This is a genomic window from Nocardia sp. NPDC047654, assembly GCF_043205035.1.
GTDB lineage: Bacteria > Actinomycetota > Actinomycetes > Mycobacteriales > Mycobacteriaceae > Nocardia.
On record NZ_JBIDDF010000014.1, the window covers coordinates 1 to 56,770 of the forward strand.

Genomic DNA, 56,770 nt, shown 5'->3' on the forward strand with positions numbered 1-56,770 from the left:
TACGGATCCTCGTGAAACCCGTAGTCATACGGATCGAACGTCACCGGCTCCACCGCGGCGGTCATCACCCACACTCCGAAACCGATAACACGTTCCGCCTCGCGGCAGCGTGCCGCCACCGAGGCGGAGACAGATAGCTGGACATGTGTCTGGACAGTACCACCGACCCACCGTTCCCGACAATTCTTCTCAAATCACCAACCGTTTCGCCGTGCCACACTCGACGCTCTCGCGCGCATCCAGCCGGAGCGCACCCCTTCCCGCTCGGCCCTGTCGAGAATGGCAGAGTTAGAACCTGTTATTGCCACAGATCGACGTCCGAGACTATATTCCGTACACGTGTCCAGACAGTATCGGAGTAATCCATGAGCAGCCTTCTGCCCGCCGACGGGTCCCGCCTGCTGATCGGCGGCAAGCTGGTCGAGGGCGCCGACGGTGTCTTCGCGACGGTGAACCCGGCGACCGAGGAAGTCCTGGGCCTCGCCGCCGACGCGAACGCGGCCGATCTCGACGCCGCCGTCGCCGCCGCGCGCACCGCGTTCGACGAGACGGACTGGTCGCGCGATCACGCCTTCCGCGCCCACTGCCTCGAGCAGTTGCGCACCGCGTTGCAGTCCCACGTCGAGGACCTGCGTGAAATCACGATCGCCGAGGCAGGCGCCCCGCGGATGCTGACCGCGGGCCCGCAGTTGGAGGGCCCGGTCGCCGACCTGGGTTATGCGGCCGGACTCGCCGAAACCTACGACTGGGAAACCGATCTGGGCGTGGCCGAACCGATGGGCATCAAGACCCGCCGGTTGCTGCGCCGGGAGCCGATCGGCGTGGTCGGGGCGATCACGCCCTGGAACTTCCCGCATCAGATCAACTTCGCCAAATTGGGTCCCGCGCTGGCGGCGGGGAACACCGTCGTGCTCAAACCCGCCCCCGATACCCCCTGGTGCGCGGCGGCGGTCGGCGCCGTCATCGCCGAGGAGACCGACATCCCGGCCGGCGTCGTGAATATCGTGACCTCCGCCGACCACACGCTCGGCGCCCGGCTGACCGCCGACCCGCGCGTCGACATGATCAGTTTCACCGGCTCCACAGCCACCGGCCGCGCCGTCATGACCGGCGCCGCAACGACTTTGAAGAAGGCGTTCCTCGAACTGGGCGGCAAATCGGCGTTCATCGTGCTCGACGACGCCGACATCGCCGCGGCCTGCTCGGTCGCGGCGTTCTCGGTGTGCGTGCACGCCGGCCAGGGCTGCGCGCTGTCCACCCGGCTGCTTGTCCCGCGCGCCGCCTACGACCAAGCGGTGCAGGCGGCCGCGGCCACGCTCGGTGGGATCAGACCGGGCGATCCCACCGACCCGCGCACGGTGTGCGGGCCGCTGATCTCCGAACGCCAGCGCGCCAGGGTCGAACGCTATGTCGACATCGCACGCGCCGAGGGCGGGCGGATCGTGGTCGGCGGTGGGCGCCCGGCCCGGCACGAGCGCGGGTTCTTCGTCGAACCGACATTGATCGCGGACGTCCCCAACAGCTCGACCGTCGCCCGCGAAGAGATCTTCGGCCCGGTGCTGGTGATCATCGCGCACGACGGTGACGAGGACGCTGTCCGCATCGCCAACGACTCCCCCTACGGCCTGTCCGGTTCGGTCTGGGGAACCGACCCCGAGCGCATCCGGCGCGTCACCGAACGCGTGCGCACCGGGACGCTGGGCGTCAACGGCGGGATCTGGTACTCCGCCGACGTCCCCTTCGGCGGCTACAAGCAATCCGGCCTCGGCCGTGAGATGGGCATCGCCGGTTTCGAGGAGTACCTCGAGACCAAAGTCATCGCCACCGCGGTCTGACCGCCGCGGGACAACACAGAGGAGCTGAACTCCATGGCCCGTTTCACGGGAAGATCCGCCATCGTCACCGGCGCCGCTCAGGGCATCGGCGCCGCCTACGCGCAGGCGCTGGCCGCCGAAGGCGCGAACGTCGTCGTCGCCGACAAGAACGCCGAGAGCGGCGCGGCGGTCGTCGAGAAGATCGTCGCCGACGGCGGCACCGCGGTGTTCGGACAGGTCGATGTGTCCGATCCCGACTCCGCCACCGCACTGGCCGATCTCGCCGTCGCCGAGTTCGGCGGCATCGACCACCTGGTCAACAACGCCGCCATCTACGGCGAGATGAAACTGAACCTGCTGCTGACCGTGCCGTGGGACTACTACCGGAAGTTCATGAGCGTGAACATGGACGGCGCGCTCGTCATGACCCGCGCCGTCTGGCCGCACATGTCCAAGCGCGGCAGCGGATCGATCGTCAACCAGTCCTCCACCGCCGCGTGGCTGTATTCCAGCTTCTACGGCCTGGCGAAAGTCGGCGTCAACGGCCTCACCCAGCAACTGGCCTTCGAACTGGGCGGTTCGAACATCCGCGTCAACGCCATCGCGCCGGGACCGATCGACACCGACGCCACCAAGGCGGTCACCCCGGAGGTGATCGTCGACGACATCGTCAAACGCCTGCCGCTCAAGCGGATGGGCACGCCGCAGGACCTGGTCGGCGCCTGCCTGTACCTGCTGTCGGACGAGGCGAGCTGGGTCACCGGGCAGATCTTCAACGTCGACGGCGGACAGATCGTGCGGTCATGAGCGCCCGCATCGGATTCCTCGGCCTCGGCAACATGGGTGCGCCGATGGCCGAGCGCCTGCTGGAATGGCCGGGCGGGCTGGCGGTGTGCGACACGCGGCCCGAGGCGGTCGAGCCGTTTCTCGCGGCCGGGGCCGAGGCGGTCGCCTCCGCCGCCGAACTCGCCAGGCAGGCGGCGGTCATCTCCATCACCGTGGTGAACGATGCCCAGGTCCGCGACGTGATCACCGGTCCGGAGGGCATATTGCGCACCGCCGCGGCGGGCACCGTGGTCGCCGTGCACTCCACGATCAGCGATCGCACCGCCGAAGAACTCGCGGCGGTCTGCCGCGACCGCGGCGTCGAACTGGTGGACGCGCCGATCAGCGGCGGCGCGCCCGGCGCGACCCGCGGCGCGCTCGCGGTCATGGTCGGCGGCAGCGACACGGCGTTCGAGCAGGTGCGCGAACCGTTCGGCTGCTTCGCCGATCTGATCGTGCACGCCGGGCCGGTCGGCGCGGGCACGCGCATGAAACTGGCCCGCAACCTGCTGCACTTCGTCTCCTTCACCGCCGCCACCGAGGCGCAACGCCTGGCCGAGGCGGCCGGTCTCGACCTCACCGCGCTCGGCAAAGTGGTGCGCCACTCCGACGCGGTCACCGGCGGGCCCGGCGCCATCATGCTGCGCGGCACCACCGCGCCGATCCAGGACGGCGACTTCTGGCTGCCGATCCTGCGGCACGTGCGCGACCTCGGGGAGAAAGACCTCGGTCTCGCCCTGGAATTGGGCGAACGGCTCGGCACCGCGTTGCCGCTGGCCGAACTCGCCATCGACCGGCTCGGTCCCGGACTCGGCGTCGGAACGGGCACCTCCGCATCGGAAAGGCAAACCTCATGAGCGACAACGGTTCCAGCGACAGCGTGCGGCAGCGCGGTCTGGCCAGGATGGCCGAGGTCTACGGCACGGAGTTCCAGGAATACCCCGGCGCCCACTTCGCCGTCACCGCCGACCACCTCTTCGCCGACATCTGGTCGCGGCCCGGACTCACCATCCGCGACCGCAGGCTGCTGCTGCTCGGCGCGCTGGCCGCGCAGGGCGCGATCGACACCGCGGGCATCCAGATCGGGGCCGCGCTGCGCAACGGCGAACTCACCGAAGACCAGCTGCACGAGATCGCGGTGTTCCTGTGTCACTACGTGGGTTGGCCGAACGGCACCAAACTCGACATCCTGGTGGGCACGATTGTGGCGCAGCAGAAGAAGGCCGCCCGCGCGCAGTCCGCGCCCGCCGAGCAGTGAAGGATTCGTTGACCATGTCTGACGCCACCACCATTCGCCCCCTGCGCGCGAGCCGGGTCGAGACCTGGGACCACCGGGCCGACGTCGTCGTCGCCGGATACGGCATCGCCGGGGTGTGCGCCGCCATCGAGGCCGCCCGCGCGGGCGCCGACGTGCTGGTCCTGGAGCGTACCGGCGGCTGGGGTGGCGCCGCCGCCCTGGCGGGCGGCTTCATCTACCTGGGCGGCGGCACACCGCTGCAACAGGCCCTCGGTTTCGAGGACACGCCGGAGAACATGGAGACCTTCCTGCTCGCGGCGCTCGGCCCCGGCGTGGACAAGGCGAAGATCGCCGACTATTGCCGCGGCAGCGTCGAGCACTTCCAGTGGCTGGTGTCCTGCGGCGTGCCGTTCCGCGAAGCGTTCTGGGGCGAGCCGGGGTGGGAGCCGCCGCACGACGAAGGACTGATGTACTCCGGCGGCGAGAACGCCGCGCCCTTCAACGCGATCGCCGAACCCGCTCCGCGCGGCCATGTCCCGCAAATGGCCGACAAGCGCACCGGCGAGAAGGGCGGCGGCTACATGCTGATGAAGCCGCTGGCCGACACCGCGGCAGCGCTGGGCATCCGGGCGGAGTACGACATGCGGATCGCGCGGCTGATCGTCGACGACGACGATCGGGTGGTCGGGGTGCTGGCCCGCCGCTACGGCAAGCCGGTCGCCATCCGCGCCGAGCGCGGCGTCGTGCTGGCCACCGGCAGTTTCGCCTACCACAAGGAGATGATCGAAGGATATGCGCCGCGACTGATCGGCAGGCCCGCCGCGGCGATCGAGGAACACGACGGCATCGGCATCCGGCTGGCGCAGGCGCTCGGCGCGGAGCTGGCGCACATGGACGCGACCGAGGTGGCGTTCTTCGGGGATCCGCAGCTGCTGGCCCGCGGCATCCTGGTCAACGGGCGCGGCCAGCGCTATATCCCGGAGGACACCTACCCCGGCCGGATCGGCCAGGCGACGCTGATCCAGCAGGACAATCAGGCCTACCTGGTGATCGATGAAGCGTCCTACGAGGAGGCGCTGACGACCGAGACCTCCACGCCGTTCTTCCGCCAGCCCCCGACCTGGGTGGCGGAGACCATCGCCGAGCTGGAAGCGGAAATGGGCCTGCCCGGCCAGGCGTTGCAGGCGACCGTGGAGTGCTACAACCTGCACGCCGCCGGCGGCGCGGACCCGGTGCTGGGCAAGAAGCCGGAATGGGTACGCCCGCTGCGCGGACCGGTGGCGGCCTTCGACATGCGCGGCTTCACGGCCGGTTTCACCCTCGGCGGACTGCGCACCGACCTCGATTCGCGGGTGCTGCACGTCTCCGGAGAGCCGATTCCGGGATTGTTCGCGGCTGGCCGGTGCACCTCCGGCCTGTGCGCGGGCGGCTACGTCAGCGGCGCGTCCCTGGGCGACGGCAGCTTCTACGGGCGCCGGGCCGGCATCGCGGCGGCCAAGAACTGAACAGCCCGGGCCGATAGTAGGATCCAGACACATGTCCGAACCCGATTCCGTCATTCTCGAGGCGACCCGCCGCAGGCTGTCCGGCAAGCAGGCCGACACCGTCGACAAGCTGACCCGCGCGGCGGTGGAAGTGCTGGCGCGGGAAGGGTTCGCGGGCATGACCATCCGGATGGTCGCCGCGGCGGCCGGGGTCGGGACGGCCACCGCGTACACCTACTTCTCGTCCAAGGAGCATCTGGTCGCCGAGATCTTCTGGCGGCGGCTGGTCGCGTCGCCGTCGCCGGTCAGCGAGGACAAGGACCCGACCGTCCGGGTGATCGCCGAGCTGCGGAACATCGCCATGCTGGTGGCCGACGAGCAGGAACTCTCCGGCGCGGTCACCAGCGCCCTGCTCGGCCGCGATCCGGACGTGGAGCATCTGCGCGGACGCATCGGGGCCGAGATCCGCAAGCGGATCATCCGCGCGCTCGGTCCGGATCCGGACCCGGACGTGGTCGAATCGCTGGAATTGCTCTATGCGGGCGCGCTGGTGCGGGCGGGCATGGGTTACGGGTCCTACTCCGAGATCGCCGACCGCATCGAGACCTCCGCGCTGCTGATCCTGCGATAGCGCGGACTTCGCCGGACGACTTCGCGCCGGGTTGCCCGAAATCGGCCACGCGACGCGGGCATGCTCGTATCTTTGCCGTAGTCGGTGCAGATCGGAGTGGGAACAGTGCAACCTGGTGAGCTTTCCGCGGACTACGTCGTCGTCGGCTCGGGATCGGCGGGCGCGGTGGTGGCCAATCGGCTCAGCGCCGATCCGGGCACCACGGTGGCGTTGCTGGAAGCGGGCCCGCCGGACAAGAACAAGTTCGCGCACATCCCCGCCGGGTTCGCCAAACTGTTCCGCTCCGAAGTGGATTGGGACTACCTCACCACGCCGCAACCGGAACTGAAGAACCGCGAGATCTACTGGCCGCGCGGCAAGATGTTCGGCGGCTCGTCCTCGATGAACGCCATGATGTGGGTGCGCGGATTCCGGGCGGACTACGACGAGTGGGCGCTGCTGGCGGGCGAGGAGTGGGGTTTCGCCGCGGCGGTCGAGCAGTACCGCCGCATCGAACGCGTGGAGAACGCCCAGTACCCCGACGAAGGCACCGAGGGTCCGCTGCACGTCTCCCGTCAGCGCAGCCCGCGCGGTCTCACCGCCGCCTACCTGGCCGCGGTGCAGGAAGCGGGCTACCAGGTGGAGCCGCCCAACCGTCCGCAGCCGGAGGGGTTCAGCGAGACCATGGTCACCCAGCGCGCCGGCCGCCGCTGGAGCACCGCCGACGCCTATCTGCGGCCGGCACTGCGTCGTCCGAACCTCACGGTGCGCAGCGAGGCGCTGGCCACCCGGGTGCTGTTCGACGGCACGCGCGCGGTGGGCGTGCAGTACCGCCACGGCGGCGGCACGCACACGGTGACCGCGCGGCGTGAGGTCGTGCTGTGCGGCGGCGCGATCAACAGCCCGCAACTGCTGATGCTCTCCGGCATCGGCGATCGCGACGAACTCGCCCGTCACGGCATCGAGGTGCGCCACCACGCGCCGGAGGTGGGTGCGAATCTGCAGGATCATCTCGTCGCGGGCATCGGCTACGGCGTCGCGGGCGATTCGCTGTTCGGCGCCGAGCGGCCGCGTCAGTTGCTGGCCTACCTGATCCGCCATCGCGGCATGCTCACCTCGAACGTCGGCGAGGCGTACGGGTTCGTGCGCAGCAAGCCGGATCTGGAGTTCCCGGACCTGGAACTGGTGTTCGCGCCCGCGCCGTTCTACTACGAAGGACTTCAGGACCCGACCGAGCACGGGGTGATCCTGGCGACGGTGCTGCTGCGCCCGCAGAGCCGAGGACGGATCACCCTGTCCGGCGCGGACCCGTCCGCCAAACCCGTGATCGATCCGCGCTACCTGTCCGACAGCGCGGGGGCCGACCGCGCCGCCATCATGGCCGGATTGCGGGTGTGCGCGGCCATCGCCGCGGAGCCGTCGATGAAGGCGGTGCTCGGCCCGCTGATCTACCCGCCCCAGGCGCCCGCGGAACCGGAAGCCGTGCTCGAACTGACGCTCAACTCCTACGCCCACACGCTCTACCATCCGGTCGGCACCTGCCGCATGGGCACCGACTCCGCCAGCGTCGTCACGCCACGGCTGGAAGTGCGTGGCGTCCAAGGGCTTCGGGTGGCCGACGCCTCGGTGATGCCGCTGCTCATCCGGGGCCACACGCACGCGCCCTCGGTGTTCATCGGCGAGCAGGCGGCCGAGTTCATCCTCGCGCAGTAGTGCCACGCGCGTCGCCGCGAATCTACGCCGCGACGGACAGTCCCAGCGATGCGGCCGCCAGGGCGAGGTATGGCAGCGGGTAGCCGATGTGCGCGTACTGCCGCGCACGGACCACGGTCAGCACCGCGCCGACGAAGTAGGCGACCAGCCCGGCCGCCGCGGCAACCGCGATCGGCGGGACCGCCAGGCCGACCAGCAGCCCGGCCCCGCCGACCGCTTTGACGACCGCGAGAGGCGTCAGCCACGACTCCGGAACGTCGTAGGCGCGCATGTTCGTCCGCACCCACTCGGCGCGGACCACGTCTATGCCCGCCGCGAGCAATGCGGCCGCGGCCGCCAGCACGGTGGCGACAACGTAAGCGATGTCCATGGCAATACCCTTTCGTCAAGTGGCGCGCCCGGTCACCTGGGCGCTGTCCGATCCGTCATCTCGATGACGGACCATGCAGCGGAAAGGTGACCGATGCCCACCGAAGACGGTTTCGCGCGCGAATTCGAGTCCCAGCGCGGCCACCTGCACGCGGTCGCCTACCGCATGCTCGGCTCACCCAGCGAGGCCGACGACGCGGTGCAGGAGACCTGGCTGAGGATGGCCCGCCACGACGTCGAGGACGTACGGAACCTGCCGGGCTGGCTCACCACCGTCGTGTCCCGGATCTGCCTGGACCTGCTGCGCGCCAGGGCCGCGCGGCGCGAGGAACCGCTCGACCACCCCGCCCGGCCGGAAAGCGGCGCCGACGAGAACGAACCGGAGCACGAGGCAGTCCTGATCGACTCGGTCGGCCGGGCACTGCTGGTGGTGCTGGACCGGCTCGGCCCCGACGAGCGGGTCGCGTTCGTCCTGCACGACCTGTTCGGGGTGCCGTTCGACCAGATCGGGCCGATCGTCGGACGCACAACGCCGACCACGAAGAAGCTGGCCAGCCGGGCTCGCCACCGGGTGCGGGATGCCGATGCCACCCCCGAACTCACCGCGCAACGGCATGTCGTCGACGCGTTTCTCGGCGCGGCACGCGACGGCGACCTCGACGCGCTCCTGGCCGTCCTGGCGCCCGATGTGGTCCGCACGGCCGACGCCGCCGCGCTTCCCGCCGGAATGGCCACGACCGTGCGCGGCGCGGCCTCGGTGGCCGAAGAGACCGTGCTGCTCCGGCGGCGTGCACAGGTGGCGGCGCTCGCGCTAATGGACGGTCACCCGGGCGTCGTCGTCGCGCCGCACGGCAGGCTGCTGCTGGCGCTCACCGTCACGGTGCGCGGCGACCGGGTGGCGGGATACCGGGTGATCGCCGACGCGGCCCGGCTGCGCGGCCTGTCGATCAGCCTGTTGGACGGCTGATTCCGGATGCCGTCCGGTTCAGGAACGTGGGCACCGGCTCACGCGCGTCGCCCGGCAGGGCGCGTTCCGCCGCTCGACGCCGCCGGAAGTCCCGCGGCGTCTCACCGAAGCGCGCCTTGAACGCCGCGGAGAACCATGCCGGGGTGAATCCGGCCCGGATCGCCAGCGCGCTGATGGGATCGTCCTCCCGCGCCGGGTCCTCGAGCTGGTCGCGTGCGGCGCGCAGGGCTTCGTCCCGCCGCACGTCGCGGTAGGTGGTGCCGGCCTGCTGCAGTACCGAGCGCAACTGCCGGGGCGACCAGCCCAGCGCATGCGCCACCGCGGGCAGGCGCACGTCACTCCGGCCGACATTGGCTCGCACGTACTGCCGGATCTGCGCGACGACATGGGCGTGATGGGTCCGCTGCGGACCGGTCTCGCCGAGCGAGATCAGGCTGAGCAACTCCGCGATCCGGTCGCAGACCGCGTTGAACTCGAGGTCGGACAGATTCGCCTGTTCGTCGTGGGTGCTGCGGATCATGGCCTGGGTGATCCGGCCGAGTCCGGAGTTCAGGTCGATCGTCATACCGCGTTCGGCGAGCGGTCCCGCGCGATGGTCCAGTTCGGCACGGGGCAGCTGGAACGCGTAGGCCGACAACAGCGGGATGTGGATCTGGCACAGATCGTCGAGTGCGGTCACCGCGGCCTGTTCGGGTCGCGCTCGCGTCTCCTCTCCGCGATAGCGCACCGAGTACACGCCCCGCTGGGGGACGACGACCCAGTAGAAGTCGTCACACGGACCGTGGCGGATGTTCGTCCGGGTGCGGTAGGAGGTACTTGTTCCGCGCTGCTCCCAGCGCAACAACCGGTAGACGGCCGACTCCTGGACCGTCAGCCCCGAATACCATCGGTCCGGATCGCCGTAGCGGTAGTCCATGGGAACGAAGCTGTTGGCGATCTCCGTCCACGATTCGGCATCGCTCGCGGTGACGCCATAGCACTTCATGGTGAGAACCTATCGCCGCCGATTCACCGATACCGCATTGTCCATCAACACGATACGACTCCGGCGCGCCTCCTCGCGCAGCTGGGAAGCCTCCGGCGCGGTCACGCGATCCCGCAGGCCGGGCGCGTATCACGCGGTCACACCGCGCTCGTCTCAGCGCGCGGGCACCCTGGCGAACCCGAGCGGCGGCGTGGGAGCGGGACCGGTGCGCAACACCGGACGGAAGTCCGGCAGCACCGGCAGGACGTCGGCGTTGCGGGCGGCGTAACAGCGCACGGCGGGCAGCGCACGGGCGACCTCGGCGCGCTCCACCGGCTCGTGGTCGATGAAACCGATGGCCTCCGGCCCGAGTCCGAGGGTGCGCCCGATCCGCATGATCGCCGAAGATTTGGGGCCCCAGCCGATCTCGATGGCCGAGAACATCTCGTAGACGCCGTACCGGTACAGCTTGTCCAGCGTCCATTCGCGCTCGCCGCGGCTTGCCACCGCATGCCAGATCCCGCGCTCGCTGAGCACGCGCAGGGTGCGCAGGGCGGCGGGTCGCAACGCGCCGACGGTCGCGTCGCACACGGCGCCGTCCCACAAGGTGTTGTCCAGTTCCCAGACAAGACATCTCAGAGCCGGTGTCATCGCCCTGCCCCTATCGTTGCGTCCGCACTGCCTTTCCGCCGTGGCGTGCGCGGCGGATGGGCACTGCACACCATCCAGGACACGACACGTGCCGGACAAGACCCTCGTTACATGGCCATGCCCGGCGCGGGTGATCCTACCGGCATGTCCGTCCGCGCTCGCGGCGACGACCGAACCCGGCGCCGCCCGCCGCGGGGTAGTCCGGCCCGGTCCTGTGACCGCTCACAACCCCGCACCGACCGGTCCCTCCCAGCTCTCACAGAACCGGTCGATCGGGTCCGCGAAGGAGATCTACCGATTAGTGTGAATGCGCTGCACACCAATCGTGGGCGGAAGGGAGTCGCCAATGTCCGTCGACAGTTCGGCCCGGCCGAGCCTGACCCTGTCGGGAAAGCCGATGTCGTCCCCGCTGAAGGATGTTCGCGGGCTAGCGCGTCAGATGGTCGGGCACTTCGTCGAGAACGTCACCCCGTGCGGGACGCTACCGGGTGACGCGATCGCCGGCGACGTCACCACCATCACCCGGGTCTGCCTGGAGCTGGCGGTGAGCATGCTCGACGGAAAGGACCTTCCGGAGAAACTCCAGCGGCTCGGTGACGCCGCCGCGGGGTGGGCGCGGGAGGGGGTGCCGATCGACACCATCCACCACTCGATCCACGAAGGCTTCAAGATGGGCCTGGACTTGGTGGTGTCCGACGCGACGATGAAGGACTACGACGATCTCGTCGACGGCGCCAAGATGGTCGTCGAGATGCTCGACATGATCAACTCCGCGGTCTCCATGGCCTACGTCCGTGAGCTTCGCGCGGTGGTCAGTGAGCATCACACCGCCGTGCACACGCTGACGTCCGCGCTGCTCGGCGGGCACAGCACCTCCACCATGGCGCGCGAGTGCGGCATCGCCATCGCGTCGTCGTACGCCGTTCTGGCCGTGGCGATCCCGCCGCACCGCGAGGAACGCAACCCGATGGTGGACGGCAAGGTCGTCGCGCGCCGGAAACTGCGCCGGGTCCAGGCCGAACTGGCCACACGCTGTGGCGAGGCCGTGTTGTCGCTGCTGAGCGTCGACGGCGGCACGGTGCTCATCCCGTCCGGCCATCTGGACAACGAGCAGTTGGACGCGCTGGTCACCCAGCTGTCGCACGCCGCGCAGGTGGGCGTCACCGCGACCATGGTCGAGGCGACTCCCGAGAAGATCCCCACCGCCGCCGATCAGGCGCACGAACTACTCGACATGGTGCAGCGATTGCAGGCGGTGGCCGGGCTCTACCGCTTCGACGAACTGGCGCTGGAATACCAGCTGACCAGACCCGGGCCCGGCCGCGAGTATCTCGGCTCGCTGCTGGACCCGCTGGACGCGCATCCCGAGCTGCTGGAAACGCTGCAACGCCACATCGCCAACAACCTCAACCGGCAGCGCACGGCACGCGTGCTGCACGTGCACACCAACACCGTGGACTACCGGCTCAAGCGGATCGGACAGCTCACCGGTTTCGACCCGTCCCAGCCGTCGGGCCTGTGGTACCTGCGCTCGGCACTCGTGGCCCGCACCTATCGCACGACCTGATCATTCGACCGCGATTTCATCGCGTTTCCCGGCCCGCGAGTGCCGGGAAACGCGGCGATCTCCGGCGCGACATGCTTCCCATCCGGACCCACTCGCCCGCATCGAGAATGCGAAGTACTCGCCGTGTGTCGCGCCGCTCGTTCCCATGCGCGGCAACGACAGCGCTGGTCGTTGTCGGTTCACCCGGCGACGATTACCGTGGGCGGCGAGTCGCGAAGGCCGGTGGCGGTGCCGCAGTGGTCGTCGCGATCCGAGGTACCGAGGAGAGTGCGATGACATGGGCGGGCGCGCCGGCGACCGAGATCGCGGCGGAAGTCCGGAGCGGGACGGTCTCGCCGCTCGAGGTGGTCGACGAGCACCTGACCCGCATCGCGGCACTCGACCCGCGGCTCAACGCCTTCCGGATCGTGCGCCACGAGCAGGTCCGCCACGAAGCCCGCGCGCTGGCCACCCGCGGCGATCTTCGTGACCTTCCGCTCGCCGGGGTTCCGGTGGCGGTGAAGGACAATCTCGACCTCGCCGGATGCGTGACCGGCAACGGATCCCGCGCGGCACGCCAGACCGCGGCCGGTACCCACAGCGAGTTGGTCGGCCGGTTGCGCGCCGCGGGCGCGCTGCTGATCGGCAAGACCAATGTGCCCGAGCTGTGTCAGTGGCCGGTCACCGAGAGCGCCGCGCACGGCGTCACCCGCAATCCGTGGCACAACGCGTACACGCCGGGCGGTTCCACCGGCGGTGGCGCGGCAGCGGTCGCCACCGGGATGGCCGCGCTCGCAGTAGGTTCCGACGGCGGCGGATCGATCCGTATCCCCGCGTCCTGCTGCGGGCTCGTCGGCCTGAAGCCCGGAGACGGAGTGATCCCGCGCCCTGCCGAACTCGGCTCGAATTGGCTCGGCATATCGACGTTCGGCCCGCTCGCGACCACGGTGTCCGACGCGGCGCTCCTGCTCGGGGTGCTCGCCGCCGACGACCGCTACCGGACGCCGCCTCCACTCGAGCGGCCGCTGCGGATCGGCATGACCACCCGGCCATCGGTGCTGGGCGCATCCGTCGACCCTCAGGTGCGCACGGCGATGCTGGCCGCGGCCGAAGCGCTGCGCGAAGCGGGCCATACCGTCACCGAGGCTTCGCCGCCGTGGCGGCCGCAGGACGCGCTCGGCTTCCTCGCACGCTATTTCGCCGGCGTCGCCGAGGACACCGCGAACCTGAGCGCGGATCTCCTCGAACCGCTGACCCGCAAGGTGGCGCGGGCCGGACGGGTGATCACGAGGATGCGCCGCGTACCCGACGCTCCCCCGCCGCGGCAGGCGGGCCGATTCGCCGCGTGGTTCACCGAGCACGACCTCCTGCTCACGCCCACCCTGGCGACCCCGCCGGTGCCCATCGGGGCCTTCGCCGGGAAAGGGTTTCTGCGAACCATGCTCGACGTGCCCCGCTTCATCCCGTTCACGCCGCCGTTCAACACTGTGCGCTACCCGGCGATGTCCGTTCCCGCCGGACATTCCGATGCCGGGCTGCCCATCGGCGTCCAGCTCGCCGCGGCGCCCGGCGGCGAGACCACGCTGCTGGCGGTCGCCGCACAGCTGGAGCGGATTCGTCCGTGGCGACGGCACGCTCCCCTCGGCGACGAGGCGATCCGTTGAGCGACCGCTACGCCTGAGCGGCCCCGGGGCTCCCACTGGTCTCCGCCCACAGCGCCGTGATTTCGGCGGGGGCGGTGTCGAACCTTCCGGCGGCGGCGCACATCGACAACGCGGTGTGCCCGTCCGCCTCTCGATAGCCGCGGTCGAACTAGAAGGCCTCCAGCACACCTCCCGGGGCGGGAGCAAAGTCATCGCGGGGTGTCCGTGCACAGCCCCCTCCGGCGATATCAGCGCCCTCCGTCCGGCCGCGCATCGCACACCCTCCGGCACGGCGCCCGCCCGCGCGTAGGCATCTCCCCGTCCATGCGTCGTTAACGTCGTGTTTACGATGTCTCGGTGCTTGTGAACGACGTACGAGGGAGCTCGACCCCACCGGGCGAGCGAGTGGGTATCGAAGAGCTCCGAGAGCGTCGGTTCCGGCCGGTGGTCGTGTGGTGCGGTATCGCGGCCATCGTGCTCGCGCTGGTCGGTGGTGAGCTGATGGCCGCGCACATCGGGGCGCTGGGGCCGCTGACCAGCCTGCTGCGGGACTACGCAGGAACGCCGAAGTCGGCGACCACACCGTGGGCCGGGTTCCTGCTGGCGTTGGTCGGGATCACGGCTCGCGCACGGGTCGGCGCCGTCGCCGCGGCGATCGGCATCGACCTGGTGTTCGTTCTGATCAGGGCGGCCGAGGGACGGCCGTTCACCGTCGGCAACGGTCCGACCCTCGTGCTGACCGCACTGGCGGTGATCGCGTTCGTGCGGTGGGACGAGCAGCGACGCCGCACGGCGTTGCGCACCATCGCCTTCGGCGCCCTGCTGATCTGCGCGACGAAGGTCAGCGAGATCTGGTTGGACATCACCGCGTGGGCCTGCCCGATGGTTCTCGACCCGTACGTGCAAGTTGCCGACCGCGCCCTCGGCAGTCCGTCGTGGCTGGTCGGGCACGCGCTCGACGCGGCGGGACCGCTGGCTTCGGGCGTGGTGCGCTGGGTGTACTTCGAGCTGCCGCTGGCGGCCGTGCTGGTCGCGGCGTGGCAGTTGCGCGGCGTGACGACCGGTGCGTGGCCACGGCACTACCTGGTGCGAACGTTCCTGACACTCGGGGTCGTCGGGCCGATCTGGTATGTGGTGTTCCCGGTGGTGGGGCCGGTGCTGGCGTACGGACCGCAGGGGCTGGGTTTCGAGATCGCCGACGTCTGGCCGAATGTCGTTCCCGCGGTGCCGTCCGCACTCGAGGCGCTGCGCTTCGACGGCATCACGCCGCGTAATTGCATGCCCTCGCTGCACACCGCCTGGGCACTGTCGCTGTTCATCCACTCCCGGCGCGGCCCGCTGTGGTTGCGCTGGGGCGGCGCGTTCTGGCTGGTGTGCACGCTCATCGCGACACTCGGCCTCGGCGCCCACTACGGCGTCGACCTGATCGTGGGCGCGGCACTGTGCCTGACCGTCGAATCCGCGCTGCGCGACCCCGACCGGGGCTGGGATCGTCCGCGCGTCCGGATCGTCGCCGTCGGGATCGCGGTCTGCACCGGTGTGCTGCTGTGCATTCGGTTCCTCGCCGCGCAGATGGCGGCGTACCCGATTCCGTCCGGAATCGCGCTCGTTGCTTCGCTCTGTGCGCTGGCGATCATGTTCTACACCACGTGGTTCGGCGCGTCATCGGTCGAGCCGACCCGGGCGGCCGGTTTGCCGGCGAAGCTCTGAACGGCCCGCACCGGCAGCGCACCCAGCGCGCGGCCGGTGCAGCGGACGGCGCTTTCGCTTGTAGCGCCGCCGATTCGGGGATACCGGCGAGCCCGCGTCCATCGGGCCGAAGCGGCGACGGTCAGTGATCGGCCTCGGCAGCGCGACCGCCACGACGGTGCGCGGCCAGCGTCGAGGCCAGCGCGGCCCGATCCAGCTTCCCCCGCGGCGTGCGCGGCAGGCTGTCCACGACCAGTACCTGCACCGGCATACTCGGACTCGGCAAGGTGGCGCGCAGCCGCCGCCAGATCTCCTCGGCGCCCGGTGCGGCAGCGCCCACCACGATCGCCGCCGCGGGCGCCTCCCCCATGCGTGCGTCGGGCACGCCGACGCAGGCGGCCTCGGCGACACCCGGTATCGCCGTGAGCGCCGCTTCGACGGCCGCGGGTTCCACATTGAGACCGGCCCGGATCAACATGTCGCTGTCCCGGCCGAACAGCCGCAGCCGGTTGCCGATCACCTCTCCCCGGTCGCCGACCGTCATCCACCCGTCCACCGGACCGCCGACCACACCGTCCTCGGTGAGATAGCCGTCGAAGAGCATGTCACTGCGCACGTACACCAAGCCGTCGCGAACGCGCGCCTGGACACCGTGGAACAGTTCACCCGCCGACTTCTCGTCCGTGCCGCCGAGCCCGCGATCGAAGGAGACGAAGCTCAATTCGGACGCACCGTAGAAGTGCACGAGCGAGGCGTTCGGCAAGACCTCCCGCAACGCTTCCCGGCCCGTGCGCGGCCACCGGGCCGCCGAGGACAGCACTTCCCGGACACCGCCGAACCGGCCGATACCCGCCCGCACCAGGTCCCAAGCGATCGTCGGCACCGCGTATAGGTGCGTCGCACCGTCTTTCAGCGCATCGCCCACCGGCCGCAGATCGACCGTCGCGCCCCGGCTCAAGGCGTGCAACGCGCCGTAGAGGAAATGGGTGTGGTCCAGCACGCCGGGCACCGACACCCGGTCACCGGCGCCGATGTCGAACGTTCGATCGGAGCGATCCAATGTCGTGGCCCACGACCGTTGGTCGCGCACGAAAAGTTTCGGTTCGCCGCTGGTGCCGGAGGTGATGCCGACCAACAGTTCGGCGCCCGGCTCCAGCCGGCCCACCGCACCCTCGGATTCCAGTGCGGCGGCGGTCCGCACGATTCCGTCGTATCCCAGCCGCCGTAATCGCCGGTGCTGCTGCGGCGCGGCCACGACGGCTCCCGGCTCGGCGAGCGCGAGTACCCGGCTCAGCTGGGCGGGCAGCAGATGACGATGCAGCAGCACGACGCTCACCCCGGCGTGCATCGCCGCCGTCACCGTCACCAGCGATTCGACATCGGACGTCGGGAGCACGGCCACCCGGCGCATGCCGCCGAGCCCGGCCGCGACCCGAACGACCTTCGACCAGAACCGCTCGTAACCCACCCGCTCGCGTCCCGAGATCACCGCGGACGCGGCCGGATTCGCGGCGGCCTGCCGGGCGATCCGCGCGGCGAGCAGTTCAGTCATCGTCCACCCCTCGTGCCGCGAGGGCGTCGCCCATCGCGTCGGCCGTCCGCAGTGCCCGCACCAGCACCGGGGTGACCAGTGCCGTCATCGACCATTGCAGGCCACGAGCGCGCCGCGCCTCGGCGACGTCGTGCACGATCCCCGCCAGCAGCGGGACACACCGGATGGCCAGAGCCAGCAGCAGGCCGATCCGCTCCGGATCGACACCGGCCCTGCGCAGCGGCCCGAGCCACCGGGTCACCGCGTCGAGCATGTCGGTCACCCGCGTGGTGAGGGTGAACAGCGCCGCCAGCGCCACCGAGACCACCAGCACCCCGCACACCACCGCCGCTCGCGCGGGCGAGGTGATCAGCACCTGGAAAACGGCGATGAGCAGCAGCATCCACACCAACGGACGCAGTTGTGCCAGCGCGACGCGCCACGGGATCCGGGCCACCGCGAACAGGACCGCCACCACCCCCGCGGCGGCAAGCACCCGCGGCGGGGTCCGCGCGAACACCGTGGTGGCCACGATCGACCCGAGCAGCAGCACCAGCTTCATCCCGGCCGGTATCCGGTGCAGCGGCGAATCGCCCGGACGGTACAGGCCGATCATTCGACCGCTGCCCGGTATGCCGCGACGGCGTCGCCGGGGGTTCCGTCGAACGCCACCGCGCCGTCATCGATCACGATGACGCGTTCGAAGCTCTCCAGCAACGACAGCTGATGGGTCACGACGATCACCTGCTGATCCACGTTGTCCAGCGCGTCGGCGACGACCCTGGCGTTGCGCAGGTCCAGCAGCGTGGTCGGCTCGTCCGCCACGATCACCTCCGGCCGCCGGATGAGGACGGCGCCGAGGGCGAGCAGCTGTTTCTGGCCGCCGGACAACAGATGTGCGGGGTGCTCGGCGTGGCCCGCGAGCCCGAACCGTTCCAGGATCTCCTGGACGCGCGCCGCGATCTCTCGCTTGCCCAACCCCGTCCGCCGCAGGGAGAAGGCGAGATCCTCGGCGACCGTGGGCATCACGATCTGGGTGTCGGGGTCGGTGAAGACGAACCCCACCTTCCGCCGCACCTGTGCGCCCTTGCGGGAGGCGTCCACGCCGTCCACTGTGACCGTGCCGGAACTCGGCGTCAGCAGGCCGTTGATCATGCGCGCCAAGGTCGATTTGCCGGAACCGTTGGACCCGATGATGCCGACGCGGCGCTCGGTGATCCGCAGATCGACGGCGCGCAACACCTTTCGCTCACCGAAACGGTGGTGCACCGAGTCGAAGACTATCTCGCTCATGACACTCGCTCCACGAGCACGGCGATTCCCTGCCCGCCGCCGATGGCGCAGGCCGCGAGACCGAGCGCCGGGCCGTCCGCCCGCAGCATCCGACTCGCCAGACGCACCAGCAAGATGGCTCCGGACGCGCCCCACGGGTGTCCCATCGCGATGGCGCCGCCCTGCGGGCAGATCGTCGACTCGTCGAGGCCCAATTCGTCCGCCACCGCGAGCACCACCGAGGCGAACGCCTCGGTGATCTCGATGACGCCGAGGTCCGCCACACCGATGCCGTTCCGGCGCAGCAGTTTCCGGATCGCGGGCACGGGCCCGAGACCGGGAAACGCGGGATCGGATCCGGCGACCGCGCAGCCGAGGATCCGCAACGCGGGCAGCCCGGCGGCCATCGACTCGCTGGTGACCGCCATGACCGCGGCGCCGTCGGAGATGCCGCAGGAATTGCCCGCGGTGGCCGTGCCGTCGACGCCGAAGCTCGGGCGAAGGCGCGCGAGCCGGGCAGTGGTCATGCCCGCGCGAATACGTTCGTCCCGCTGCACGTCACCGATCGGCACGATCTCCGCGGAGAAGTCGGTGGCCGCGGCGAGCGTGTGTGAGCGGGCCGCGTAGGCGTCCTGCCGTTCCCGGCTGATGCCGCGCGCTCGCGCGAGATCGTCGGCGGCCACGCCCATGTCCGGATCGGGAAAGCCCGATGGCGCGAAGGGAGCCCGGGTGTACCGCACGGGCTCGGCGCCGGCCACCGGCGGCCAGAAGCGCCACGGAGCGGTACTCGCCGATTCGACGCCTCCGGCGAGGATCAGTTCGTCCGCGCCGCTGCGCACCCGCAACGCCGCCTGCATCACCGCGTCCAAGCCCGACCCGCACTGCCGATCCACGGTGACGCCAGGGACGTGCACACCCAGCCCCGCCCGCAGTGCGGCGACCCGGGCGGGATCGCCGCCGGGCCCCAGGCAATTGCCGAGCACCACGTCGTCCACGTCGGCGTCCACGCCCGCGCCGCGCAGCGCGGCCAGCACGTCGCGCAGCACCGGAGCGGCGAGGTCGGTGACGGTCAGGTCCGCCAATCCATGTCCCGCGTTGCCGATCGGCGTGCGGCGCGGCGCTACCAGAACGGGAACCGGGCTCATGTCAGCAAGTCTTTCAGCCTGCCCCTGGCGACCTTTCCCGCGGCGGTTCGCGGCAGCGCGGGCAGTGGCACCCACCGGCGCGGCATCGCCTCCTTGGCCAGCACGCGACGCGCTCGCGACCGGATCTGGTCGAGTCCCGCGCCGTCGTCCAACTGCACAGCGGCCGTGACGGTTTCACCGAAAACGGCATGCGGCGAGCCGATCACGGCCACCGCGACGATGCCGTCGAGCGATTCGAGGACGCGCTCCACCTCCTCGGCGACCACGGTGGTGCCACCGACATTGATCGCGCAGTCGCCCCTGCCCAGGACGGTCAGCTCGCGATCGTGGCCCAGTTCGGCGAGGTCGCCGACTCCGAACCAGTCGGGCCCGCCGAGCACACGGTAGGGCGATCGAACGTAGAGCAGTCCGTCGCGCACTTCGGCCTCGACTCCGTCGAGCAGCCGCATCGGCTCGGGAACGCGGCGTGCCGCCACCAGCGAGACCTCCGATGACCCGTAGTACTCGACTACCTCCACCTCACCGGCCGCCGACAAGGCGCCGTCGTCCAGCGCGATGCCCGCGACGATCGCCGTACGCAGGCGCGGGCAGGTGCGCACCACCGCACGCAGTACCGCGGGAACCGCGTGCACCACCGTGGCTCGCGCCGGATCGTCGGTGACGCACGCGCCGCGCCACAACGCGTGCAGTGCGCCGAACAGGTGCATGGTCGCGTGCAACGGCCCGGTGATCAGGACGCGGTCGGCCGGTTCCACGCCGGTGAGCGCCGTGAACGCCGGAAAGCTGTCGTACCAAGAGGCGGCCGTTCGCGCGAGCGGCCGGGGACGACCGGTCGAGCCCGAGGTCGCCACCAGTAAGAACGCCCCGGGCGGTATGCCCGCCCGGGGCGGGCGGGCTTCGGGATTCTCCACGAAGACCGGGATACCGCGCCGTGCCGCGGCGCAGACGCAGATCAGCGCGTCCGCGACGGGTAGGGCCGACGCGTCGTAGACGGCCGCGTCCGGATCCCGGGCGATCCATCGCTCGATGGCCCGGTCGAGTTCGCGGTAGGTGTAGGTGTGGCCGTCGAAGTCGAGGGCAGGCGCGCCACCCGCGCCGCCGAGTTCGCGACTAGGCACGGATCACACCGGGGTACGCGCGGTGCACTCCTTTGGCCACGACGCTCGCGACGACGACTTTGAGCAGGTCACCGGGAATGAACGCCCAGTTGGTGGTGATGGCCGCTCCGACGCCCAGGTCGGTGCGCAGCAGCAGGCCCACCGTGCCGAACAGGTAGATGATCAGCAGACCGCCGACGGCGTTGATCAGCAGACCGAGCGCGATCGGGTATCTCGGCAGGATGCGGGCGGTGCACAGTCCGATGAACAGCGCCGCGGGGATCCAGCCGATCAGGTACCCGGCACTGGGACCGGCCAGCGCCGTCAGACCGGTACGGCCGCCGGACAGCAGCGGCAGGCCGATCATCGTGAGCGTCAGGAAGACCACGACCGCGGCGGTCCCTTTGCGTGCCCCGAGCACCGCACCCGCCAGGATCACACCGAGGGTCTGCACCGTGATCGGCACACCGCTGAACCCGACCGTGATGGCGCCCGGCAAGCCCAGCGCCGCGATCAGCGCCGCGAAGACGGCGATCTGCGCCATATCCCGCGCGGAAATACCGACTCTCGGCTCTCGAGAGTTTTCGACACCCTCCACGACAACCCTCCGCATAGAACTTGAACGACGTTCAAGGTAGCAGGCCGGATAGGCTCCCGCGCCGTGTACCTCCCGCGCCCGACCTGGCAGGAGGCCTGCCGATGGGTCCAATCGGGTTGGGCGAAGTGAGCGACTCGGGCCGCGGAAGGCGCTGTGCCGAGCAGGACGACTTCACGGAACTGCCACAGCAGCGCGCCGGTCGGTGCGTGGATGGTCATCTTCGGGCCGAGCCGCATCTGCAGCAGGCCGGCTTCGTCGGCGGGCGCGGCATCGTCGCGCAGTTCCGCCTGCCTTACCGCGTCCTCGGCCCGGACCCAGCGCGGGGTGTCCTCGGCGGCGAGCCGAGCAAGGTCGACCAGGTGCACCGAGTGGACCTCGTCGGGGTTCGGCCGCAATCGCGTGGCGTCGGTCAGCACCAGAACGAGAGGCGTGATCGCGAAGCCGGACGCGGCGGGAAAGTCGTCGAGCGCGCCGAACAGATCTTCGGGACGCGCGTGCAGGCCCAATTCCTCGTGCAGTTCACGCAGGGCCGCTTGTTCCGCGGTCTCGCCTTCCTCCAAGCGGCCACCGGGCAATCCCCACTGTCCGGCATTGCGGCCACGGTAGGCCCGCTTGATGACGATCACCGCCGGTGGTCCACCGTGCTCTTCGACCACGCACAACACCACCGCCGCGCGGCGCAGACCGGGCGCGTCGGCGACCTCGATGCGCGGGAATCCCGCCAGCCGGGAGGTCGCGAGCACGCGGAACTCGTCGATGCTCCTGGGCAGCGGCGCTCTCGGGGTCGGCTCCATGGCCTCGATCTTGCCCGAACCGGACACGAGGGGCGACGCGGGAGTCGTTGACAGCAAATGCCGCACCTGTCACCGTATCGGGAACCTCGGGGCCCCGACCGTGCCTCGGGCGTTCGCGATCGGAGCGTGCTTGATGGGGTTTCTCGAGCCCGACCTGCCCGTGGTCGACCTGGCGGAATGGAGCAAGGGCACGCGCGGCGAGCGCATCCGTCCCATGGCCCGGCACTGGGCCGAGGTGGGCTTCGGGACACCCGTGGTGCTGCACCTGTTCTACGTCGGCAAGATTTGTCTGTATGTGCTCGGCGGCCTGCTGGTCGCACTGACCACCGCGGGCATCGACGGATTCACCAACGTCGGCGCCTGGTGGGCGGAACCGATCGTCTTCCAGAAGATCGTGCTGTACACGCTGCTGTTCGAGGTGGTGGGGCTCGGCTGCGGCTTCGGCCCACTCAACAACCGATACTTCCCGCCGCTGGGCTCAATCCTGTATTGGCTGCGCCCCAATACTATTCGGCTGCCACCATGGCCGGATCGGGTACCGCTCACCAAGGGCGACAACCGCACCCCGGTGGACATCGCTCTGTACGCGGCGCTGCTGGCGACGACAACGGTCGCCTTGCTGTCCGACGGCACCGGCCCGATGCCGGAACTGGACACCACCGTGGGATTGTTGCCGCACTGGCAGGTCGCGACGATTCTCGGCCTGCTGGCCGTCATCGGCCTGCGCGACAAGGTGATCTTCCTGGCCGCCCGGGGCGAGGTCTACGCCACGCTCACCGTCGCCTTCCTCTTCCCGGGAGCCGATTCGATCGTCGCCGCGAAAGCGGTTTTCGTCGTGATCTGGATGGGCGCGGCGACGTCGAAGCTGAACAAGCACTTCCCTTTCGTGGTCTCCACAATGATGTCCAACAGTCCGGTGTTCCGGCCGAAACCACTCAAGCGCGCGTTCTTCGAACGCTTCCCCGACGATCTGCGGCCGGGGCGGTTGTCCCGCGTCTTCGCCCACGGCGGCACCGTCGTCGAGATGTGCGTTCCGCTGGTGCTGTTCTTCTCCCCCGGCGGGTGGCCGACTGCCGTGGCGGCGTTCGTCATGGTGTGCTTCCATCTGGCGATCCTGACCGCCATTCCGATGGGCGTGCCATTGGAATGGAACGTCTTCATGATCTTCGGCATCGCCGCGTTGTTCGTCGCGCACGCCGACCTCGGCCTGAGCAGCCTGCGAAATCCGGTACCGGTCGCAGCGCTGTTCGGCGTGACCGCGAGCATCGTGATCGCCGGGAACCTGTTCCCGCGCAAGATCTCCTTCCTCCCGGGCATGCGGTACTACGCGGGGAACTGGGACACCACGATGTGGTGCATCAAACCCTCGGCCGCGCAGAAGATCGGCACGAGCATCGTCGCCATCGCGAGCATGCCGCAGGCGCAGCTGGAGCGGTTCTACGGGAAGGACCGCGCGCAGATTCCGATGTACCTGGGATACGCCTTCCGTGCCATGAACACCCACGGCCGCGCACTGTTCACGCTCGTCCACCGCGCCATGCCGCCCGGCCGCGAAGACGAGTACACCATCACCGACGGCGAACGCATCTGTAGCACCGCCGTGGGCTGGAATTTCGGCGACGGCCACATGCACAACGAACAACTCATCGCCGCCATGCACCGACGCTGCCACTTCGAACCCGGCGAAGTGCGCGTGGTCCTCCTGGACGCCCAGCCGATCCACAAGCAGACCCAGCAATACCGCCTCGTCGACGCGGCCACCGGAGAATTCGAACGCGGAGAGGTGAAAGTCGCCGACATGGTCACCCGCCAGCCCTGGGCCGACGATGTACCGGTGCGCGTGCACTACAGGGCCGGCGAAAAGGGCTGACGCCCTTCGTTCCTCGGCTTTCATTCCCTCCGAGCATTGTTCGGGAGAAATCTATAGCTAGATGCGCATATCCACGTAACTGCATCATTGACTATCTACGGAAATCGGGTTTCCGGCGCGGATCGAGTCAGTTATCCACCTTCGGAGGAACTTCACGGCCCTCGCCGCAGGTCCGCATCTCCCCGCCGCCCATCGACCAACGCGTGGATCGCGGCTTCCTCGACGCGCTCCCCCACCCAGGTGAGGAAAGCTCGAACGTCGGTCGCGGGCAGCGGAAGCGCTGCCGAGCGTGGGCGCTGGAAGCTGCGCAGCGCGGTTTCGACGAGGGGGCGGAAATTCTCCTCGGATGTAGCGATCATCTGTGCCGCTTCGCGTTTGGCCGACCAGCGACCCGTGCGGCAGAACGCTGCCGTCCGGCAGCCGTTCAGCACCCGGTTGTCGCCCAGATGCCCCGCTCCCCCGGCGTGCTCCCGGACCGAGGCCCGCATCGCCGCGTACAGGTCGCGCTCTGACGGTGCCGCGAGGACCTGCCGTACGGGGGTGCCGTACAGGAGACGCCCGGCCTGGTGAGCGATGGAACGATCGATGACGTACCAGAAGTCCGATGATTCCGCCGGATCGAAGCTGACGCGGTTCGGCAGCATCGAGCCGGTATTGAGGTCCATGAGGTAACCAGCCGCGCCGGATGCTTCGGCGACGAAGTCCGCGCCGTAGACCACCAGCTCCAGCCCGGCCGCCGGGCAGGGCAGCGAGGCGTGGGCGAGCGATTCGGCCAGTTCCCGCAGTACCCGCACGGGGATCGATGGGTCGGCGACGATGGTCACGTCGACGTCGCTGCGCCCGTGCCTGTAGTCGTCCAGCGCGATCGACCCTACCGCGAAGACGCTGATCAGATGACCTCCACAGACGGCGTGGGCGCGACGCACGAGACCATCCAGATAGGGACGCAACTCAGCCGGCAGGGAGTGCGAATCCATCAGGGCATCGGTCATGCGGGCCAGTATCCGCCACGCTCCGGTTCCGGGCCTACCGTCTGCCGCCGATCCGGAGTCCAGAGGGAGGATCGGGCGGCCGGCGGCTCGCGCTCGCTCCTCGTGCGTCAGTGCGGCAGGTCCAACCCGTCGGCCAGCACCGGCCACGAATTCTTCAGCGCCTCTTGCCAATAGCCCCAGGAATGGGTGCCGGTGGGCTGGAAATCGTAGGTGGCGGGGATACCGAGGGCATTCAGGCGGTCGCGCATGTTGTGGGTGCACCAGTTCACCGCGGCCTCGATCACGCCGCCCAGCACCAGCTGATTGAGGTAGCCGCGCGGTCCCGGCTGGGCATATGCGCCGTTGTAAGTGTCATACATGCCCGGCACTCCGGTCCCGGTCGACAGGAACAGGCGTATGCCACGGAGCTGATCGGCGTGCAGGTACGGGTCGTTGGCCGCCCACATCGGGTCGTCTGGCGGGCCGTACATGTTCTCGGTGTCGCCGCCGCCCCAGCTCTCGACTGCCAGTTTCACGAACTCGCGGCCGATCGGGTCGCTGATCTGCGCACAACCGCTGTACGCCGCGACCGCTCGATACAGACCGGGTTTGGCGATCGGCAGCTGCAGTACCGAGGTTCCGGAGGTGGACAAGCCCGCGATGGCGTTCACGCCCGTGGTGCCGAACTCGGCGTCGATCAGCGGCGGCAACTCCTCGGTGAGGAACGTCTTCCACTTGTACACACCGAGTTTCGGGTCCGGGGAGCGCCAATCCGCGTAATAGCTCCAGCGGCCGCCGACCGGCTGCACGACGTTCACGTCTTTGCCCGCGAGGAAGCCCAGCACATCGGTGTTCTTCTGCCAGGTCGCGCTGTCCTGGCCACCGCCGCCACCGTTCAGCAGATACAACGTCGGCCGCGGCACCGAACGGTCGGCCGGGCGCAGCACCTTCACCATGATGTCCTGCCCCATCGCCGCGGAATGCACCCGCAACTGCACGGTCCGGTCGTCCTCCGCCCACGAACCGGTGATCGACGGCGAGTCGGCGCTCGCGGCCGGTGACGCAACGATCACCCCAGCGGCCAGGGCGGACACCGCCGCCAGCACACCGAGTGCGTGCACCCCGTAGCGGGAGACCACCTTGATCCTTGCCCGCACCCTGCCCGAATCGGCAACAGCCGCAGCCGCGAGCCCTGCGCCAACGTGGATACTTCGTTTCATCGCTTGCTTCCTCCACAACCACAGCGTTCGTCCGCCGGCTCCGTCGTAGCGGCTCGACGCGCCGAAGCTCGGATAACGCTAGAACCGAGGAAGGCATGGCGCCCTGCCGGTGAGAGTGGTCTGGACACCTCACGAATCGGACCGCTCCCGCTAGGTGCGGGACACAGCACAGGCGCGCTTGCCTGCGACAGCCGCGTCCGGCGAAACCGGCACACGCGCCTTGCCCCTTCCACGGCGATCCAGCCGTCATCCGCCACCCTCGTCCAACGAATCCGCAGGCGCCCAGCGGCCGAGTGGAGCCACGCCGTTCTGGTCCATGAATTCCAGCACGTCGCGACGCTGGGGTTTGCCGAGCTTCGGATGTAGACGGTCCAGCGCGGCCCATTCATCGGAGGATCCGGTCGCGCCGCGCGGTATCGCCTTGACGATCTGCAGGCAGATATTGCGAATCTCCGCCCTGTTCTGCATGTGTTCGCCGATCCGTGCCGCTTCTCCGAACCGCCCGAGATCGACCAGGTGCACGGCGATCTGTTTCTGCTTGACTTGCGCGGCCTGTGCCGAGATCGCGATCGCGATCAGATCATCCAGGCGATCACGAGCGATGAGTGCTCGAACGTCACCGGCCCGCACATTGGTGTGATTCGCGGTGACGGTGCGTTGCAGCCGTTCCAGGGTGCGCTCCAGATCCGCTACGGCCTGCCGCTCACGGATGCGCGGAATCTCCCTGACCATCTGGTGCGCCACAGGAGTCACACCGGAGGTCGGTTCGCACCCGGTTCGGTCGGCGATGGTGCGAAGAAAGCGGGTCAACGACGATACGTCGAGCAGGTCGACAGTTTGGAATGCGCGCATCGGCTCCCACAACTGGTCGACACCGACCTCGAGGAGCAGCGGTGTCGTCGGCTTACCCTGCATCCAGAAGCATGCCCATTCGGCCGAGACCCAAGGGCGGTGCACCGACTCCGGGGTGATGACGGTGAACAATTCGTCACTGTTCTCGACACCCAGCTTGATCTGTTCGATCCACGGGAGACCGTGCGGCGCGTCGTCAGGGAGGAGGAAGAACTCGACCCCGAGATCGTGTTCCAGCAGGCTGCGCAAGTACCTGACCACTCCGGCGTCGTAGCTCGTGTGGCTGAGGAATACCCTCATTCCGCTCCCCCCGCGCGGTTCGAGCGAGGTATCCGAGGCTCGGAAAACCCCCGCATCCTGTTCGATCCGGCTCGCCCGCTCACATCGAAGCGAGCCGCGGGATCGCCTCACATCATGACACGAGACCGCAAATGGCGATGGAAAGTGCAGACTGTGCCGGGACTTGGTGGCGGAGAACCTACGAGCTGTTCGGCGAGACGGTCCGGCAGGTCCACTCGAATACACGCGCGCGGCCTATCGCGGTACCGCGAAACCGTGGTGTCGGAATGAAGTGCTCGTAGCCGCCACGATAGGGGATCTTGATCTCAGCGGTCGGCGCAAGCGGCAGAGCGTGTTCGGCCAGACCATCCGGTCCGCCTTCGAGATAGATGTTCACTTGTGGCATGGCGTGCCTCCCCTTGACGAAACAACGCACATGGGCCCTGACGATATGTCCGGCGGCGTGGGGCATCCCCGGCGCCAGGAAGGCGGAATCCGGGGATGCCAGGTCGGCTATTCGCGACTCCTTCCGGACTATCTGCGGACGTCGGCGGATGGTCTCAGATGCACCAGACCACGCTGCCCAGGGGGAAGCAGATTGCCACTGATCCCCATCCTGATCCTGTTACAGGAACGACCGCTGTGGATGTCGAACTCGCGGGCGCCGTTCCAAGGGGGGTGGCCGAAGCCGCCGGAGCTGCAAGAGTGGCCAGGGGCAAGGCAACAGCGGTTGCGACGACGAACTTGCTCATTTTGCTGGACATATTTGTTCCCTCGATATCGAGTGATTGGTTCGATGCGCGTACATTCCGGCCGACCAGCGATGTGGTGCCGTCGAACCGACGTGACGGCTAGCGGGTGAGCAAAATCTGCCGAGGCAGACAGTGCCCGGCTGCGCCGACCATGACGCGCTTGTTTTGTTCTCGACCCCGACCCAGTTGTTGTGGTCTCGCACGGCGAGCGTCAACTGTGCGGTGAAATTGCCGAACCACACCCTGTGCAGGATGGTCCGGCGCCAAGCCCTATCGCGACTGCGTCGACCTGGCAGCTTCGACACCGGTGCTCCGGCCGAAGCGAACCTTTTCCGCGACGATGAGGAAAGGACGTGATTCAACCAGGTTACTGCGATCGGCCGGAAGCCACTAGAGAACGGGATGCACCAGATGCCGGGAGTCTCCGTTTCGGGGCCCTATGGCCCGGCCGGGTGAGATCCGCTCACCGGGCGAGGCCGATGAGTGTCCGTAGGATCATGAAGACGGCGGCCAGGCCGAAGCAGGCGAGTCCGACGACCCAGACAGTGAACATCTGCCGCATCGGTATCAGGTTGCCCACCCATCCGGCGTCCAGGTCGGCGATGTCTTGTTGTGTTTCGAATGCCGCGCCGTGTGCACCCCAGGTGCCGGCCGCGAGTTCGTTCTGTTCGAAACGCTCCAGCCAGAGCACATCCTTACGAGCGGCGAGGCGATGGCTCGCCATCAGCATGATCGAGATGACCGACACATTCAGCGCGAGCAGCGAGGAGGCGATCCGCGCGACGGCGTCGTTGCCTGCTCCCATCGAGATACTGAACAAGAAGGCCTGAGCTGTGAGGCTGACGGCAGGTACCTGCCAGAGCAGGTTGTCGTGTTGCAGATGTCGGTCCGCAACCGCCTGATAAAGCATTTTCAACTCGGGCGAATGCCGCGACGGTGACTCGTTCATGAAAGCTGCCGCCGAGATTCACCGCGCTCGTCGCGCTGCTGGTCGATCAGTCCGGCGCGAGCCAGGAGTAAGCCGCTGACCACGAGCACCCACAACGGGAACACCAGCGTCACCCACCGGTTCATCTCGCTGGCGACCAGCAGCGCCACTGCGAGCAGGTAGCTGAGACCGACGAGCCAACGGGGCATCAGCCTGGTCTTCGCCCAAATCGTCGCGAGCGAGATCATGAATACCGCGGCCATCCGCAACGCGTAGGTTTGGCTCGCCGAAACCACCACCATCCTCCCGAAGTTGATCACCTCGGCGCGGGCGCCCTGGTCGGTGACGCTGTCGTTGCTCATCACCAGGCCCGCGGCACCAGCGGTCGCGACGAACATCATCGCCAGGAAGAGCAGTCCGCTGCCCAGGAATACCGACAGGAAGAACCGGTCTTCATACTGTCCGAACCCGTCGCGCACGACGCCGATAAACCACAGAAAGCTGATTCCGGCGAAGGGCATCAGCACTGTCGCCGTGGTGATCACGCCGTGCCGATCCTGTAGCCATTGCGTCGAATCCTCGGGGTGCTCCGGCATGGTGAGCCGAATCGAGACCAGCGTCGTACCGAGCAATACCGCGAAGACCACCCCGGCCGATGCGGCGGCTCGCGGCGTTGACAATCGACGCAGGGGCGGCGCAGGCTTGGTGTGTTGCGACAGAGTCGGCATGAGGCCATCCTGCCAAAATCGGATGCCGGCCGACGTAATTTCGCGGGTGCGGCGATGCGAACGCCGGGCCGTGTCACGAATCGAAAACGATTTTCGACTTCTGAGCTTCGGTTGGCTCACGCAGCGAAGGTAGGTGCACAATATGCCAACCGCCGATCAGGACTGGAGCAAACCAGCGGCGCTGGCCATTCCAGCAGAGGGCTACTTCGAACTGCAGCGCGGCCGATACGGTCCCATGTATCCACGAACTCCGGCCTGCTATGGGTTCTCGATAATCGCCAAGGTGAAACCCGGCCGGGAAGAGGCCATCCGCGCGCACGGCAAGCAGATCGAAGACGCGGTAGCGGCAAGCCCGGACGTACTGGCACCGTTGCGGCTGCACTACCTGCGGTGGCTGCTGTTCGACGTCGGTTTCGGACTGTATTTCCAATATCAGGGCATCTTCGATACCGACTTCGACAAGTACACCGAAGACGCCGTGATGCTGTTCACGCAGACCGGTATAGACACCGTTTTCACCAACCTCGAGGGATTCCCGGAGGATTGGAAGGAAAATCCGGACGCGTTCGTCGAATTCGTTCGTAAACATCAGTTTCCGAGTTTCCTCGAGTACGGCGAATACCCTTACGTCAGCGCTGAGGAGATCAAGAAGGCGCTGCGGTTGAAGGCGGCGTTCTCCGACATGCTCGATCAGATGCAGTGACCCGGCGCCATGCTCGAACTCGACGACATTCAACACATCCTGCTGACCCGCACCCCAGCGGTGACCGGCCGCTATGAGTTCCTGTCCTTCGACGACCCCGTCGGAGGCCGGGCCTGGTTGACCGCGCTGCTGGACCGGGTGCAATCGGCCGCGGACGTGCGCGCCACGATGGACAGTTCGCAGCGCTGGGTCACACTGGCCTTCACCTGGAACGGGCTGCGGGCGCTCGGGGTACCGGAGCAAGCACTTGCCACCTTCCCCGACGAGTTCCGCGAAGGCATGGCCGCCCGCGCCGACATCCTGGGCGACACCGGTGACGCTCATCCCGACAACTGGGTGGGCGGGCTGGCCGGTGACGACCTGCACGCCATCGCAATCCTGTTCGCCCGCACCGAGGCCGAACGACAGCGGTGCACGACCGAACACGACAAGCTGGTGGCCGACTGTCCGGGTGTGCGCGTGTTGTCGTTCCTGGATTTGAACGCGACACCGCCGTTCGACTACGCCCACGACCACTTCGGATTCCGCGACCGGTTGTCCCAGCCTGCGATCGAAGGATCCGGGGACGACCCGACCCCCGGCTCCGGCGCGCCGTTGCAGCCCGGTGAATTCATCCTGGGCTACCCCGACGAGGAAGGGCCGCCCCGCGGGCAGCCGCAGCCGGAGGTCTTGTCCCGCAACGGCAGCTACATGGCCTACCGGCGGCTGCAAGAACACGTGGGCGCATTCCGGGAATTCCTGCGCGAGCACGCCGACACCCCCGACGGGCAGGAACTACTCGCCGCCAAACTCATGGGCCGGTGGCGCAGCGGCGCCCCGCTCGTGCTTTCGCCGGACCGCGACGACCCCGAGCTGGGTGCGGATCCCTCACGCAACAACGACTTCAACTATAAGGAGATGGACCCGCACGGTTATGCCGTGCCGCTGGGCGCGCATGCGCGGCGACTCAATCCGCGTGACACCGCGGTGCATATGAACCGGCGCAGGATGATTCGTCGTGGCGCCACCTACGGGCCCGCGCTGCCAACGGACGCCTCCGACGACGGCGCGGACCGAGGTATCGCCGCCTTCATCATCTGCGCCAGCCTGGTTCGCCAGTTCGAGTTCGCCCAGAACGTCTGGATCAACGACAAGTCGTTTCACGAACTCGGCAACGAGCACGATCCCATTTGCGGCACCCAGGACGGCACCCTGGAGTTCACCGTCCCGAAGCGGCCGATCCGCACGGTGTTCGCGAGCCTGCCCGCGTTCACCACACTCAAGGGCGGCGCATACTTCTTCCTGCCCGGTATCAGCGCCCTGCGCTACCTGGCCGGGCTCGACAGCCCAGAGGTGACCTCATGAGCAGTCTGCCGACGGCACGCACCTACAACCAGAGCCACATGTCGCGCAAGGCCGACGGGCGGCGGCGAATCAGCATCTACTGGACGTGGAGTTACCCGTGGGAAGCCCAACGCGACCCCGCCGAAATCTACAACCGCTTCTCCACGATGACCGAAGTCCGCAACGCCACGTGGCCGGCCTACGAGACCCCCGACTACGACAGAGCGCATTTCCTGCAGGGCATCGCAGGCACCCTCGAGCTGTTCCACCGCTCGACATTGGATTTCCAGCAGCTGGCCGAGGAGGCCACCGGTCATCCCGTCGCGGTCTTCCAACGCATCGACCAAGCCGGTTACACACTGCCCATCGACGAACGCATCCTGGCCGACACCGACACCCTGATGATATTCGGGCTCGACCACATCCTCTCCGAACAGCAGGCCGCACCCGAGGAGAGCGACGCCATCGGTGAGTGGCTGCGACGCGACGGCACCTGCCTGCTGCTCGCGCCGCACCACGACGTCGGCTTCAGCGACGACAACGCGCAGCGACAAATCGAATACCGCCATCACGGCGATCCACTGGTGCCCCGCCAGCAGCGATTCGGCCAGTACACGCGCTCGCTGATGAAAACGCTCGACGTGCCGATCCACAACACATGGGGCCTACGCCCGGCGGTCGTGAACGGCACCGATCAGATCTCCCCGGTCACCGCGTACCGCGACCTGGACACACCCCGGCTCCTCGACCAGGTCACCACATTCAACTTCCATCCCCATCTGCCGCACTACCAACTCACCGCACCCGAAAGCCACTCGCTCCGTGTGCTGGCCCGCCAGCGCGTCGACCCCACCCGTCCCCACCCCTTCACCACCGCTGGCCACACCGAATTCAACGCCCTGATCTGGATGCCGCCCACCGGGCGACGCACCGGCGACATCGTGCTCATCGACTCCACCAACTTCACCACGCTCTTCGGCGGCACCGACAGCCTCAAACACCTCTGGCACAACCTCGCCACCATGAAATGACCACGACCACCCCGGCGAGGAGGCTCGTTGTGAACAACCCGGACGCGATGGAAGCGTTGTGCGCCGACCCGATGCAGATACTCGACGGAATGTCGCCACATGTGTGGCACGGGCCGACAGCCAGTGAGGATTGGTGGGCCTAAGTCGTTGGTCCCGCGACCATGACAGTCGATCGCCAGGGCAGGCGGGTAACGCAGACCGGCTCGATCTTCACGGTCGCGCTCTCGGGAAGATCAAGACTCAGTGGCAGCTGACATCTTGGGTTTGGGCAAAAGGCGCCTGATCGGGACTGCTCGACGACGATCCCCCGCGACCGGCGCGCTGATGGGAAGTACAAGCGCGGCCATGGGCGCGGCGTCGGCGATCCCCCATGAGTGCGGTGGTGAAGCGCCGACGACCCGATCGCCAGTTCCAGTACCACCAGGTGTAGGGACACCACGTATAATGATGAAAATCTCAAGTATGAGAATCTCGTCGTCAAGGACGATTGATGCGCTCATCACATGATGAGACCATCAGGAAGAAAGGGTTGTGACATGTCGCTGGACCGGATCGACGTCCACCAGCACTTGGTGCCCCCCGTCTACCGCGAGGCGCTCGGCGCACACGGCATCGCGGCGGCAGGCGGCCGGGATCTGCCGGACTGGAGCCCGGCGGCGGCCCGGGACATGATGGCCGGCGTCGGGATCGGTTCGTCCGTACTGTCGATCTCGACACCGGGCACGGCCTTCCTCTCCGATCCGGTCGAGGCAGCGCGTCTGGCACGGGCGGTCAACGACTACGCCGCCGAGCTCTCCGCCGCCGCGCCGCAGACCTTCGGATTCTTCGCCACCGTCCCCCTGCCCCATCTCGAGGCGGCCACCGCCGAGACCACCCGTGCCTTGGACACCCTGGGCGCCGACGGTGTAGTGCTGTTGGGCAACTCGCGCGGGGTGTACCTGGGCGAGGAGGGTCAGGACGATCTGTTCCGGGTGCTGGACGAGCGCTCGGCGGTGGCTTTCGTACATCCGGCGGACCTGCCCGGTCCCGCCGTGCCGGGCGTGCCGCCCTTCGCCGCGGACTTTCTGCTGGACACCACGCGCGCGGCGTATCTGCTGGTGCGCAACGGAATCCGCGAGCGCTTTCCCAACATCCGGTTCATACTCAGCCACGGGGGTGGATTCGTCCCCTACGCCTCACACCGGATGTCGCTGGGTATCTTCACCCAAACCGGCCGCAGCCCGATCGAGGTGCTCGACGAGTTCGCCGGCTTCTACTTCGACACCGCCCTGTCTTCGAGCGCGGCGGCGCTGCCGACCCTGCTCGCGTTCGCCGAGCCGGGCCACGTGCTCTACGGCAGCGACTGGCCCTTCGCGCCCGAACCCGCGGTGCACTACTTCGATGCCGGGCTGGCCGGATACCCCGGCTGCGACGAGGCGACCCGCCACGCGATCCACCGCGCGAACGCCACCGCCTTGTTCCCTCGTTTCGGCGCGACGCCGGCGAACCCACCCGAGTCGCCGTTGCTCACCCGACTGCGCCGCGAGGCGCGAACCCGCCTGTTCCGGGCCGTGGCCCGGGCCGCCAACCGCCGCTGACAATCCCGGCCCCCGCTGCCCGGGCGTGGCACGAGTTCGAGGCGGCTGGGCGCGCCGCTCAGATCTGCGGGATGTCGGGAAGGTCGCCGGAGCTGAGACGCTGCGCGGTCCGCTTGTTCATCCCGAACATGCGCAGCATGCGGTAGGTCATCTCGTCCGACAGCGCGCCGGCGTCGGCTGCCGGGTCGGCATCGAGCAGTTGCAGCAGCCCCAGCATCGCGCCACCGGCGGCCATGACGGCCAGGTCCGGATCCATCGGCTCGAACCGGCCCGCCTCCTGGGCGGCGCGGATGTCGCGGCGGGCGCGTGGCGCGAGGCCCTCGTCGCGCAGCATCACTGCCATGCCGGAGTTGAGCACCACACGCACCATCTCGGGGATGCGCCGCTGCAACCGACCGGTCATCCGGAAGCTCACGGCGAACACTTCGGCCGGGTCCTCGTAGAGGGCCACGATCTTGTCGCGCATTTCACTGTAGACCTGCAGCGCCGAGCGAACCGCCTCGTCGAAGAGCTGGTCCTTGGACTCGAAATGGTTGTAGAACGAGCCGAATCCGACGTCGGCGGCCTCGGTGATCTCCTGGATGCTCACCACCGAACGCCCCTCGGACAGGAACTTGCGCGCCGCACCGAGCAGAGCGTTGCGGGTGCGCTCACGGCGGCGATCGGTGCGGGTAGGCACCACTGGTTCGGCAGTCATCAGACCTTCCCCTGTTCGTTCTGGAGAAATCATAACTGAGGAATCAGTCAGTTACGATTCGCGAGGCAAAACAGATTCTGATCGAATCATCAAAATCACCTTGACAGAGACATCCGTCTTAACTGATGATTTCATCACTAGAGCTGTGGAGGTGGGTGTGCCAAGCACTGACAACGGAGTCGAGGCCGGGCGGATGGTCCGGGTCGGCGACCGCGATATCTACTTCACCGAGGCCGGTGCGGGCCCGGTCGTCGTGCTACTGCACGGCGGCGGCCCCGGCGCCTCCGGACGGTCGAACTACTCGCGCAATATCGAGTCTCTGGCCGGGAAGTTCCGGGTGATCGTGCCCGACATGCCGGGTTACGGGCGCTCCACCAAGCGGGTCGACCACACCGACCCGTTCGGCGATCTCGCCGCGGCGGTCGGCGGACTGCTCGACGCGCTGGGCGTGCACCGCGCCCATCTGGTCGGCAACTCCTACGGCGGTGCTGCGGCGTTGCGGCTGGCGATGGACCGGCCGGAGAAGGTGGACCGGATGATCCTCATGGGCCCCGGCGGAGTCGGCACCACCCGCGCGCTGCCGACCAAGGGCCTCCAGTCGCTGCTGAGCTACTACGGCGGAACGGGACCGAGCCGGGAGAAGCTCGCGGAGTTCGTGCGGGACTACCTGGTCTACGACGCGAGCGCCGTCACCGAGGACATAATCGACAACCGCTATCAGGCCAGCCTGGACCCCGAGGTGATCGAGAACCCGCCACTGCGGCGCCCGTCCGGGCCGGGCGCGCTGCGCACCGTGTGGCGCATGGACTTCACCCGCGACCCGCGGCTCGGTCGGGTCCGGCACCCCACCCTGGTGGTCTGGGGCGCCGCGGACCGGGTGAACCGGCCCAGCGGCGCCCGCATGCTGGCCGACCGCATGCCGAACTGCGATGTCTACCTGGCCGCGCGAACCGGCCACTGGGTGCAGTGGGAACGCGCGGAGCTGTTCAACGATCTCGCCGCGACCTTCCTCGGACCCTCGCGATGAGCGATTTGCTGCGCCCGACCGCCGACGCCTCGATCTACGGTGCGGTCCACCTGGGCTACCTGGCGGTGCAGTCGCAGCGGTTGCCGGATTGGGAGCGCTTCGGCGCGTCGGCGATCGGGCTGCACGCCGATCGGCTCGACGCCGACACCCTGCGATTCCGTCTCGATGACCGGGCCTGCCGTTTCCTGATCCGACGCGGCCCCGCCGAAGATGTGACCGCCTTGGGCTGGCAGGTCGACGACCACGAGACATTCGACCGCATCCTGGCCCGGGTCAGCGACCGCGGCGTGCCGATCGAGGAAGGCACCGCCGAGGAGACCGCCCTGCGCGGGGTGGAACGGCTGTGGCGCTTCCCCGGCCCGAAAGGCATCGCCACCGAGATCTTCACCACCGCGCTGACCACACCCGAGCCGCTGCGCATGCTGAACTCCGGCTGGGTCACCGGCGAAGCCGGCATGGGCCATGTGGCGATCCTGTCGCGGGAACCGGAATCGATGCACGCCTACTACCGCACCCTGTTCGATTCGCGGGTGTCGGACTTCATCGACGAGAACATCTCCGGGCTCAAGATGAAGATCCGCTTCCTGCGGGTCGACGAACGCCACCACTCGATCGCCGTCGCCAATATCCGCGGCATCAAGATCGACCCCATCCGCACCCGGGTCCAGCATGTCAATATCCAAGCCGCCACCCTCGAAGACATGCTCGCCGCCTACGGCCGCGTCACCGATCTCGGGTTCCGGATGGCATGGTCGGTCGGGCAGCACACCAACGACCGCGAACTGTCGTTCTACTGCGTCACTCCGTCGGGCTTCGAACTCGAGGTCGGCTGGAACCCGATCGTCATCACCCCGGAACTCGACGCCGCATGGGCGGCGACGACCTATCAGGGCATCAGCATCTGGGGCCACCACACCGTCTCCGAGACCCCGCTGAACAAGCTCGCCCAGCTCCGCACCGCGGCCGCACGCCTGCGCACCCCGGAGATCACCGTCCCCGAACTCACCGGAAGGCTCGTCAGATGAGCGAATTCGACCACGAGATCGTGATCGTCGGGCTCGGCCCGACCGGCCTGACCCTGGCCAACCTGCTCGGCCGCCGCGGCATCGACGTGCTCGTTCTCGAACGCGAACCCGAGTACTACGGCCTGGCCCGCGCGGTCTACACCGACGACGAATGCATGCGGATCTTCCAAGCCGCCGACGTCGCCGACGAGATCAACGCCGAGATGAACCTCGACTCCACCGTCCAATGGGTCCGCGGCGACGGGAAGGTGCTCGCGCAGTTCAACCAGATCGACCGGCCCCTGAGCTGGCCCGTGTCCAACTTCCTCTACCAGCCCTACCTGGAGAGCAGCCTCGAACGCGCTCTCGACCGGTACCCGCACGTCACCGTGCGCCGCGGGCGCGCCGTGACCGGTTTCGACCAGGACGCCGGGTCGGTGCGCGTCGAGCACGCCGCGTGCACGGGTACCGGCTACGGCAAACGCGATGCGGAGATCGTTCCGGGCAGCACCGAACGGGTGCGGGCGAAGTTCCTCGTCGGTTGCGACGGCGGGCGCAGCATCGTGCGCACCGAGCTGGGAATCGATATGTCGGGCACCAGCTTTCCCGAGCGTTGGCTGGTGGTCGATCTGAAGGCACACGAGGGCGTCGACGCGTTCCGGCACCTGCCCTACTTCGACTTCGTCTGCGACCCCGAGCTGCCGATCGTGTCCTGCCCGCAGCCGGACGGGCACCACCGCTTCGAGTTCATGCTGCGCGAGGGCCAGACCAAGGAGGAGATGGAAGACACCGATACCGTGCGCCGCCACATCTCCCGCTACGTCGACCCCGACGAGGTCGAGGTGCTGCGCAAGCTCGTCTACACCTTCAACGCCGTGGTCGCCGACCGCTGGCGCGAAGGCCGGATCCTGATCGCGGGCGACGCCGCGCACATGACCCCGCAATTCATCGGCCAGGGCATGAATTCCGGTGTGCGCGACGCGGATAATCTGTCCTGGAAGCTCACCACGATCCTGCGCCACGGTGCCGACCCGGCGATCCTGGACAGCTACGAGAGCGAACGCCGACCGCATGCCGAGGCCATGATCGACCTGTCGGTATTCAACAAGAACGTCGTCTCCCTCGACAACCGGATCCTCGCAGCGGCTCGCGACACCCTCATCTCCACCACGGTGCGGGTACCCGGCCTCGGTGGATGGATCCGCCAGGCGAAGATCAAGCCCGCCCCGCGCTTCCGCCGCGGCGCCTACCTGGGCCTGCCTCGCCCGCTGATCCGCGGAGTTCAGGGCAGACTCGCGCCCCAGCCCGAGATCCGCACTCACCACGGCAGGCACCAGCGACTCGACGACACGCTCGGCCTCGGTTTCGCCGTCCTGGGTTACGGGTCCGACCCACGCCGCGCCTTCTCCCCCGCGGACCTGGACGTTCTGCGCGCCCTCGACACCCGCTTCGTGACGGTCTACCCGCTCGGCGGCCGCCCGCAGGGCAAACCGGGCGACGGCCGCGACGACCTCACCGGCGTCGAAGACCACACCGGCGCGCTGGTGCGCTGGTTCCGCCGCGCCCGGTTGCGTCCAGGCGGAGTGGTCCTGCTGCGCCCGGACCGGTACGTCTTCGGCACCGCCGAACCGGCCGAGACCGCCGCACTGGTCGCCGCGCTACGGCATCAACTGCACCTGCCGACCCCGCCTGCCGGGCTCACACAGCCCGCCTCGGTCCGGTTGCCCGAGCCTGCCGCACCGTCGGCCGAGCCCACATCCGCCAATTCGAGGCGGGACGAGTCGGTGTCCGAATCCGCCGCGCACCAGGTGCCTGTCACCTCCGGCCGCGCGGAAGAGAGCCGATGACCTCGGCACCCGACCGGCTCGGAAACTCCGGGCCTTCGCTTTCGGCGCCGGCGGTTGGATCGAACTCCTCGGGTGTCGCGAGAAGCTCGCGCGGAAGCCGGGCCGGCGTCCGGTGCTCACCCGACCGGCAGGAGCAGCCCGGTTTCCGGGTCGTACCAGCGGCATGCTTCGGGAGGCACGTGCAGATTCGCAGTGCCGCCCTCGTCGGCGCGGAAGCCCGGCGGCGCTTGGACTTTCACCGTCTGCCCGCTGAGGCGGGTGGTGAGCAGGGTCGAGGAGCCCAGTGGCTCGAGCACTTCGAGCTCGGCCCGCACTGTCGCGTCCGCGGGGTTGTCGGCCAACACGACGGCCTCGGGGCGGATGCCGAGCCGCAACGTCTTGCCCTCGAAGGAGGACAGCTCGGGAGGAACGGCGAGCGATTGCCCGCCCAGGTCGATGCGCGGCCCGGCTGCTCCGGCGGCGACCGTGCCGGTGAGGAAGTTCATCGGCGGGTTGCCGAGGAAGCCGCCGACGAATTCGGTGGCGGGGTCGTCGTAGACCTCGGTGGGCGGGCCGCACTGGACGATCGCCCCGGCGCGCATCACGGCGACGCGGTTGCCCAGCGACAGCGCCTCGATCTGGTCGTGGGTGACGTAGATCGTGGTGGTGCCGAGTTCGGCGACGAGTCGTTTCAGCTCGGCCCGGAACGACAGCCGCAGCAGCGCGTCCAGGTTGGACAGCGGCTCGTCCATGAGCAGCACGTCGGCGTCCATCACGATCGCCCGCGCTACCGCGACGCGCTGGCGCTGTCCGCCCGACAGCCGCGCCGGGTAGCGGTCCAGGTAGGGCGTGAGCTGCAACAGCTCCGCGGCCCAGGCGACTTTGCGACGGATCTCGTCGGCAGGCACGCCGTGCACGCGCAGGCCGAAACCGATGTTGTCGGCGACCTTCTTGTTGGGGAACACGGCGTAGGACTGGAACACCATGGACAGATTGCGCCGCCGCGGCTCGAGATAGGTGACGTCCTTGCCGCCGATCACGATCTGACCGGAGTCCGGCAGCTCCAACCCGGCGATCATGCGCAGCAAGGTGGTCTTGCCGCAGCCGGACGGTCCGAGCAGCACCATGAACTCGCCGTCGGAGATCTCCAGCGAGACTTCGTCGGTGGCGCGCGCCGTACCGCCGGGATAGGTTTTCGCCAGATCCCGGACCACCACTTCAGCCATCAGCGAACCCCTGTCATCGCAACGTCGTCCCCCACATGTTCACCAGGTAGCGCCGCATCACGAAGATGAACGCCAGCGCCGGGATGATCAACGCGAAGCCGCCCGCGAAGCGGTATGCCGTCGACGCCTCGTCCAGCGCGGTGAGCACCTGCGCGGGCAGCGTGCGGTGCCCGAGTGTCACGATCGTCGCGCCGAGGATCTCGTTCCACGACAGGACGAACGTGAAGATCGACGACGCGGCCAGCCCCGGCAGCGCCAGCGGCACCACGATCCGGCGCGCGGCCTGCCAGCGGCCGCATCCGAAGACCTGGGCCGCCTCCTCCAGATCGGGCGGCACCGCGACGAAGATGCTCGCCGTGATGAGCACGGTGGTCGGCAACGCGAGCGTGGTGTGCACCAGCGTGACGGCGAACACCGTGTCGTACACGTCGACGCGCAGGAACATCGTGGCCAGCGGCACCGAGAGCACAACGATCGGCAAGGCGCGCACGAAGAGGATGAAGACCTGATAGGTGTCTTTGCCGCGAAACGCGTGGCGCGCGAGCGCATATCCGGCCGGCGCGCCGATCACCAGGGACCAGAACACCGTGTAGAGACCGACCAGCACCGAGTTGCCCAGTGCGGCGGCGGTTCCCGTCGCCCGGAAGAACGCGATCAGCGTTTCGGTGGAGAAATCACTGGGGATCAGCGGTTTCGGGAACTCGTTGAGCGCCTCGCGGGAGGACACCGCGGCGAGGCCGATGAGAACGATCGGCAACGCCATGAACAGGCTCACGGCCGAGCAGGCCACCTGCACCCACACCGCGCGCCTGCGGCGCCTGCGCAGCGGCGCGCGATCGACGGGTGGCAGTGCGCGCGACGGGGCGCTGTCCGGGTTCACCGCGCCTGCTCCGGCTGCCGGACCGCCCGCAGGTAGAAGACCGCGGTGGCCAACGAGATCGCGAGCACGATCAGCGAGACAGCGCTGGCGACCGCGGGATTCTGCAGATCGGCGTACCACTCGTAGGTCTCGCCCACCAGCAGCGGAAAGTCCCGCCCGGTCAATGCCTGCGCCACGGCGAACGCCTGCAGGGCCAGGATGGTCCGCAGGATGAGCGCCACCTGCAGACTCGGCCCCAGCAGCGGCAGCGTCACGTGCCGCAGCCGCTGCCAGAAGTTCGCGCCGAACACCTGCGCGGCCTCGTCGTAATCACGCGGGATCATCTGCACGCCCGCCACCACGATCACGAACACCAGAGACGTCGCGCGCCAGACCTCCGCCACCACGACGGCCAGCAGCATCGTGCCCGCGTTCTGGTAGCCGAGCCACTGCACGCCGTCGTCGGAGACTCCGAGGCCGACCAGCAGGGAGTTCAGATAGCCGCGGTTGTCGAAAACCGACAGCCAGACCAGGCCAGCGGCCAATTCGGAGATCGCCAGCGGCAGGCACCACAGGTAGAAGTGGCCGCCGGCGAACCGCGGCCGCGCCTGCATGAGCAGCGCCATGCCGACGGCGAGCGCGAGCTGGATCGGCACGACGATCACGATCAGCAGGACCGTGTTGCGCAGTGCCGTGAAGATGTACGGATCGTCGTACAGTCGCTCCCAGTTGGCGAGGGTGAGTCCGTCGTCGCCACGAAACGCCTCGAGCACGCCCTGCACGAGCGGCCAGCCGAACAGCGCCGCCATCAGGACGATCGAGGGCAGCAGCAGCATCCACGGGGAGCGCAGTCGCGACATCATGGTCAGCCCACCCGGCAGAGTTCGGCGGCGGGATCCGGAGCCCAGCACGGCACCTTCAGGTCGTCGAGGATGCCTTGCAGGACCCGAGCCTGCTGATCGAGCGTGGAGCGGATATCGGCTCCGTCGAGCACGATCGAGCGGAAACTGTCTTTGAAAACCTTGCTCACCTCGCCTTCACGTTGTCCGAGACCCACCGGTGGCAGCGAAAGAATGGCGCCGGGCGCCTGCTGCTGCCTGCGCACCGCATCGGCCTCGAGCTGGATGGCCGGCGGCAGGTCGCCCGGGATAGCCGTGTCGACCGACGGGAAGAAACCGTTGGAACGCAGCAGCCGCAGTTGAGTGTCCGGACGGGTGAGCGTGCTGATCGTCCGCCGCGCCAGTTCGGGGTCCGGGCAGCCCTCGGGAATCGCGAGCCCGGCGATCACGGCCATGTAGCCGAGGCCGTGCGAGCCACGGGGCGCGGGAAGCATCCGCCAGTTGCGCGGGTCGCGCTCGGGGGCGTGGACCACGCGCACGACGTGGTCCCACGCCATGCGCACCTCGCCGCTGTCGAGCGGCTCCTGCATGAAGTCGAAGTTCGTGCTCGCGGGGACGCAGTTCGCCCACAGCTCACGCAGGTATCGCCACGCCGTCACGGCCTCGTTCGAGCGGAAGGTGGTGATCTGCCCGCCGGTGAACGAGGGCAGTAGGAAGCCTTGGACGAAGCGGTGCAGCAGGCCCTTGGGTCCCGCGGGCAGACCCAGCACGGGACGATTGCCGTTGGCGCGGCGCGCGGCGATGGCCCAGTCCAGGAACTGGTCATAGGTCAGCGACGCGGCATCGGCGCCGGACGGCAAATGCTCCAGCGCGTCCGCATGTGCGGCAAGGACATAGCTCGCCGTGGCCCACGGGATGTACCACGTGCGGTCGGTGCCCACCCTGGCCAGTTCCAGGTAGGCGGCGGGCCAGCCGCGGGGGCCGAGGTCGGCGACCAAACCGGTGAGGTCTTGCAAATAGCCGTCGGCGAGCGGCGCGATGTCGCCGTGCAGGCCGCCGAGCAGGCCGATCTGCGTCGCTCCCGCGTCGACCTGGCTGCGGACCTGGCTCGCGAACGGGCTCTCTTCGATGGTCACGTAACCGACGCCGGGCGCGGCATCGGCGAGCAGGCCGCGGAACCGCTCGGCCTCGTCGGCGGGACGGAACTGCGTGGACAGGAAGATCATTCCGCCGTTGCCGCTGGTGGCGAATCCGGTGCAGGCGGCGGACAATGCCGCGGCGCCGAAGCCCGCCGCGCGCAAGAAGGATCTGCGCGTGGAACCGGATACCGGCATGCATGGCTCCTGTCCGGGCACAAAGCGGTTCGGACGAACATAAGGTTGGTCAACCTTAGGGCGCTGAAAGACATTGTCGATTGCCAATGTTGGCGATAGTGCACGGAACGGAACGTCCAGGAACACGCCGATGCCCACCGAGCAGCGGGTGCGAGGGCTACTCGGTGGGCATACCGCCGCGCGCCGGGGACGTACGCGCCGGACAGGGGCGGGTTGAGGGATCCCGTCCGGCGGGCAGAAACGCGTGGCGGCCGGTGCTCCCGTCGAGCAGGCGGGCGGAGTCGGGGCACCGCCACGCCGCTCGACGGGAGCAGGTCATCCGGTGATCACAGCGAGCCCGCGCCGCCGAGCAACCACGGGTTGAAGGTGCACTCCAGATTCGGATGGCCCGCCGGGTCCAGCGCGCGCAGCGCGATGGACAGCGCCCGCGGTGAGTACATCATCGTGAGGTGGTCGGACACGTCCTGTTCGCATCCGTCCTGCAGCGTGATGTTCTGCACCGTGACGCCGGGCGCCGCCTTCAGGAAGGTCAGATCGTAGGGATTGGTGATCTCGTCGTAGCGGGTGCCGACCACGGTGTAGTCGACCCCGGAGACGGTGTCGCCGTTCTCGTTGAGCTTGTTGACGAAGTCCGAGCCGATCGTCTGCTGGATGCCCGCGTGCCCGACGAAGATCTCGATGAAGCCGAGGATGTCGATGCCGAAGTTGTTGATCGCCCGGCCCAGCGCACCGATGCCGTCCAGACTGGTGCCGTGATGCGTGGCGCCGTAGGTGACCAGATTCTTCACCTTGGCCGCGCCGCCTTCGAACTTGGTGTACCAGTTCGACATCGACCCGCCCTGCGAATGCGCGACGAGGTCCACCTCCGACGCCCCGGTCGCGGCCAGCACCCGGTCGACGAACGTGGCCAGCTGCTTGGCCGAGTCCTGGATGTAGCCGGTGCCCATCACCCCGGGCAGCACCGATCCGAGACCGCCGCCCTCGAGCAGGTTGGACCGGCCGTAGTTGAAGGTGAAGGTGCAGAAGCCCGCGTCCTTGATGGGCTGGCCCATGAAGGCGAAGCCGTTGTAGGCGTTCATCCAGGTGCCGTGCACCAGCACCACCGGGCGGGGGTGCTCGGCGGTCGGCTTGCAGCTCCAGTCGTTGGAGCCGGGCGGGGCGACGTCCGGATGGGTCAACCCGTAGCCGAACGCGGCCAGCCACGAGGTCATCGGCGGACCGTAACCCACGGTGTCGCTGGCGTATCCGCCGGAGGATCCCGAGCTGCTGCCGGATCCGCCGTAGCAGTCCCCGGATCCGTTGCCCGACCCTGCGCCGCTGCCCGAGGTGCAGGCCGAGCCGGTGCCCGCACTGCCCGAATCCGCCACCGGCGCGGCCGTGCGGCCTGCCGCGATGTAGTCGGCCAACTGCTGTTCGGTGGGCTGAGCCTCCGGCGCCGCGTTCGCGCCGGACGCACCGACGGCGAGCACCGAAACGCTCAGCAGCACCGCCGCCAAGGACGATCGCCCGTAGGTACTTCGTTTCATGATTTGCCTTCCTGCAGAACCACGGTGTTCGACGACCGGCGCCGTTCTCGCTGGTAGACGGCACCGAAGCTGCGCCAACGCTAGAACCGGAAAACGGGACGGCCTATGCGGAAGAGCTGGATCTGGAGACCTCACGAATGCGTTCGGCCACGGCTAGGGAGACGGCACAAAGCACGCGAAAAGGGCATTTTCGTGAATTCGGCGAATAGGTCGTCCTGCACAAGCCGATGGCGCCGAAACGGTGAATTTTCCAGATCACCAGGCGATTACGGTTCCGCGACGGCCGAAGACCGCATCATGGATGGACGCTGAACCCAGCCATCGGTGGCCATCCGGTGGCTAACCACTGGGAGATCCCGTGTCCGCCACCATGGTTACCCTCGCCCGCACCGTGCTGGGCGCGTTCGCTGTCACCGCCGCGCTCACCAACCCCCCGCACGCCGCCGCGGACGGCCCCGGCTCCGCCGACGCGGGCCCCGCGATCACCGCGCCGTTCGCCCTCATCCCCGCCCCGACGCCGACGGTGCGCGGGCCGGTCACCGCCATCGTCGTGCTCGGCTACGGACTGCTGCCCGACGGCGGCATGCGCCCGGAACTGATCGATCGTCTGCACGCCGGATACGCGCAGGCGCTGCTGGCGCCCTTCTCGCCGATCATCGTGACCGGCGGCAACGCACGCAACGGCGTCACCGAGGCACGGGCGATGGCCGATTGGCTGATCGCCCGCGGCGTCCCGCCCACCCGGATCGAGCTCGAGCCGGAGGCCGACACGACCGCGCAGAACGCCGTGCGCTCGGCCACGATCATGCGCGCGATCGGCGCACGCGACGCCGTGGTGATCACGTCGGCCGACCACATGGACCGGGCGGTGGGCACCTTCCACGACGCCGGGGTGGACGTCGTCGGCACCGTGACCCCCGAGCAGGTGCCGCCCGCACTCTGGCGGTTCGGTCCGCTCCCCTGACGGGAGGCCACCGTCGATTACCGTTTCGCAATACAGGAGCAACCATGAACGAGACCGCGGTGAATCCCGCCGAACAGGCGATGTCGCTGATCGACCATCGTTACCGTTCCATTCTTCGCTACGAGGTGGAACGGGAAAAGATCCGTGAATTCGCCCGCGCCGTCCAGGATTCGCATCCGGCGCATCGAAGCGAGGCCGCCGCGGCCGAACTCGGCTTTTCCGGACTCATCGCGCCCGCGACGTTCAGCTCGATCATTCTCACCAGGGTGCATCGCGAAATACTGGACACGCTGATCACCGGTTACGACCCGACCCGGATTCTGCACGCGGACCAGGTCTTCGACTTCGGCAGGCCGTTGGTGGCCGGTGATCGGCTGACCTGCGACATCTATTTCGAATCGTTCCGGCACTTCGGCGACTACGACGTCCTCGCGATCAAGAGTGTGCTGATCGACCAGCACGGCGCCGTGGTGCAGACCGGTTCCAGCGCGCTGCTCGCGCGCGTCGGCGAGCGTGATCCCGGGTTGGCCGATGCGGTGCGCAAAGTCGCCATGGGTCATCGCTGCGCCGAGGAGCCCCCGGGCAGCACCGTCGTCTCGGCCGCGGCGGACTATCTCGCGCCGACGCCCCACCCCCGGATACCGCGCACGCTTGTCGATTTCGAAGACCTGGCGGTGGGCACCGAGCTGCCCGTTCGCACCATGCGCCTGTCCCGTGGCGACCTGGTCAACTACGCCGGCGTGACCGGCGAATCCAATCCGGTGCTGTTCGACGAACACGTCGCCGTCGCCAGCGGCCTGCCGACCGTGGTCGCCCCCGGCATGCTGAAACTCGGGCTGGCCACCTCGTTCCTGAGTTCCTGGCTCGGTGATCCCGCGGCGGTCACCCGTTTCCGCGCGCAGTTCGCGCACAACACCCATCACCTGCGGATACCGTCGTTGGGGGCGGGCACGATCCACTTCCGCGGCCGGGTCACCTCGATCGATGCGCGCAAGCGGCGGGCGACCATCGCGGTCGACGCGCGCGCCGAGGGACGCAGACTCTTCGGCTACGCCGCCGCCGAAGTGCTCTTCGCGTAGGCGATATCGGGATCAGGCGGCCCGGCCGGACCGCGCGTCCACGCGGTCGCGGTCTGCGCGGTCGGGCGACAGACCGGTGAGCAACGCCAGGCGGCGATGCGAATCCAGCCGCGCCGCGCGATCGTAAGTGCTGGTGTGCACGAGGATCTCGTTCGCGCCCGTCCTGGTCACCAGCCGCTCCAGGTGGTCGGCGACCTCGTCCTCGGTGCCGTACAGATGGCCGCGCAGCCCCTCCTCGACGATTCTGCGCTCCCGGTCGGTCATGGTGCGTGCCTCGATCTCGGCGGGCGGCAGCAGGGGCGGGAACTCGCCACGGGTGCGCGCGTACGCGGCGGACCACGCCTCCGGCAGCAGCAGCCGGTGGGCCTGCGCGGTGGTGTCGGCGATGACGATCGAACCGGAGACCACCACGTAGGGTTCGGCGCCGGCCAGGGCGGGACGGAATTCGGCGCGGTAGCGTTCGATGGCCTCCACCATGCGGTCCTCGCCGCCGGCCGGGGCGATCACCAGCGGCAGCCCGAAACGGGCGGCGCGTTCGGCGCCGGAGCCGGTCGCCAGGAGGAAGGCGGGAACACGCAGTCCCTCGGCGGGCCAGGCGTGCACCCCTTGCCTTCCCCCGGTGAAGTACGCCAGGAGTTCGGCGAGCCGGGCGTCGAAGTCCTCCGCGTCGCGCTTGTCGTGCCCGAGCGCATGCCGCACGCCGTCGGTGAAGCCGACCGAGCGGCCCAACCCCATGTCGATGCGTCCCGGGTACAGCGATTCCAGCACGCCGAACTGTTCGGCGACCACCAGCGGCTGATGATTGGGCAGCATCACGCCGCCCGTGCCGATGCGGATCCGCGAAGTCGCGGCCGCCGCGGCCGCCGCCAGCACGGTCGGCGCCGAACCCGCCACGCCGGGCACGCTGTGGTGCTCCGACACCCAGAAGCGGTGATAGCCCCATTCCTCGGCGAGCCGGGCGAACTCGACGGTCTCCCGCAGCGCGACCGGATGGCTCTGACCGCGCCGTACGCGCGACCGATCGAGGACGGAGAACCGGACAGTGGACAGCGCCGAGGTCATACCGATGTCAACGCGAGCGCGCCGCGCTGATTCCGCCCCGATTCACGGGGCGGCGGGCACGCCGAGCGCCTCCGCCAGCACCCGCCAGGCCCGCGGCAGCTGGGCCTGGAAATCCGGCCAGGTGTGCATGCCCTCCGCGGTGTACTCCACGGTCGCGGGAATCCGCAGCTCGGACAGGCGGGCGGCGAACCGCTCGGTGCAGGCACGGGCGCCCGCCTCCAGCGCCGCGCCGCCGCCCGCGGTGCGCAGCGCGTCCGCGACCGACGGGGAGTTCGCGACCGCCACCAGGTCGGCGCCGGTCGGCAGCCCGGCGGCCGCCGAGAGGTAGACAGCGGTGCCACGCAGGTTCTCCGCATGCAGCAGGCTGTCGTGCGCGGCCCATTCCGGTGAGGACGGCGGGCCCCAGAGATTGTCGACGTTGCCACCGCGCGAGGCGACCGTGATGGTGGTGACCGCGTGACCGAGCGGGTCCGCGGTGGAATAGCACCCACTCATCCCGGCGACGGCGCGATACCAGCCGGGGTGGCGCTGGGCGAGCATCATCGCCGCCTGCGCCCCCATCGACACTCCGGCGATGGCGCGGCGGCCGTCGGTGCGCAGCAGCGATTCCACGATCGGTGGAAGCTCGGTGGTGAGGAATGTCTCCCAGCGGTTGAGTCCCAGCGCGGTGTCGTGGCGGACCCAGTCGCTGTACATGCTGCCGGTGCCGCCGCCGGTGAGCACCACGTCGACCGGTTTGCCCGCGAAGAATTCGGCGGCACCGCCCTTGCCCAGCCAGGCCGAGGTGGCGTCGCCGTCCACGCCGTCGAGCAGATACAGCACCGGGCGTGGCGCCTCGCCGCTGCCGCGCAGCACGTCGACCGAGATGATCCTGCGCATCGCCGCGGAAGCGATGGAGAGCCGTTCATGCCCCTCGGCGACCTTTTCGATCGACAGCAGCCCGGTGCGGGTCATGGCCGGGTCCACCGCGGGCGGCGGGGTCTGCGGGACCGGATCGGCGAACACGGGGGCAGCGGTGACCGCGGCGATGAGGGCCATCGCCGCCGTGGTGATCGGTACGCGCGACCTCATCCTGCCGCAGCGGCCCGTTCCGCTCGTCTGGCCGCCGCGCGCTCGCGCTGCTCCTCGAACCGTCGCGCCTTCAGCTCCAGGTCCTCGAGGTAGGCGTGCAGTTCGTCGCGGGCGCGTTCGCCGTCGCCGGTCAGGTCGGTGCGATCGAAGACATGCCACGCGCGCAGCACCGGGCGAACGACCACGTCGAGATGCTGGCGCAGATCGTAGATGCCGTGCCGGGCCAGCAGCACCGCGTTACGCCGGAAGTTCGGCTGGGACAGTCCGGGCATCTGAAAGCGGGTGACCACAGCGGTGATCGCGCGCAGCGCTTCGTTCGGCACGAGGTCCAGAGCGGCGGCGCTGATGTTCCGGTAGAAGATCATATGCAGGTTCTCGTCGGCGGCGACTCGTTGCAGCATACGCTCGGCGATCCGCTCCTCGCAGGCCGCTCCGGTATTCCGGTGGCTGATCCTGGTCGCCAGCTCTTGCAGCGTTACGTAGGCCACCGAACGCAGGAACACTTGCTGTGTGTCGGGTTTCGCGAAGCCGGTGGTCATCTGCGCCATCCTGGCCCGCTCCAGCAGCACCGGATCAACCGCGCGGGTCACCACCAGATAGTCGCGCATCACGAGGGCGTGGCGGTTCTCCTCGGCAGTCCACCGGCCCACCCAGGTACCCCACACCCCGTCCAGTGAGAACGCGTCCGAGATCTCCCGGTGATACGACGGCAGATTGTCTTCGGTGAGCAGATTGGTGATCATCGCCGTCTGCGCGACTTCGGAAAGTCCGGATTGTCCCGGTTCCCAATCGATTCCGCCGAGGGCGGCGAAATTACGCCCCTCGTCCCACGGCACGTAATCGTGCGGATTCCAGGACTTGGCCTTGCGCAGATGGTCGTTGAGCAGGCGTTCGGCGGTGGGTTCGAGTTCGCGTAGAATATCGCGATCGGTCAACGCGGTGGTCACTCGCACTCCTTTGCTCACCCTCGATTTCAGGGCACATTCGACGATACCGGCGAATTTCAGGCCGAACGGCCGATCAGGCGATCGTTGGGCGAGGTGACGATGGTCATATGACCCGGCTGGGGCAGTTCACAACCCGCGGTGTCACCCGCGTCGGTCACCCCGTACAGCCCAGGGGGGCTGCCCGCCGCCCGCAACCGGTCCAGCAGATCGTGGGCGCGCCCGGCCAATTCGGGAATGCGCGCGGTGCGCCCGGTGGCCACCGCGGCGGTCAACGGCACCTCGGCGGCCTCGCCTACGATGGCCAGCACGTCGGGGGTCATGCTGAACGTTCCGGTGCGGGCGGGCACGTCATCGATCGGCACCAGCACCGTGCCGCCGGCGGCGGACAGCACCGACAACGCCCGTGAGCCGAGCGGATCGGCCAGCGCCGCCTGGACCCGCCGCAGTTTGCGCCGGGCCGCGTCCGTGCCCGTGACGGGTCTTCGCTCGTCCGGGTGCGCCGGAATGCCCAGCGCCACGACCTGGTACGACCGTGCGATCGGAATGCCGGTCGCCCTGGCCAGTTCGCCGACCGCGTGCCCGCCCAGCAACGCGGAGACCAGCGTCTGGGCGGCGGTCTGATGTTCCCGCGCGACCGCGCGATGCTCGTCCACGTAGGCGGTCGACGCCGCCACCGTCACCATTTCCAGGACGTGGATCGCCAGTCGCGCACCCGCGAGAAAATGGTCGGTCCGTTCGTCGGCGACCTCGTCGGCGAGTAATTCCAGTCCGTTGCGGATTTCGTCGTGATACGCGCCGAGCACCGTTTCCAGCGCGATCCCCTCCCGCGCCCAGCGCGAGGCGAAACCGGCGATCTCCGGGGGTCGCGACGCCGCGGGCGCCGGACGCGGCGCCAGCAGTTCGACGGCGGCCGCCAAACAGTTCCGCGCGGTGCTCGCGACATCGCCGGAGGCGTCGTGGCCGACGCGCTCGGCGAGGTGTTCGACGAGTTTCGATGTCAATGTCTCGGTACTCGTTCTCGGCTGCCTGCCCATCATGCCTTCCGAAGGTTAGCGACGGATCGTGATGGAATCGAGATATGTCGCGCCGAATCGGGTAAGTCATCAGTGGTCGCCCGACCGGTTGGGCACGATCACAAGCTTTTTCGAGCGGATCGAGGCCGACGACGTCCGGCACGAACAGAACTGCTGCGGCGCCGCGGTTTTCGAATCCGGCGCTCGAGCCGTCGCCGGCCCAACGATCTGCGGAGGATGTGACGCAGCGCCGTCCGCGCATTTCCGGCGCTGCGTCGAGCTCACCTTAGATCCGCGGGCACCGGCCTGAGAAGTCCCCTTCGACGCTGTCAGGACGGTTCATCGACGCCCACGGCCACGATTGGGACGTCACACAGTCCGTGTCGTCGCGGCGGACCGGTCCGGCGCGTGCTATGAACCGTGGAATCGAAAGGCAAACCTGTGAGCTGTTCCATGAGATCTTCCGAACGGCTGTGCAGCGGATCGCGGCGCCGATAGCATCGAGCGCCGCGCTGCCGTACGGCGTCGCGACGAGTTTCGAAGGGCTACACCACATATGAGCGGTACGCGAGAGAAGCTGGACGAGCTGCGGGCGATCCTGGAGCTGGCCGAGGAGCCCGCGGGCGAGAACGGAATCGCGAAGCGCAAGAGCAAGGGAATCCCCAGTGCGCGGGAGCGGGTGCGCGCACTCCTGGACCCCGGGAGTTTCGTGGAGATCGGCGCGCTGGTGCGCCAGCCGGGCACCCCCGGCGCCATGTACGGCGACGGCGTGGTCACCGGGCGCGGCCGGATCGACGGCAGGCCCGTCGTGGTGATCGCGCACGATCAGACCGTTTTCGGCGGCTCGGTGGGTGAGATGTTCGGCCGCAAAGTGGCCGCCGCACTGGATTTCGCCACCACGAACGCCTGCCCGGTCGTCGCGATCAACGACTCCGGCGGCGCCCGCATCCAGGACGCGGTCACCTCGCTGGCGTGGTATGCGCTGATGAGCCGCCGCCAGGAACGGCTGTCGGGCTTCGTACCACAGGTATCGATCATGCTGGGCAAATGCGCGGCGGGGTCGGTCTACGCACCGGTGAACACCGACGTCCTGATCGCGACCGAGAAGTCGTACATGTTCGTCACCGGCCCCGAGGTGATCAAGGAGGTCACCGGCGAGGAGGTGACCATGGAGGAGCTGGGCGGCGCGCAGGCGCAGGCCGCGACCGGCACCGTCCACCACGTCGCCGCCACCGAGCGGGACGCCTTCGACTGGGCCAGGACCTATCTGAGCTATCTGCCGTCGAGTTGCCTGGAGCCCGGCCCGATCGTCAACCCGGGGCTGGAGCCGCAGGTCACGCCGCACGATCTGGAGCTGGACTCGATCGTTCCCGATTCCGATCGGCAGGGCTACGACATGCACGAGATCTTGCTGCGCCTGTTCGACGACGGTGACTTCCACGAGATCAGCACGGCCACCGCGCAGAACCTGATCACCGGCTTCGCCAGGGTGGACGGGCGCAGCGTCGGGGTGATCGCGAACCAGCCCCTGGTGCTCGGCGGCGCGATCGATGCCAAATGCTCGGACAAGGCGACGCATTTCATCCGCTTGTGCAACGTCTTCGGGTTGCCGCTGATCTTCGTCGTGGACACCCCCGGTGTGCTGCCCGGCGTGGAGGAGGAGCGCAGCGGGGTGATCAAACGCGGCGGGCGGTTCTTCCGCGCGGTGATCGAGGCGACCGTCCCGATCGTCACCGTCGTGGTGCGCAAGGCTTACGGTGGCGGCTACGCCGTGATGGGCTGCAAGCAACTCGGCGCCGACGTCAGCCTGGCCTGGCCGACGGCGCGCATCGCCGTGATGGGCGCCGAGAGCGCGGTGAGCATCGTGGGCAAGCGTCAGATCGCCCAGGTGCCCCCTGAGCAACGCGCGGCGGTGCGCGACTACATGATCGAGCAGTACAACGCCACGGTGGCCACGCCATGGATCGCCGCCGAGCGCGGCTACATCGATGCGGTGATCGAGCCATCGCGGACCAGACTGGAGATCCGTCGCGCGCTGCGCCTGCTGCGCGAGAAGGAGGCGAGCGCCGAGCCCAACCCGCGCAAGCACAGCCTCTTCCCCGTCTGAGACGACCCTCGGCTCCGGTTATGTTGTGTCACAACGTAACCGGGTCTACGTGATGGGATCTCCGACGATCCGTGCCGAATGGGGCCGCCCGGTACGCCGATGCCTTAATCTCAGGGCAGTGCCGGGCAGCTTCGTTCGCCGCGTTGCCGCCCCGGCACGCGACGTGCCCGCTGCGCGTGTTCCCTACCCTCGCCCGGCGGGCACGCCGCACCAAGGCTCAGCCGTGCCCCCAGGTGAGGTCGGCGGCCACCCATTCGGTTTCCCACCGGCGCAGCCGCCGCCGATCGAGTCCACGGCGCAGCAGCAGGTAACTTCCCGCGAGCACGATCGACACGCCGAGTACCGCACCCGCGGTGAGCATGACCGCTTTACTGGCGGGCTGGGACGACGAAGGCGGCTCGACGATCGCACCGCGCTCGTTCAGCCAGATCGGCACGGCGGAACCCGGCTCCACCACCGTGGTCGACTGATAGTCGCCGGTGTGGGTCACGCCGTCGGCGTCTTTCCAGGACACGCGGGCGGGCACCACCGGCGCGTACAGCGGCGCCTTCCCGGTTTCGATCACCGTGGCATCGACCTGATGCAACCGCGCCGTCTCGGCCTGCACGGCGGCCGTCTCCGCCCGGTATACCCGGCCGCCGACGGTCACCGCCAGCACGGGCACGACGATCAGGAACACCAGGGCCAGCAGGACCGCGACCCCGGTTTGCACACGGTCTTCCCTGCGGCGCAGCGGATTTCGATCCAGTCCGACGCGGCGGCACGTGCGGTGGTACATGTTCACCGACCCGGTAGACATGACGGTGACTCCTCGTTACGGAATTCGGCGGTGAGGGTGACGAGGGTGTCGAAGAACTCTTCGACGAGGCCGGGCAGACCCATCGGATCCGGGCCTGCCGCCCAGCTCTGCAGCGCCGCGAGCAGCATGCCCGCGCCGGCGCCCACGGCTACCGCCGGACGCGGATCCGTCAGCGGATCCACTCCCAGCCGCGCCGCGATGATCCGGACCGATTCGCGCTGCCCATCGATGCGGATGCGCTGATAGCCGGCGAACAGTTCGGGTTCGTCCTCGAAGCGCTGGAACAATGCCCAGCGACGGACCAGCAGGGACGCGCGCGCGCCCCCGTACTCGGTGGCGAACCAGTCGTGGACGGCGTTGCGGTAGGCGGTCAGGGGCGGCTCACCCGGCGGCCGACGGCGCAACGCCTCGTTGAACAGGTGGACGTCTTGATCGACATCGCCCAGAATCGCCTCCTCGATGGAGGCGAAATGCCTGCTGAACGTGCGCCGGGTGACACCGGCCCGCACCGCGATGTCCTCGACGGCCACCGCTTCCAGCCCCCGCTCGGTGAGCAGGTCGAACGCCGCACGCGACAACGCCTCGCGGCTGCGCATAGTGCGCAGTCGACGGCCGTCCAGACCGACACCGTCGTCGCTCATACACACAGCGTACCCCCTATTGTCCCAATGGGACAATATTCGGCCCTTTCCCCGGCATGCGGATCATCTCGCACAGGAAATGCCCGATTCGGGCGCGCTGAATCCAGGATGGAGCGGACGGGGCGCGGGGCGGCGAGGGAGTTCTCTCCGGCGCGCGAATGCGGCGTGCCGCGGTGCGCGATCCGGTCACCCTCGCGGGTGGTCCACCGGTTCGTCGACCGTCGGCGGCACGCCGTCGCGCAAGACCTGGAGCAGTTGCCGGGAATGCTGCGGGGAAGGGGCCAGCAGCGAAAGTTGGTTCAGCGCCGCGTAGTACACATCCAGGTCGGCGATCTTGTCCAGATACAGCGCGCTGGTCAGCTGCTGAAGGTAGACGATATCGGGCAGATCCGCCTCGGCGAAACGCAAGATGGTGAACGCGCCGTCGGTGAGAGCCGGGCCGCCCACATGGTCGGCCAGGATCTGGATGGTGATGTTCGGCTGAGCGGCCGCGCGCAGCACGCGGTCGAGCTGGGCGCGCCAGACGGTCGAGCCGCCGATCCTGCGGCGCAGCGCGGCCTCCTCGATGATCATCCACAGCTGGGGCGGGTGCGGACCGGCGAGGATGTCCTGCCTGCGCATGCGCAGCGCGACACGACGTTCGATCGAATCCTCCGGCTCCCCCGGATGCGACAGGGTGAGCAGCGAGCGGGCGTACTCCGGCGTCTGCAGCAGTTCCGGGACCGCTCGCGGTTCGTAGCTGCGGATCAAGCGCGCCGCCTGTTCCAGCCCGAGGTAGGTGTCGAACCATTTCGGCAGCCAGTCGTTGTCCCGCGCCCACCAACCGGACGCATTGGCCTGCCTGGCCAGCTCCAGGTAGCGCTCCCGTTCCCCGGGATCGGTCACCCCGTAGAGGTCGAGCAGGTCGACCAGATCCCGTTCCCGGCAGCCGGTGCGCCCGAGCTCGAGCCTGCTGATCTTCGAATGCGACCCGCGTATGGCGTCACCGGCCGCCTCGCGGGTGATATTCCGGGACTCGCGTAGGCGGCGCAGCCTGCCGCCGAGGACCATGCGTAGGACCGTCGGCCCGCCGGACGCGGCATGACCGCCGGGCCCGGGAGCATCGCTCGCCTGTCGTTCCTTCGAAGGACGCATGCCCCGAGTCTGCCATGTTCACCCAGTCGTTATCTATGGTCGAAAGTCCCTGTACCGCTGGGCATTCGTGGTTCCTCCGGGCTCGTCGCCGCGCTGACGGTCAGGCGTGGCCGGACGGCAGCTCGACGATACGCGGCTCGCGCTCGCGCAACGCCGCGATGAGGTCGCGGGTGTACTCGGGCGGCGCGGCGTGCACCGACAGCAGATTCGCCACGGCGCGGTAGGCGGCGAGATCGGCGTCTTTGTCCAGGTACAGCGCGCCGGTGAGCTGCTGGAGATACACGATGTCGGGCAGATCCGCCTCGGCGAAGCGCAGCATGGCGAACGCGCCGTCGGACAGCGCCGGGCCGCCGACATGATCGGCGAGCACCTGCACCGTGATGTTCGGCGCCTCCGCGGCGCGCAGCAGGTGCTCGAGCTGGGCCAGCCACACCTGCGATCCCCCGATCCTGCGCCGTAGCGCCGCCTCCTCGACGATCAGCCACAGCTGGGGCGGGTCGGGTCTGGTCAGGATCTCCTGGCGGCGCATCCGCAGGGCCACGCGCCGCTCGATCGACTCCTCGTCCTCGTGCGGATGCGCGAGCACGAACAGTGCGCGAGCGTAGTCGGGGGTCTGCAGCAACTCCGGGACGACCCGCGGCTCATAGCAGCGGATGAGCTGGGCGGCCTGTTCCAGCCCGAGGTAGGTGTCGAACCACTTCGGCAGCCAGTCGGCGTCGCGATGCCACCATCCCGAGGTGTTCGCCTGCTTCGCCAGCCGCTTGAATTCCGCGCACTCCTCCTCGTCGGTGACGCCGTACAGCGCGAGCAGATCCACCAGATCCCGTTCCCGGAAACCGGTGCGCCCCAATTCCAACCGGCTGATCTTGGAATGCGAGCCGCGGATCGCCTCGCCCGCTTCCTCGAGTGAGATGCCGCATGCCTCCCGCAGCCGCCGCATCCGCCCGCCGAGGATCATCCGTAAGGCGGTCGGGCCGCCCTCGACGGCGGGAGCCGTTCCCCGAGCGATGGTTTCGTTTTGAGGCCGCACTACCGAAGCACGCATGTACGCAGTCTTGCATGCGCACTGTCCACATTCCAGCACCGAGTTCTCGCCGACGACGCGAATGCGCAGGTGTAAGCACATCCGCAAGATCACGCACGGGATAGCGGGGACTCTACTCGCGTCCGGTGGCAGTCACCGGACGTCGCACACTGCGCTGTGATGCAGGCCGACTTCGCACACCCGCCTGCCAACTTACTCCCAGTACGCGCGAAACCCCGTGGCCGCGAGGTCACGGGGTTCGTCGGCCGGGCGAGGTACCGGACTTCGGTGGGCGAGAGAGTTATTCCGGCGTACAGGGTTACGCCCGAACCGGATCACGGTGTGGTTCGGACGCCCGAGCGACGGCACCGGCCCCACGCTCTCCGGACGAGGAGGCCAGAGCTGCCG

52 protein-coding genes are annotated in these 56,770 nt (G+C 68.6%); 22 read left to right on the forward strand and 30 right to left on the reverse strand.

From position 1 onward, the window contains the following. Positions 1-365 precede the first annotated feature (365 nt). From ACGF7Y_RS27595 to ACGF7Y_RS27625, 7 genes are all read left to right on the forward strand, one after another. On the forward strand, positions 366-1,835 hold the full coding sequence (locus ACGF7Y_RS27595) for an aldehyde dehydrogenase (RefSeq protein WP_393238446.1): 1,470 nt from the start codon (positions 366-368) through the stop codon (positions 1,833-1,835). A gap of 33 nt (positions 1,836-1,868) precedes the next feature. Next, the gene (locus ACGF7Y_RS27600) at positions 1,869-2,621 is read left to right on the forward strand and encodes an SDR family oxidoreductase (RefSeq protein ID WP_040866630.1); all 753 of its coding nucleotides are present in this window, start codon (positions 1,869-1,871) and stop codon (positions 2,619-2,621) included. Beyond that, the gene (locus tag ACGF7Y_RS27605; RefSeq protein WP_393238450.1) at positions 2,618-3,496 is read left to right on the forward strand and encodes an NAD(P)-dependent oxidoreductase; all 879 of its coding nucleotides are present in this window, start codon (positions 2,618-2,620) and stop codon (positions 3,494-3,496) included. The genes ACGF7Y_RS27600 and ACGF7Y_RS27605 overlap by 4 nt, the downstream gene beginning before the upstream one ends. Next, complete coding sequence (locus ACGF7Y_RS27610) at positions 3,493-3,897, forward strand: carboxymuconolactone decarboxylase family protein (protein ID WP_393238453.1); 405 nt, start codon at positions 3,493-3,495, stop codon at positions 3,895-3,897. The genes ACGF7Y_RS27605 and ACGF7Y_RS27610 overlap by 4 nt, the downstream gene beginning before the upstream one ends. Positions 3,898-3,911: 14 nt before the next feature. Then, on the forward strand, positions 3,912-5,381 hold the full coding sequence (locus tag ACGF7Y_RS27615) for an FAD-dependent oxidoreductase (protein WP_393238456.1): 1,470 nt from the start codon (positions 3,912-3,914) through the stop codon (positions 5,379-5,381). Positions 5,382-5,412: 31 nt separating this feature from the next. Next, the gene (locus tag ACGF7Y_RS27620; RefSeq protein WP_040866627.1) at positions 5,413-5,991 is read left to right on the forward strand and encodes a TetR/AcrR family transcriptional regulator; all 579 of its coding nucleotides are present in this window, start codon (positions 5,413-5,415) and stop codon (positions 5,989-5,991) included. A gap of 105 nt (positions 5,992-6,096) precedes the next feature. Then, a complete protein-coding gene (locus ACGF7Y_RS27625) occupies positions 6,097-7,683 on the forward strand; it encodes a GMC family oxidoreductase (RefSeq protein ID WP_393238460.1) in 1,587 nt (528 codons plus the stop codon). 22 nt (positions 7,684-7,705) lie between these two features. Here ACGF7Y_RS27625 and ACGF7Y_RS27630 read toward each other — a convergent pair whose 3' ends face one another. Beyond that, positions 7,706-8,053 carry a DoxX family protein gene (locus ACGF7Y_RS27630; RefSeq protein WP_393238462.1) on the reverse strand — a complete coding sequence of 116 codons (348 nt, stop codon included), beginning with the start codon at positions 8,051-8,053 and terminating at the stop codon, positions 7,706-7,708. A gap of 93 nt (positions 8,054-8,146) precedes the next feature. Between ACGF7Y_RS27630 and ACGF7Y_RS27635 the strand changes: the two genes are divergently transcribed. After that, positions 8,147-9,019 carry a sigma-70 family RNA polymerase sigma factor gene (locus ACGF7Y_RS27635; RefSeq protein ID WP_393238465.1) on the forward strand — a complete coding sequence of 291 codons (873 nt, stop codon included), beginning with the start codon at positions 8,147-8,149 and terminating at the stop codon, positions 9,017-9,019. Here the strand turns inward: ACGF7Y_RS27635 and ACGF7Y_RS27640 are convergent. Then, positions 9,000-10,004, reverse strand: a complete 1,005-nt coding sequence (locus ACGF7Y_RS27640; RefSeq protein WP_393238468.1) for an AraC family transcriptional regulator — start codon at positions 10,002-10,004, stop codon at positions 9,000-9,002. The two genes, ACGF7Y_RS27635 and ACGF7Y_RS27640, sit on opposite strands and share 20 nt — an antisense overlap. Before the next feature lie 153 nt (positions 10,005-10,157). Beyond that, positions 10,158-10,634 carry a hypothetical protein gene (locus tag ACGF7Y_RS27645; protein WP_391466389.1) on the reverse strand — a complete coding sequence of 159 codons (477 nt, stop codon included), beginning with the start codon at positions 10,632-10,634 and terminating at the stop codon, positions 10,158-10,160. Positions 10,635-10,980: 346 nt separating this feature from the next. Between ACGF7Y_RS27645 and ACGF7Y_RS27650 the strand changes: the two genes are divergently transcribed. From ACGF7Y_RS27650 to ACGF7Y_RS27660, 3 genes are all read left to right on the forward strand, one after another. Next, a complete protein-coding gene (locus tag ACGF7Y_RS27650; protein ID WP_393238471.1) occupies positions 10,981-12,201 on the forward strand; it encodes a PucR family transcriptional regulator in 1,221 nt (406 codons plus the stop codon). 272 nt (positions 12,202-12,473) lie between these two features. Continuing rightward, entirely contained in the window at positions 12,474-13,844 is a 1,371-nt protein-coding gene (locus ACGF7Y_RS27655; protein ID WP_393238474.1) for an amidase, read from the forward strand. A gap of 336 nt (positions 13,845-14,180) precedes the next feature. After that, the gene (locus ACGF7Y_RS27660) at positions 14,181-15,533 is read left to right on the forward strand and encodes a DUF5933 domain-containing protein (RefSeq protein WP_393238477.1); all 1,353 of its coding nucleotides are present in this window, start codon (positions 14,181-14,183) and stop codon (positions 15,531-15,533) included. Positions 15,534-15,654: 121 nt separating this feature from the next. Here ACGF7Y_RS27660 and ACGF7Y_RS27665 read toward each other — a convergent pair whose 3' ends face one another. The 7 genes from ACGF7Y_RS27665 to ACGF7Y_RS27695 are packed head-to-tail and all read right to left on the reverse strand — an operon-like array spanning position 15,655 to position 22,006. Then, positions 15,655-17,064 carry an AMP-binding protein gene (locus ACGF7Y_RS27665; protein ID WP_393238480.1) on the reverse strand — a complete coding sequence of 470 codons (1,410 nt, stop codon included), beginning with the start codon at positions 17,062-17,064 and terminating at the stop codon, positions 15,655-15,657. Then, positions 17,057-17,659, reverse strand: coding sequence for an energy-coupling factor transporter transmembrane component T family protein (locus ACGF7Y_RS27670; protein WP_393238483.1), 603 nt, complete (start codon positions 17,657-17,659; stop codon positions 17,057-17,059). Before ACGF7Y_RS27670 ends, ACGF7Y_RS27665 begins: the two co-directional genes overlap by 8 nt. Then, a complete protein-coding gene (locus tag ACGF7Y_RS27675) occupies positions 17,656-18,336 on the reverse strand; it encodes an energy-coupling factor ABC transporter ATP-binding protein (RefSeq protein WP_393238486.1) in 681 nt (226 codons plus the stop codon). Before ACGF7Y_RS27675 ends, ACGF7Y_RS27670 begins: the two co-directional genes overlap by 4 nt. Further along, on the reverse strand, positions 18,333-19,460 hold the full coding sequence (locus tag ACGF7Y_RS27680) for a thiolase family protein (protein WP_393238489.1): 1,128 nt from the start codon (positions 19,458-19,460) through the stop codon (positions 18,333-18,335). The genes ACGF7Y_RS27675 and ACGF7Y_RS27680 overlap by 4 nt, the downstream gene beginning before the upstream one ends. Then, positions 19,457-20,578 carry a class I adenylate-forming enzyme family protein gene (locus ACGF7Y_RS27685; RefSeq protein ID WP_393238492.1) on the reverse strand — a complete coding sequence of 374 codons (1,122 nt, stop codon included), beginning with the start codon at positions 20,576-20,578 and terminating at the stop codon, positions 19,457-19,459. The genes ACGF7Y_RS27680 and ACGF7Y_RS27685 overlap by 4 nt, the downstream gene beginning before the upstream one ends. Continuing rightward, the gene (locus ACGF7Y_RS27690) at positions 20,571-21,155 is read right to left on the reverse strand and encodes a biotin transporter BioY (protein ID WP_393238495.1); all 585 of its coding nucleotides are present in this window, start codon (positions 21,153-21,155) and stop codon (positions 20,571-20,573) included. The genes ACGF7Y_RS27685 and ACGF7Y_RS27690 overlap by 8 nt, the downstream gene beginning before the upstream one ends. Continuing rightward, positions 21,071-22,006 carry an NUDIX hydrolase gene (locus ACGF7Y_RS27695; protein ID WP_393238497.1) on the reverse strand — a complete coding sequence of 312 codons (936 nt, stop codon included), beginning with the start codon at positions 22,004-22,006 and terminating at the stop codon, positions 21,071-21,073. The genes ACGF7Y_RS27690 and ACGF7Y_RS27695 overlap by 85 nt, the downstream gene beginning before the upstream one ends. Positions 22,007-22,082: 76 nt before the next feature. Between ACGF7Y_RS27695 and ACGF7Y_RS27700 the strand changes: the two genes are divergently transcribed. Next, on the forward strand, positions 22,083-23,819 hold the full coding sequence (locus ACGF7Y_RS27700; protein WP_393238500.1) for a DUF3556 domain-containing protein: 1,737 nt from the start codon (positions 22,083-22,085) through the stop codon (positions 23,817-23,819). 152 nt (positions 23,820-23,971) lie between these two features. On the opposite strand, the gene ACGF7Y_RS27705 is transcribed toward ACGF7Y_RS27700, so the two are convergent. The 6 genes from ACGF7Y_RS27705 to ACGF7Y_RS27730 form a co-directional block, all read right to left on the reverse strand. Further along, positions 23,972-24,811 carry an aminoglycoside adenylyltransferase domain-containing protein gene (locus tag ACGF7Y_RS27705; protein ID WP_393238503.1) on the reverse strand — a complete coding sequence of 280 codons (840 nt, stop codon included), beginning with the start codon at positions 24,809-24,811 and terminating at the stop codon, positions 23,972-23,974. Positions 24,812-24,918: 107 nt separating this feature from the next. Next, on the reverse strand, positions 24,919-26,010 hold the full coding sequence (locus ACGF7Y_RS27710; RefSeq protein WP_393238506.1) for an alpha/beta hydrolase: 1,092 nt from the start codon (positions 26,008-26,010) through the stop codon (positions 24,919-24,921). A 246-nt stretch (positions 26,011-26,256) separates the two neighbouring features. After that, positions 26,257-27,162, reverse strand: coding sequence for a toll/interleukin-1 receptor domain-containing protein (locus ACGF7Y_RS27715; RefSeq protein WP_393238509.1), 906 nt, complete (start codon positions 27,160-27,162; stop codon positions 26,257-26,259). Between the two features lie 178 nt (positions 27,163-27,340). Then, on the reverse strand, positions 27,341-27,538 hold the full coding sequence (locus ACGF7Y_RS27720) for a DUF5988 family protein (RefSeq protein ID WP_393238512.1): 198 nt from the start codon (positions 27,536-27,538) through the stop codon (positions 27,341-27,343). A gap of 818 nt (positions 27,539-28,356) precedes the next feature. Then, entirely contained in the window at positions 28,357-28,842 is a 486-nt protein-coding gene (locus ACGF7Y_RS27725; RefSeq protein WP_393238515.1) for a hypothetical protein, read from the reverse strand. Then, the gene (locus tag ACGF7Y_RS27730) at positions 28,839-29,549 is read right to left on the reverse strand and encodes a hypothetical protein (protein WP_393238894.1); all 711 of its coding nucleotides are present in this window, start codon (positions 29,547-29,549) and stop codon (positions 28,839-28,841) included. The genes ACGF7Y_RS27725 and ACGF7Y_RS27730 overlap by 4 nt, the downstream gene beginning before the upstream one ends. A 142-nt stretch (positions 29,550-29,691) precedes the next feature. On the opposite strand from ACGF7Y_RS27730, the gene ACGF7Y_RS27735 reads away from it, so the two are divergent. The 4 genes from ACGF7Y_RS27735 (at position 29,692) to ACGF7Y_RS27750 (ending at position 34,183) form a co-directional block, all read left to right on the forward strand. Further along, positions 29,692-30,252 (forward strand): hypothetical protein, encoded by a 561-nt coding sequence (locus ACGF7Y_RS27735; RefSeq protein WP_393238518.1) that lies wholly within the window; start codon positions 29,692-29,694, stop codon positions 30,250-30,252. 9 nt (positions 30,253-30,261) lie between these two features. After that, complete coding sequence (locus tag ACGF7Y_RS27740) at positions 30,262-31,596, forward strand: Dyp-type peroxidase (RefSeq protein WP_393238521.1); 1,335 nt, start codon at positions 30,262-30,264, stop codon at positions 31,594-31,596. Further along, positions 31,593-32,606 carry a hypothetical protein gene (locus ACGF7Y_RS27745; RefSeq protein ID WP_393238524.1) on the forward strand — a complete coding sequence of 338 codons (1,014 nt, stop codon included), beginning with the start codon at positions 31,593-31,595 and terminating at the stop codon, positions 32,604-32,606. The genes ACGF7Y_RS27740 and ACGF7Y_RS27745 overlap by 4 nt, the downstream gene beginning before the upstream one ends. A 542-nt stretch (positions 32,607-33,148) precedes the next feature. Then, positions 33,149-34,183 carry an amidohydrolase family protein gene (locus ACGF7Y_RS27750; protein WP_393238897.1) on the forward strand — a complete coding sequence of 345 codons (1,035 nt, stop codon included), beginning with the start codon at positions 33,149-33,151 and terminating at the stop codon, positions 34,181-34,183. 58 nt (positions 34,184-34,241) lie between these two features. Here ACGF7Y_RS27750 and ACGF7Y_RS27755 read toward each other — a convergent pair whose 3' ends face one another. After that, on the reverse strand, positions 34,242-34,880 hold the full coding sequence (locus ACGF7Y_RS27755; protein WP_393238527.1) for a TetR/AcrR family transcriptional regulator: 639 nt from the start codon (positions 34,878-34,880) through the stop codon (positions 34,242-34,244). A gap of 193 nt (positions 34,881-35,073) precedes the next feature. Here ACGF7Y_RS27755 and ACGF7Y_RS27760 point away from each other — a divergent pair, with 193 nt between their 5' ends. Genes ACGF7Y_RS27760 through ACGF7Y_RS27770 form a run of 3 tightly spaced genes read left to right on the forward strand, consistent with a single transcriptional unit; the run spans position 35,074 to position 38,758 of the window. After that, the gene (locus tag ACGF7Y_RS27760) at positions 35,074-35,907 is read left to right on the forward strand and encodes an alpha/beta fold hydrolase (protein WP_393238900.1); all 834 of its coding nucleotides are present in this window, start codon (positions 35,074-35,076) and stop codon (positions 35,905-35,907) included. Beyond that, on the forward strand, positions 35,904-36,932 hold the full coding sequence (locus ACGF7Y_RS27765) for a VOC family protein (protein ID WP_393238530.1): 1,029 nt from the start codon (positions 35,904-35,906) through the stop codon (positions 36,930-36,932). The genes ACGF7Y_RS27760 and ACGF7Y_RS27765 overlap by 4 nt, the downstream gene beginning before the upstream one ends. Further along, complete coding sequence (locus ACGF7Y_RS27770; RefSeq protein ID WP_393238533.1) at positions 36,929-38,758, forward strand: bifunctional 3-(3-hydroxy-phenyl)propionate/3-hydroxycinnamic acid hydroxylase; 1,830 nt, start codon at positions 36,929-36,931, stop codon at positions 38,756-38,758. The genes ACGF7Y_RS27765 and ACGF7Y_RS27770 overlap by 4 nt, the downstream gene beginning before the upstream one ends. A 116-nt stretch (positions 38,759-38,874) precedes the next feature. Here ACGF7Y_RS27770 and ACGF7Y_RS27775 read toward each other — a convergent pair whose 3' ends face one another. The 5 genes from ACGF7Y_RS27775 to ACGF7Y_RS27795 form a co-directional block, all read right to left on the reverse strand. After that, the gene (locus tag ACGF7Y_RS27775; RefSeq protein WP_393238536.1) at positions 38,875-39,963 is read right to left on the reverse strand and encodes an ABC transporter ATP-binding protein; all 1,089 of its coding nucleotides are present in this window, start codon (positions 39,961-39,963) and stop codon (positions 38,875-38,877) included. 13 nt (positions 39,964-39,976) lie between these two features. Further along, positions 39,977-40,843: a carbohydrate ABC transporter permease gene (locus ACGF7Y_RS27780; protein ID WP_393238539.1), complete on the reverse strand. Its 867-nt coding sequence runs from the start codon at positions 40,841-40,843 to the stop codon at positions 39,977-39,979. After that, complete coding sequence (locus ACGF7Y_RS27785) at positions 40,840-41,685, reverse strand: carbohydrate ABC transporter permease (protein ID WP_393238542.1); 846 nt, start codon at positions 41,683-41,685, stop codon at positions 40,840-40,842. The genes ACGF7Y_RS27780 and ACGF7Y_RS27785 overlap by 4 nt, the downstream gene beginning before the upstream one ends. 2 nt (positions 41,686-41,687) lie before the next feature. After that, on the reverse strand, positions 41,688-42,995 hold the full coding sequence (locus ACGF7Y_RS27790; protein WP_393238545.1) for an ABC transporter substrate-binding protein: 1,308 nt from the start codon (positions 42,993-42,995) through the stop codon (positions 41,688-41,690). Positions 42,996-43,321: 326 nt separating this feature from the next. Further along, positions 43,322-44,521, reverse strand: a complete 1,200-nt coding sequence (locus tag ACGF7Y_RS27795; protein WP_393238548.1) for an esterase/lipase family protein — start codon at positions 44,519-44,521, stop codon at positions 43,322-43,324. A 358-nt stretch (positions 44,522-44,879) separates the two neighbouring features. Between ACGF7Y_RS27795 and ACGF7Y_RS27800 the strand changes: the two genes are divergently transcribed. Both ACGF7Y_RS27800 and ACGF7Y_RS27805 read left to right on the forward strand, forming a co-directional pair. Continuing rightward, entirely contained in the window at positions 44,880-45,485 is a 606-nt protein-coding gene (locus ACGF7Y_RS27800; protein ID WP_393238550.1) for a YdcF family protein, read from the forward strand. Between the two features lie 44 nt (positions 45,486-45,529). After that, positions 45,530-46,564 carry a fused (3R)-hydroxyacyl-ACP dehydratase subunits HadA/HadB gene (locus tag ACGF7Y_RS27805; RefSeq protein ID WP_393238553.1) on the forward strand — a complete coding sequence of 345 codons (1,035 nt, stop codon included), beginning with the start codon at positions 45,530-45,532 and terminating at the stop codon, positions 46,562-46,564. 12 nt (positions 46,565-46,576) lie between these two features. Here ACGF7Y_RS27805 and ACGF7Y_RS27810 read toward each other — a convergent pair whose 3' ends face one another. The 4 genes from ACGF7Y_RS27810 to ACGF7Y_RS27825 are packed head-to-tail and all read right to left on the reverse strand — an operon-like array spanning position 46,577 to position 50,645. Continuing rightward, entirely contained in the window at positions 46,577-47,626 is a 1,050-nt protein-coding gene (locus ACGF7Y_RS27810; protein ID WP_393238556.1) for an LLM class flavin-dependent oxidoreductase, read from the reverse strand. Between the two features lie 42 nt (positions 47,627-47,668). Beyond that, positions 47,669-48,697, reverse strand: a complete 1,029-nt coding sequence (locus ACGF7Y_RS27815) for an alpha/beta hydrolase (protein WP_393238559.1) — start codon at positions 48,695-48,697, stop codon at positions 47,669-47,671. Then, positions 48,694-49,644 carry an acyl-ACP desaturase gene (locus tag ACGF7Y_RS27820; protein ID WP_393238562.1) on the reverse strand — a complete coding sequence of 317 codons (951 nt, stop codon included), beginning with the start codon at positions 49,642-49,644 and terminating at the stop codon, positions 48,694-48,696. Before ACGF7Y_RS27820 ends, ACGF7Y_RS27815 begins: the two co-directional genes overlap by 4 nt. A gap of 56 nt (positions 49,645-49,700) precedes the next feature. Next, positions 49,701-50,645, reverse strand: a complete 945-nt coding sequence (locus ACGF7Y_RS27825) for a transcriptional regulator (RefSeq protein WP_393238565.1) — start codon at positions 50,643-50,645, stop codon at positions 49,701-49,703. 568 nt (positions 50,646-51,213) lie between these two features. Between ACGF7Y_RS27825 and ACGF7Y_RS27830 the strand changes: the two genes are divergently transcribed. Beyond that, positions 51,214-52,764, forward strand: coding sequence for an acyl-CoA carboxylase subunit beta (locus ACGF7Y_RS27830; protein ID WP_393238568.1), 1,551 nt, complete (start codon positions 51,214-51,216; stop codon positions 52,762-52,764). 217 nt (positions 52,765-52,981) lie between these two features. On the opposite strand, the gene ACGF7Y_RS27835 is transcribed toward ACGF7Y_RS27830, so the two are convergent. From ACGF7Y_RS27835 to ACGF7Y_RS27850, 4 genes are all read right to left on the reverse strand, one after another. Continuing rightward, on the reverse strand, positions 52,982-53,563 hold the full coding sequence (locus ACGF7Y_RS27835; protein WP_393238570.1) for a hypothetical protein: 582 nt from the start codon (positions 53,561-53,563) through the stop codon (positions 52,982-52,984). Beyond that, on the reverse strand, positions 53,545-54,204 hold the full coding sequence (locus ACGF7Y_RS27840; RefSeq protein ID WP_393238573.1) for a TetR/AcrR family transcriptional regulator: 660 nt from the start codon (positions 54,202-54,204) through the stop codon (positions 53,545-53,547). Before ACGF7Y_RS27840 ends, ACGF7Y_RS27835 begins: the two co-directional genes overlap by 19 nt. A 186-nt stretch (positions 54,205-54,390) precedes the next feature. Then, positions 54,391-55,338: a helix-turn-helix domain-containing protein gene (locus tag ACGF7Y_RS27845; protein ID WP_393238576.1), complete on the reverse strand. Its 948-nt coding sequence runs from the start codon at positions 55,336-55,338 to the stop codon at positions 54,391-54,393. A 100-nt stretch (positions 55,339-55,438) separates the two neighbouring features. After that, complete coding sequence (locus ACGF7Y_RS27850) at positions 55,439-56,383, reverse strand: helix-turn-helix domain-containing protein (RefSeq protein WP_393238578.1); 945 nt, start codon at positions 56,381-56,383, stop codon at positions 55,439-55,441. Between the last annotated feature and the right edge of the window lie 387 nt (positions 56,384-56,770).

Coding starts and splice junctions, on each gene's coding strand:
- ACGF7Y_RS27595 (WP_393238446.1), top strand. CDS start 366: ATGAGCAGCCTTCTGCCCGCCGACGGGTCCCGCCTGCTGATCGGCGGC.
- ACGF7Y_RS27600 (WP_040866630.1), top strand. CDS start 1,869: ATGGCCCGTTTCACGGGAAGATCCGCCATCGTCACCGGCGCCGCTCAG.
- ACGF7Y_RS27605 (WP_393238450.1), top strand. CDS start 2,618: ATGAGCGCCCGCATCGGATTCCTCGGCCTCGGCAACATGGGTGCGCCG.
- ACGF7Y_RS27610 (WP_393238453.1), top strand. CDS start 3,493: ATGAGCGACAACGGTTCCAGCGACAGCGTGCGGCAGCGCGGTCTGGCC.
- ACGF7Y_RS27615 (WP_393238456.1), top strand. CDS start 3,912: ATGTCTGACGCCACCACCATTCGCCCCCTGCGCGCGAGCCGGGTCGAG.
- ACGF7Y_RS27620 (WP_040866627.1), top strand. CDS start 5,413: ATGTCCGAACCCGATTCCGTCATTCTCGAGGCGACCCGCCGCAGGCTG.
- ACGF7Y_RS27630 (WP_393238462.1), bottom strand. CDS start 8,053: ATGGACATCGCTTACGTTGTCGCCACCGTGCTGGCGGCCGCGGCCGCA.
- ACGF7Y_RS27635 (WP_393238465.1), top strand. CDS start 8,147: ATGCCCACCGAAGACGGTTTCGCGCGCGAATTCGAGTCCCAGCGCGGC.
- ACGF7Y_RS27640 (WP_393238468.1), bottom strand. CDS start 10,004: ATGAAGTGCTATGGCGTCACCGCGAGCGATGCCGAATCGTGGACGGAG.
- ACGF7Y_RS27645 (WP_391466389.1), bottom strand. CDS start 10,634: ATGACACCGGCTCTGAGATGTCTTGTCTGGGAACTGGACAACACCTTG.
- ACGF7Y_RS27650 (WP_393238471.1), top strand. CDS start 10,981: ATGTCCGTCGACAGTTCGGCCCGGCCGAGCCTGACCCTGTCGGGAAAG.
- ACGF7Y_RS27655 (WP_393238474.1), top strand. CDS start 12,474: ATGACATGGGCGGGCGCGCCGGCGACCGAGATCGCGGCGGAAGTCCGG.
- ACGF7Y_RS27665 (WP_393238480.1), bottom strand. CDS start 17,064: ATGACTGAACTGCTCGCCGCGCGGATCGCCCGGCAGGCCGCCGCGAAT.
- ACGF7Y_RS27670 (WP_393238483.1), bottom strand. CDS start 17,659: ATGATCGGCCTGTACCGTCCGGGCGATTCGCCGCTGCACCGGATACCG.
- ACGF7Y_RS27675 (WP_393238486.1), bottom strand. CDS start 18,336: ATGAGCGAGATAGTCTTCGACTCGGTGCACCACCGTTTCGGTGAGCGA.
- ACGF7Y_RS27680 (WP_393238489.1), bottom strand. CDS start 19,460: ATGAGCCCGGTTCCCGTTCTGGTAGCGCCGCGCCGCACGCCGATCGGC.
- ACGF7Y_RS27700 (WP_393238500.1), top strand. CDS start 22,083: ATGGGGTTTCTCGAGCCCGACCTGCCCGTGGTCGACCTGGCGGAATGG.
- ACGF7Y_RS27705 (WP_393238503.1), bottom strand. CDS start 24,811: ATGACCGATGCCCTGATGGATTCGCACTCCCTGCCGGCTGAGTTGCGT.
- ACGF7Y_RS27710 (WP_393238506.1), bottom strand. CDS start 26,010: ATGAAACGAAGTATCCACGTTGGCGCAGGGCTCGCGGCTGCGGCTGTT.
- ACGF7Y_RS27715 (WP_393238509.1), bottom strand. CDS start 27,162: ATGAGGGTATTCCTCAGCCACACGAGCTACGACGCCGGAGTGGTCAGG.
- ACGF7Y_RS27725 (WP_393238515.1), bottom strand. CDS start 28,842: ATGAACGAGTCACCGTCGCGGCATTCGCCCGAGTTGAAAATGCTTTAT.
- ACGF7Y_RS27730 (WP_393238894.1), bottom strand. CDS start 29,549: ATGCCGACTCTGTCGCAACACACCAAGCCTGCGCCGCCCCTGCGTCGA.
- ACGF7Y_RS27735 (WP_393238518.1), top strand. CDS start 29,692: ATGCCAACCGCCGATCAGGACTGGAGCAAACCAGCGGCGCTGGCCATT.
- ACGF7Y_RS27740 (WP_393238521.1), top strand. CDS start 30,262: ATGCTCGAACTCGACGACATTCAACACATCCTGCTGACCCGCACCCCA.
- ACGF7Y_RS27745 (WP_393238524.1), top strand. CDS start 31,593: ATGAGCAGTCTGCCGACGGCACGCACCTACAACCAGAGCCACATGTCG.
- ACGF7Y_RS27755 (WP_393238527.1), bottom strand. CDS start 34,880: ATGACTGCCGAACCAGTGGTGCCTACCCGCACCGATCGCCGCCGTGAG.
- ACGF7Y_RS27760 (WP_393238900.1), top strand. CDS start 35,074: ATGGTCCGGGTCGGCGACCGCGATATCTACTTCACCGAGGCCGGTGCG.
- ACGF7Y_RS27765 (WP_393238530.1), top strand. CDS start 35,904: ATGAGCGATTTGCTGCGCCCGACCGCCGACGCCTCGATCTACGGTGCG.
- ACGF7Y_RS27770 (WP_393238533.1), top strand. CDS start 36,929: ATGAGCGAATTCGACCACGAGATCGTGATCGTCGGGCTCGGCCCGACC.
- ACGF7Y_RS27775 (WP_393238536.1), bottom strand. CDS start 39,963: ATGGCTGAAGTGGTGGTCCGGGATCTGGCGAAAACCTATCCCGGCGGT.
- ACGF7Y_RS27785 (WP_393238542.1), bottom strand. CDS start 41,685: ATGATGTCGCGACTGCGCTCCCCGTGGATGCTGCTGCTGCCCTCGATC.
- ACGF7Y_RS27790 (WP_393238545.1), bottom strand. CDS start 42,995: ATGCCGGTATCCGGTTCCACGCGCAGATCCTTCTTGCGCGCGGCGGGC.
- ACGF7Y_RS27795 (WP_393238548.1), bottom strand. CDS start 44,521: ATGAAACGAAGTACCTACGGGCGATCGTCCTTGGCGGCGGTGCTGCTG.
- ACGF7Y_RS27805 (WP_393238553.1), top strand. CDS start 45,530: ATGAACGAGACCGCGGTGAATCCCGCCGAACAGGCGATGTCGCTGATC.
- ACGF7Y_RS27810 (WP_393238556.1), bottom strand. CDS start 47,626: ATGACCTCGGCGCTGTCCACTGTCCGGTTCTCCGTCCTCGATCGGTCG.
- ACGF7Y_RS27815 (WP_393238559.1), bottom strand. CDS start 48,697: ATGAGGTCGCGCGTACCGATCACCACGGCGGCGATGGCCCTCATCGCC.
- ACGF7Y_RS27830 (WP_393238568.1), top strand. CDS start 51,214: ATGAGCGGTACGCGAGAGAAGCTGGACGAGCTGCGGGCGATCCTGGAG.
- ACGF7Y_RS27835 (WP_393238570.1), bottom strand. CDS start 53,563: ATGTCTACCGGGTCGGTGAACATGTACCACCGCACGTGCCGCCGCGTC.
- ACGF7Y_RS27840 (WP_393238573.1), bottom strand. CDS start 54,204: ATGAGCGACGACGGTGTCGGTCTGGACGGCCGTCGACTGCGCACTATG.
- ACGF7Y_RS27845 (WP_393238576.1), bottom strand. CDS start 55,338: ATGCGTCCTTCGAAGGAACGACAGGCGAGCGATGCTCCCGGGCCCGGC.
- ACGF7Y_RS27850 (WP_393238578.1), bottom strand. CDS start 56,383: ATGCGTGCTTCGGTAGTGCGGCCTCAAAACGAAACCATCGCTCGGGGA.